Source organism: Cyanobium sp. Aljojuca 7D2 (genome assembly GCF_024346415.1).
In the GTDB taxonomy this organism is placed as follows: domain Bacteria; phylum Cyanobacteriota; class Cyanobacteriia; order PCC-6307; family Cyanobiaceae; genus Cyanobium_A.
On the sequence record NZ_JAGQCX010000001.1, the window covers coordinates 325,676 to 381,080 of the forward strand.

The 55,405-nt window shown below is 67.8% G+C and carries 60 protein-coding genes and 1 tRNA gene (2 of these 61 cut by a window edge); 29 read left to right on the forward strand and 32 right to left on the reverse strand.

The window, feature by feature from the left end; genetic code table 11:
* The 6 genes from rlmB to KBY57_RS01860 all read right to left on the reverse strand — a co-directional run.
* On the reverse strand, window positions 1-836 hold the 5' portion of the coding sequence (rlmB, locus tag KBY57_RS01835) for a 23S rRNA (guanosine(2251)-2'-O)-methyltransferase RlmB (protein WP_254994166.1). It extends 820 nt beyond the left edge of the window; the window shows 836 of its 1,656 coding nt (coding positions 1-836); it begins with the start codon at window positions 834-836; the stop codon falls past the left edge of the window.
* A 15-nt stretch (window positions 837-851) separates the two neighbouring features.
* On the reverse strand, window positions 852-1,238 hold the full coding sequence (locus KBY57_RS01840) for a ribonuclease III domain-containing protein (protein WP_094559648.1): 387 nt from the start codon (window positions 1,236-1,238) through the stop codon (window positions 852-854).
* A gap of 52 nt (window positions 1,239-1,290) precedes the next feature.
* Window positions 1,291-1,635: an STAS domain-containing protein gene (locus tag KBY57_RS01845; RefSeq protein ID WP_254994167.1), complete on the reverse strand. Its 345-nt coding sequence runs from the start codon at window positions 1,633-1,635 to the stop codon at window positions 1,291-1,293.
* Window positions 1,636-1,737: 102 nt separating this feature from the next.
* Window positions 1,738-2,874 (reverse strand): glutamine-hydrolyzing carbamoyl-phosphate synthase small subunit, encoded by a 1,137-nt coding sequence (gene carA, locus KBY57_RS01850; protein WP_254994168.1) that lies wholly within the window; start codon window positions 2,872-2,874, stop codon window positions 1,738-1,740.
* Between the two features lie 22 nt (window positions 2,875-2,896).
* Window positions 2,897-3,940 (reverse strand): anthranilate phosphoribosyltransferase, encoded by a 1,044-nt coding sequence (gene trpD, locus KBY57_RS01855; protein ID WP_254994169.1) that lies wholly within the window; start codon window positions 3,938-3,940, stop codon window positions 2,897-2,899.
* A gap of 157 nt (window positions 3,941-4,097) precedes the next feature.
* Window positions 4,098-4,445, reverse strand: a complete 348-nt coding sequence (locus KBY57_RS01860; RefSeq protein ID WP_254994170.1) for a DUF3288 family protein — start codon at window positions 4,443-4,445, stop codon at window positions 4,098-4,100.
* A 77-nt stretch (window positions 4,446-4,522) separates the two neighbouring features.
* Between KBY57_RS01860 and KBY57_RS01865 the strand changes: the two genes are divergently transcribed.
* The 7 genes from KBY57_RS01865 to KBY57_RS01895 all read left to right on the forward strand — a co-directional run bounded on the left by KBY57_RS01865 (window position 4,523) and on the right by KBY57_RS01895 (window position 8,361).
* Window positions 4,523-6,289, forward strand: coding sequence for an ABC transporter ATP-binding protein (locus tag KBY57_RS01865; RefSeq protein WP_254994171.1), 1,767 nt, complete (start codon window positions 4,523-4,525; stop codon window positions 6,287-6,289).
* Window positions 6,290-6,396: 107 nt separating this feature from the next.
* Window positions 6,397-6,687 (forward strand): hypothetical protein, encoded by a 291-nt coding sequence (locus KBY57_RS01870; protein ID WP_254994172.1) that lies wholly within the window; start codon window positions 6,397-6,399, stop codon window positions 6,685-6,687.
* 26 nt (window positions 6,688-6,713) lie between these two features.
* The gene (gene msrA / locus KBY57_RS01875) at window positions 6,714-7,412 is read left to right on the forward strand and encodes a peptide-methionine (S)-S-oxide reductase MsrA (RefSeq protein ID WP_254994173.1); all 699 of its coding nucleotides are present in this window, start codon (window positions 6,714-6,716) and stop codon (window positions 7,410-7,412) included.
* An 18-nt stretch (window positions 7,413-7,430) separates the two neighbouring features.
* Window positions 7,431-7,733, forward strand: coding sequence for a hypothetical protein (locus tag KBY57_RS01880; RefSeq protein ID WP_254994174.1), 303 nt, complete (start codon window positions 7,431-7,433; stop codon window positions 7,731-7,733).
* A gap of 13 nt (window positions 7,734-7,746) precedes the next feature.
* Window positions 7,747-7,929 carry a hypothetical protein gene (locus tag KBY57_RS01885; protein WP_254994175.1) on the forward strand — a complete coding sequence of 61 codons (183 nt, stop codon included), beginning with the start codon at window positions 7,747-7,749 and terminating at the stop codon, window positions 7,927-7,929.
* Complete coding sequence (locus KBY57_RS01890; RefSeq protein ID WP_254994176.1) at window positions 7,926-8,276, forward strand: hypothetical protein; 351 nt, start codon at window positions 7,926-7,928, stop codon at window positions 8,274-8,276. Before KBY57_RS01885 ends, KBY57_RS01890 begins: the two co-directional genes overlap by 4 nt.
* An 11-nt stretch (window positions 8,277-8,287) precedes the next feature.
* Window positions 8,288-8,361 (forward strand) — tRNA-Pro (locus KBY57_RS01895).
* 147 nt (window positions 8,362-8,508) lie between these two features.
* Here KBY57_RS01895 and KBY57_RS01900 read toward each other — a convergent pair.
* Together KBY57_RS01900 and KBY57_RS01905 are read right to left on the reverse strand one after the other, a co-directional pair.
* On the reverse strand, window positions 8,509-8,763 hold the full coding sequence (locus KBY57_RS01900) for a hypothetical protein (RefSeq protein WP_094559644.1): 255 nt from the start codon (window positions 8,761-8,763) through the stop codon (window positions 8,509-8,511).
* A gap of 107 nt (window positions 8,764-8,870) precedes the next feature.
* Window positions 8,871-9,722, reverse strand: coding sequence for a 3'-5' exonuclease (locus KBY57_RS01905; RefSeq protein ID WP_254994177.1), 852 nt, complete (start codon window positions 9,720-9,722; stop codon window positions 8,871-8,873).
* Between the two features lie 95 nt (window positions 9,723-9,817).
* On the opposite strand from KBY57_RS01905, the gene KBY57_RS01910 reads away from it, so the two are divergent.
* Together KBY57_RS01910 and KBY57_RS01915 are read left to right on the forward strand one after the other, a co-directional pair.
* Entirely contained in the window at window positions 9,818-10,273 is a 456-nt protein-coding gene (locus KBY57_RS01910; RefSeq protein ID WP_254994178.1) for a peroxiredoxin, read from the forward strand.
* 2 nt (window positions 10,274-10,275) lie between these two features.
* Window positions 10,276-10,992 carry a DUF1350 family protein gene (locus tag KBY57_RS01915; protein WP_254994179.1) on the forward strand — a complete coding sequence of 239 codons (717 nt, stop codon included), beginning with the start codon at window positions 10,276-10,278 and terminating at the stop codon, window positions 10,990-10,992.
* 14 nt (window positions 10,993-11,006) lie between these two features.
* On the opposite strand, the gene acs is transcribed toward KBY57_RS01915, so the two are convergent.
* On the reverse strand, window positions 11,007-13,022 hold the full coding sequence (gene acs / locus KBY57_RS01920) for an acetate--CoA ligase (protein ID WP_254994180.1): 2,016 nt from the start codon (window positions 13,020-13,022) through the stop codon (window positions 11,007-11,009).
* A gap of 71 nt (window positions 13,023-13,093) precedes the next feature.
* Here acs and KBY57_RS01925 point away from each other — a divergent pair, with 71 nt between their 5' ends.
* Window positions 13,094-13,774: an HAD family hydrolase gene (locus tag KBY57_RS01925; RefSeq protein ID WP_254994181.1), complete on the forward strand. Its 681-nt coding sequence runs from the start codon at window positions 13,094-13,096 to the stop codon at window positions 13,772-13,774.
* On the opposite strand, the gene sds is transcribed toward KBY57_RS01925, so the two are convergent.
* Genes sds through KBY57_RS01950 form a run of 5 tightly spaced genes read right to left on the reverse strand, consistent with a single transcriptional unit; the run spans window position 13,775 to window position 18,321 of the window.
* Window positions 13,775-14,746: a solanesyl diphosphate synthase gene (gene sds / locus KBY57_RS01930; RefSeq protein ID WP_254994182.1), complete on the reverse strand. Its 972-nt coding sequence runs from the start codon at window positions 14,744-14,746 to the stop codon at window positions 13,775-13,777. It lies immediately after the preceding gene.
* Window positions 14,747-14,778: 32 nt separating this feature from the next.
* Complete coding sequence (gene murI, locus KBY57_RS01935; RefSeq protein WP_254994183.1) at window positions 14,779-15,594, reverse strand: glutamate racemase; 816 nt, start codon at window positions 15,592-15,594, stop codon at window positions 14,779-14,781.
* Window positions 15,591-16,679, reverse strand: coding sequence for an N-acetylmuramoyl-L-alanine amidase (locus tag KBY57_RS01940; RefSeq protein WP_254994184.1), 1,089 nt, complete (start codon window positions 16,677-16,679; stop codon window positions 15,591-15,593). Before KBY57_RS01940 ends, murI begins: the two co-directional genes overlap by 4 nt.
* An 8-nt stretch (window positions 16,680-16,687) precedes the next feature.
* Complete coding sequence (locus KBY57_RS01945; protein ID WP_254994185.1) at window positions 16,688-17,506, reverse strand: carbon-nitrogen hydrolase family protein; 819 nt, start codon at window positions 17,504-17,506, stop codon at window positions 16,688-16,690.
* A gap of 59 nt (window positions 17,507-17,565) precedes the next feature.
* Complete coding sequence (locus KBY57_RS01950; protein ID WP_254994186.1) at window positions 17,566-18,321, reverse strand: 2-phosphosulfolactate phosphatase family protein; 756 nt, start codon at window positions 18,319-18,321, stop codon at window positions 17,566-17,568.
* A gap of 85 nt (window positions 18,322-18,406) precedes the next feature.
* Between KBY57_RS01950 and KBY57_RS01955 the strand changes: the two genes are divergently transcribed.
* Window positions 18,407-19,972, forward strand: coding sequence for a UbiD family decarboxylase (locus KBY57_RS01955; RefSeq protein ID WP_254994187.1), 1,566 nt, complete (start codon window positions 18,407-18,409; stop codon window positions 19,970-19,972).
* A complete protein-coding gene (locus tag KBY57_RS01960) occupies window positions 19,972-20,430 on the forward strand; it encodes an Rrf2 family transcriptional regulator (protein WP_254994188.1) in 459 nt (152 codons plus the stop codon). Before KBY57_RS01955 ends, KBY57_RS01960 begins: the two co-directional genes overlap by 1 nt.
* Before the next feature lie 23 nt (window positions 20,431-20,453).
* On the opposite strand, the gene KBY57_RS01965 is transcribed toward KBY57_RS01960, so the two are convergent.
* Together KBY57_RS01965 and KBY57_RS01970 are read right to left on the reverse strand one after the other, a co-directional pair.
* Window positions 20,454-21,215, reverse strand: coding sequence for a polysaccharide deacetylase family protein (locus KBY57_RS01965; protein ID WP_254994189.1), 762 nt, complete (start codon window positions 21,213-21,215; stop codon window positions 20,454-20,456).
* Between the two features lie 5 nt (window positions 21,216-21,220).
* Complete coding sequence (locus tag KBY57_RS01970; RefSeq protein ID WP_254994190.1) at window positions 21,221-21,610, reverse strand: hypothetical protein; 390 nt, start codon at window positions 21,608-21,610, stop codon at window positions 21,221-21,223.
* A gap of 53 nt (window positions 21,611-21,663) precedes the next feature.
* On the opposite strand from KBY57_RS01970, the gene aroA reads away from it, so the two are divergent.
* From aroA to KBY57_RS01985, 3 genes are read left to right on the forward strand one after another with little or no spacing between them, the layout of a single operon-like run.
* Complete coding sequence (gene aroA / locus KBY57_RS01975) at window positions 21,664-22,998, forward strand: 3-phosphoshikimate 1-carboxyvinyltransferase (protein WP_254994191.1); 1,335 nt, start codon at window positions 21,664-21,666, stop codon at window positions 22,996-22,998.
* A 42-nt stretch (window positions 22,999-23,040) separates the two neighbouring features.
* A complete protein-coding gene (glmU, locus tag KBY57_RS01980) occupies window positions 23,041-24,393 on the forward strand; it encodes a bifunctional UDP-N-acetylglucosamine diphosphorylase/glucosamine-1-phosphate N-acetyltransferase GlmU (RefSeq protein WP_254994192.1) in 1,353 nt (450 codons plus the stop codon).
* Window positions 24,390-24,638: a chlorophyll a/b-binding protein gene (locus tag KBY57_RS01985; protein WP_254994193.1), complete on the forward strand. Its 249-nt coding sequence runs from the start codon at window positions 24,390-24,392 to the stop codon at window positions 24,636-24,638. The genes glmU and KBY57_RS01985 overlap by 4 nt, the downstream gene beginning before the upstream one ends.
* 99 nt (window positions 24,639-24,737) lie before the next feature.
* On the opposite strand, the gene murF is transcribed toward KBY57_RS01985, so the two are convergent.
* From murF to menD, 6 genes are all read right to left on the reverse strand, one after another.
* Complete coding sequence (gene murF, locus KBY57_RS01990) at window positions 24,738-26,165, reverse strand: UDP-N-acetylmuramoyl-tripeptide--D-alanyl-D-alanine ligase (RefSeq protein WP_254994194.1); 1,428 nt, start codon at window positions 26,163-26,165, stop codon at window positions 24,738-24,740.
* A 27-nt stretch (window positions 26,166-26,192) separates the two neighbouring features.
* Complete coding sequence (locus KBY57_RS01995) at window positions 26,193-26,528, reverse strand: hypothetical protein (protein WP_254994195.1); 336 nt, start codon at window positions 26,526-26,528, stop codon at window positions 26,193-26,195.
* Between the two features lie 472 nt (window positions 26,529-27,000).
* Entirely contained in the window at window positions 27,001-28,473 is a 1,473-nt protein-coding gene (gene glgA / locus KBY57_RS02000; RefSeq protein WP_254994196.1) for a glycogen synthase GlgA, read from the reverse strand.
* Between the two features lie 39 nt (window positions 28,474-28,512).
* A complete protein-coding gene (locus KBY57_RS02005) occupies window positions 28,513-29,010 on the reverse strand; it encodes a L,D-transpeptidase (RefSeq protein WP_254994197.1) in 498 nt (165 codons plus the stop codon).
* A gap of 111 nt (window positions 29,011-29,121) precedes the next feature.
* Window positions 29,122-29,982 (reverse strand): 1,4-dihydroxy-2-naphthoyl-CoA synthase, encoded by an 861-nt coding sequence (gene menB / locus KBY57_RS02010; protein WP_254994198.1) that lies wholly within the window; start codon window positions 29,980-29,982, stop codon window positions 29,122-29,124.
* On the reverse strand, window positions 29,979-31,748 hold the full coding sequence (gene menD / locus KBY57_RS02015; protein ID WP_254994199.1) for a 2-succinyl-5-enolpyruvyl-6-hydroxy-3-cyclohexene-1-carboxylic-acid synthase: 1,770 nt from the start codon (window positions 31,746-31,748) through the stop codon (window positions 29,979-29,981). The genes menB and menD overlap by 4 nt, the downstream gene beginning before the upstream one ends.
* A gap of 43 nt (window positions 31,749-31,791) precedes the next feature.
* Between menD and lepB the strand changes: the two genes are divergently transcribed.
* A complete protein-coding gene (lepB, locus tag KBY57_RS02020; protein WP_409996383.1) occupies window positions 31,792-32,409 on the forward strand; it encodes a signal peptidase I in 618 nt (205 codons plus the stop codon).
* Window positions 32,410-32,439: 30 nt separating this feature from the next.
* Entirely contained in the window at window positions 32,440-32,799 is a 360-nt protein-coding gene (locus tag KBY57_RS02025; protein ID WP_254994200.1) for a DUF760 domain-containing protein, read from the forward strand.
* Here KBY57_RS02025 and KBY57_RS02030 read toward each other — a convergent pair.
* The 3 genes from KBY57_RS02030 to KBY57_RS02040 are packed head-to-tail and all read right to left on the reverse strand — an operon-like array spanning window position 32,789 to window position 36,244.
* Window positions 32,789-34,051, reverse strand: coding sequence for a DUF4336 domain-containing protein (locus KBY57_RS02030; protein WP_254994201.1), 1,263 nt, complete (start codon window positions 34,049-34,051; stop codon window positions 32,789-32,791). The two genes, KBY57_RS02025 and KBY57_RS02030, sit on opposite strands and share 11 nt — an antisense overlap.
* A 1-nt stretch (window position 34,052) precedes the next feature.
* Complete coding sequence (gene zupT / locus KBY57_RS02035) at window positions 34,053-34,862, reverse strand: zinc transporter ZupT (protein ID WP_254994202.1); 810 nt, start codon at window positions 34,860-34,862, stop codon at window positions 34,053-34,055.
* Entirely contained in the window at window positions 34,859-36,244 is a 1,386-nt protein-coding gene (locus KBY57_RS02040) for a YcjF family protein (protein ID WP_254994203.1), read from the reverse strand. Before KBY57_RS02040 ends, zupT begins: the two co-directional genes overlap by 4 nt.
* Window positions 36,245-36,362: 118 nt before the next feature.
* On the opposite strand from KBY57_RS02040, the gene KBY57_RS02045 reads away from it, so the two are divergent.
* The 5 genes from KBY57_RS02045 (at window position 36,363) to KBY57_RS02065 (ending at window position 40,240) form a co-directional block, all read left to right on the forward strand.
* Window positions 36,363-37,286, forward strand: a complete 924-nt coding sequence (locus tag KBY57_RS02045; protein ID WP_254994266.1) for a cation diffusion facilitator family transporter — start codon at window positions 36,363-36,365, stop codon at window positions 37,284-37,286.
* Complete coding sequence (locus KBY57_RS02050; protein ID WP_254994204.1) at window positions 37,279-37,791, forward strand: hypothetical protein; 513 nt, start codon at window positions 37,279-37,281, stop codon at window positions 37,789-37,791. The genes KBY57_RS02045 and KBY57_RS02050 overlap by 8 nt, the downstream gene beginning before the upstream one ends.
* Before the next feature lie 17 nt (window positions 37,792-37,808).
* Entirely contained in the window at window positions 37,809-38,330 is a 522-nt protein-coding gene (locus tag KBY57_RS02055) for a hypothetical protein (RefSeq protein WP_254994205.1), read from the forward strand.
* Window positions 38,331-38,335: 5 nt separating this feature from the next.
* A complete protein-coding gene (gene trpS / locus KBY57_RS02060) occupies window positions 38,336-39,364 on the forward strand; it encodes a tryptophan--tRNA ligase (protein WP_254994206.1) in 1,029 nt (342 codons plus the stop codon).
* A gap of 177 nt (window positions 39,365-39,541) precedes the next feature.
* Window positions 39,542-40,240, forward strand: a complete 699-nt coding sequence (locus KBY57_RS02065; RefSeq protein WP_254994207.1) for a glycoside hydrolase family 104 protein — start codon at window positions 39,542-39,544, stop codon at window positions 40,238-40,240.
* Between the two features lie 20 nt (window positions 40,241-40,260).
* Here the strand turns inward: KBY57_RS02065 and KBY57_RS02070 are convergent, their stop codons facing one another.
* Genes KBY57_RS02070 through KBY57_RS02080 form a run of 3 tightly spaced genes read right to left on the reverse strand, consistent with a single transcriptional unit; the run spans window position 40,261 to window position 41,515 of the window.
* The gene (locus KBY57_RS02070) at window positions 40,261-40,659 is read right to left on the reverse strand and encodes a DUF2752 domain-containing protein (protein ID WP_254994208.1); all 399 of its coding nucleotides are present in this window, start codon (window positions 40,657-40,659) and stop codon (window positions 40,261-40,263) included.
* Complete coding sequence (locus tag KBY57_RS02075; RefSeq protein ID WP_254994209.1) at window positions 40,656-41,102, reverse strand: TM2 domain-containing protein; 447 nt, start codon at window positions 41,100-41,102, stop codon at window positions 40,656-40,658. The genes KBY57_RS02070 and KBY57_RS02075 overlap by 4 nt, the downstream gene beginning before the upstream one ends.
* A 2-nt stretch (window positions 41,103-41,104) precedes the next feature.
* A complete protein-coding gene (locus KBY57_RS02080) occupies window positions 41,105-41,515 on the reverse strand; it encodes a DUF2605 family protein (protein ID WP_254994210.1) in 411 nt (136 codons plus the stop codon).
* 155 nt (window positions 41,516-41,670) lie between these two features.
* On the opposite strand from KBY57_RS02080, the gene thrS reads away from it, so the two are divergent.
* The 7 genes from thrS to KBY57_RS02115 all read left to right on the forward strand — a co-directional run bounded on the left by thrS (window position 41,671) and on the right by KBY57_RS02115 (window position 51,003).
* The gene (gene thrS, locus KBY57_RS02085; RefSeq protein ID WP_254994267.1) at window positions 41,671-43,392 is read left to right on the forward strand and encodes a threonine--tRNA ligase; all 1,722 of its coding nucleotides are present in this window, start codon (window positions 41,671-41,673) and stop codon (window positions 43,390-43,392) included.
* The gene (gene glk, locus KBY57_RS02090) at window positions 43,389-44,384 is read left to right on the forward strand and encodes a glucokinase (RefSeq protein ID WP_254994211.1); all 996 of its coding nucleotides are present in this window, start codon (window positions 43,389-43,391) and stop codon (window positions 44,382-44,384) included. Before thrS ends, glk begins: the two co-directional genes overlap by 4 nt.
* 42 nt (window positions 44,385-44,426) lie before the next feature.
* Window positions 44,427-45,392, forward strand: a complete 966-nt coding sequence (gene thrB, locus KBY57_RS02095) for a homoserine kinase (protein ID WP_254994212.1) — start codon at window positions 44,427-44,429, stop codon at window positions 45,390-45,392.
* A 121-nt stretch (window positions 45,393-45,513) separates the two neighbouring features.
* Window positions 45,514-47,103, forward strand: coding sequence for an NAD(P)H-quinone oxidoreductase subunit 4 (locus KBY57_RS02100; RefSeq protein ID WP_254994213.1), 1,590 nt, complete (start codon window positions 45,514-45,516; stop codon window positions 47,101-47,103).
* Window positions 47,104-47,156: 53 nt separating this feature from the next.
* Window positions 47,157-49,241 carry a M3 family metallopeptidase gene (locus KBY57_RS02105; RefSeq protein ID WP_254994214.1) on the forward strand — a complete coding sequence of 695 codons (2,085 nt, stop codon included), beginning with the start codon at window positions 47,157-47,159 and terminating at the stop codon, window positions 49,239-49,241.
* A complete protein-coding gene (locus KBY57_RS02110; RefSeq protein WP_254994215.1) occupies window positions 49,241-50,329 on the forward strand; it encodes a phosphotransferase enzyme family protein in 1,089 nt (362 codons plus the stop codon). Before KBY57_RS02105 ends, KBY57_RS02110 begins: the two co-directional genes overlap by 1 nt.
* A complete protein-coding gene (locus KBY57_RS02115; RefSeq protein WP_254994216.1) occupies window positions 50,326-51,003 on the forward strand; it encodes a DOMON-like domain-containing protein in 678 nt (225 codons plus the stop codon). Before KBY57_RS02110 ends, KBY57_RS02115 begins: the two co-directional genes overlap by 4 nt.
* Here KBY57_RS02115 and KBY57_RS02120 read toward each other — a convergent pair.
* The 4 genes in view from KBY57_RS02120 to KBY57_RS02135 are tightly spaced (at most 27 nt apart) and all read right to left on the reverse strand, a layout consistent with a single transcriptional unit that may run on beyond the window.
* Window positions 50,984-51,376, reverse strand: a complete 393-nt coding sequence (locus KBY57_RS02120) for a dihydroneopterin aldolase (RefSeq protein WP_254994217.1) — start codon at window positions 51,374-51,376, stop codon at window positions 50,984-50,986. The genes KBY57_RS02115 and KBY57_RS02120 overlap by 20 nt on opposite strands.
* Window positions 51,373-52,674 carry a glutamate-5-semialdehyde dehydrogenase gene (locus KBY57_RS02125; RefSeq protein ID WP_254994218.1) on the reverse strand — a complete coding sequence of 434 codons (1,302 nt, stop codon included), beginning with the start codon at window positions 52,672-52,674 and terminating at the stop codon, window positions 51,373-51,375. The genes KBY57_RS02120 and KBY57_RS02125 overlap by 4 nt, the downstream gene beginning before the upstream one ends.
* Before the next feature lie 7 nt (window positions 52,675-52,681).
* On the reverse strand, window positions 52,682-53,578 hold the full coding sequence (locus tag KBY57_RS02130; protein ID WP_254987248.1) for an ROK family protein: 897 nt from the start codon (window positions 53,576-53,578) through the stop codon (window positions 52,682-52,684).
* Between the two features lie 27 nt (window positions 53,579-53,605).
* Window positions 53,606-55,405: the 3' end of a translocation/assembly module TamB gene (locus tag KBY57_RS02135; protein WP_254994219.1), read on the reverse strand. The gene runs 2,382 nt beyond the window's last position; the window shows 1,800 of its 4,182 coding nt (coding positions 2,383-4,182); the start codon falls outside the window, past its right edge; its stop codon occupies window positions 53,606-53,608.

Here is a 55,405-nt window from a genome sequence, read left to right on the forward strand (position 1 = left end):
AGGGCAATGCCCTGGTGCACGGCCCCACCAGTGATCTGCCCCAGGCGCGCCCAGGTGACCTCCTCCACCAGCACCCCGGAGGCTTTGGCCTCGCGCAGCAACTGGAGAAATTTCGGGCTGAACCGCATCTCCGGCGTGCACCAGACGCGGTGGATGGGACGACCACTTTCAAGGGCTGCCTGGGCTGGATGGCGTCCCCAGATCAGGTCGGTGCTGGGGTCAACGCTGTGGCGCTCCGCATCGCCACTGGGGGGGAGGCTGTCGGCATCGACAATCAGGGGCTTGGGCGAGAAGCGTCCTGGCGACGGGCGCCCACCTTCAAATCTGCCACCTTCAGATCTGGCGCTGTCGAATCTCCCACCGTCAGCACGGCGTCCTTCGAAGCGGGGGCCATCGGGCCGGCGCCCTGCAAAACGGCGACCATCGGGGCGTCCTGCTGCATCGGGGCGCCGACCCTGGGGACGACCTTCAAAACGGCCACCAGGCCGGCGGTCGTAGGGCTTGCTATCGGCGGCACCGCGATCCCCTGAGAAACGATCCGGCCTGCGCTCCCCATAGGCGGGGCGGTCGCTGTCATTGCGACGCTCAAAGGGGCGGCGTTCACCTCGGCTGCTGGGGCGCTCGGCGCCGCCGTCGCGGCGGGGCTGATAGCGCGAAGCACCACGAGGGGCAGGCCCGCCTGGGTCGCGCCGGGCATCGCGGCTTCCCTCCCGGCCCTCGCCAGCTCCATCGCGGCGCCACTCCGGCTTAGGACCGCTGAAACGGGGTGGGCGACCAGCCCCGCGGGCCCCGCCCCCCGTCCGCTTCTCGGGGCGGCGATCAAATCGTGGGCTCATGGCGTCTTCCGCAGGTTATGGATCGTTCTCCTTCAAGTGATCTAGCAGCTCGACCAACCGGGGAGGGTTGTGAAGAAACAGCCAGCCCAGCAGCGTCTCAAAACCCGTGGCCTGTCCATAGGCCGCCGCATCCCCCCGGCGCGGCCCCCGACCGGCCCGGTTGCGGCCGCGCCGCACCAGATCGCGCTCGGCCTCGCTGAGCAGGGAATCAAGACACTCCAGTGCCTGGGCCTGGGCATCGGCGCGCACCACCTGCACCACCTGCTGATGCAGGGTCTGGGAGCGGGCAGGGCGACGACAGCGCTGCAGGCGATGGTGCAACTCCCACACCGCATCCCCCAGCCAGGCCAGCTGCAGGGGGCCGAGCTCGGCACCGGGGGGCTGGGGCGTCAGCCCTGCCAACCAACCCGTGCTGTCCGACCCCGTGCTGTCCGATGGGTCAGGGCTGCCCTGCTCAGGCCGCGAGGGTGCCAAGGGCGGTGTCGAGATCGGGCTGGAGATGCAAAAACTCTTCCAGGCGCACCAGCTTCACGGTCTGCACCACCCGGGCGTTACCCACCACCAGAAACTGTTGCCGGTCGGCGTTGCACTGCTTGGCAAGTTGCACGAGCGCCCCCAGTCCGGAGGAGTCGATGAAGTCGATGTGGCTCAGATCAATCACCAAGGACTGGCCGGTGCCTCGATGGGAGGCCACAAACTCGCCGAACTGCTTGTCGGAATAGGCGTCAAGCTGGCCGGTGAAGCGGAACAGCTGGCAGTGGGCCTGCTGCTCGAAGCCCCCTCGAAGGGACACCGTCAATCGCTGCAGGTCGTTGATGGCTCCAGCCCCCGATCCGTTCTGGGGCGAAGTGTAGGGAGCAAATTTGTCGCTGCAGCAGTCGCAACAAAACTGCGACAGGCTTCAGCGGCGCTCGGCCATCAGGGTGGCAAAACGAGCGAAATGGTGGTCGGCGTCGTGGGGACCGGGGCTGGCCTCTGGGTGGTACTGGACGCCGAACACAGGCTGAGAGCACATCTCCAAGGCCGCCACCGTCTGGTCGTTGAAGTTGTGATGGGTCACGCGCACCCGCTCGGCGGGAAGGGAATCCGAATCCAGAGCGAAGCCATGGTTTTGGCTGGTGATCTCGACCTGGCCGGTGCTGCCGCAGGGATGGTTGAGGCCGCGGTGGCCGTAGCCCAACTTGAAGGTGCTGCCCCCCAGGGCCAGCCCCAGGATCTGGTGACCCAGACAGATCCCGAACAGAGGCAGGTTGGGCTGGGCAATCAACCCCTTGGCCAGCGCAATGCCAGTGGCGACGGCGGCCGGATCGCCAGGTCCATTGGAGAGGAACACCCCCTCCGGCTGGTGGCTGAGCACCTGCTCGAGGCTGGCGTCAGCGGGTAACACGGAGACCCCACAGCCATGGGCCACCAAGCGCTCGAGGATGGCCCGTTTGATGCCGAAATCGATCGCCACCACGCGGTAGGGGCGATCGGGGCGCTGCTGCAGCCGGGCGTCAAAGGCGGCGCCACAGGAGCGATCCCACTGATAGGGCTCTGGGGTCGACACCTGGGCCGCCAGGTTGAGGCCCTGCATGGAGGGGGCTGAGCGCACCTGCTCCAGCAAGGCCCCCGGGGCGGTGCCATCGCTGCTGATGGCCCCGTTGATGGCACCCCCTTCTCGCAGATGGCGCACCAGGGCGCGGGTGTCGACGGCACGGATGCCGACCACGCCGTGCCGGCTCAGCCATGCTTCCAGATCTCCTTCGGAACGCCAATTGCTGGCGCGTGGTGCCAGCTGGCGGGCAATGACGCCACGCACATGGGGCCGATCGGCTTCCTGGTCGTCGGCATTGACGCCGGTGTTGCCAAGCTCGGGATAGGTGAAGGTGACCAGCTGCCCGGAGTAACTCGGGTCGGTCATCACTTCCTGATAACCGGTCATGCCGGTGTTGAACACCACTTCACCGATGGCCGTGCCGCGGGCACCAAAGGCTTCGCCCCGCAGGACCGTGCCATCGGCCAGCACCAGCAGGGCAGTGGCAGCAGGCTCGCTCACGGGTTCAACGCAGATGGTTCGATCATCCCGCAGCGGGGGCGGGGAGGGCGGCGCGCAGCCGCTCCAGGGCCTGCCAGCCGCCGCCAGCCGCCAGGGCCTGCTGGGCCTGCTGGAGTCCCTCCGCCACGCTATCGGCCCGGCCAGCGGCCCACAGCACCAAGGCCGTGTTCAACGCCACCACATCCTGTTGGGGCTGGGTGCCCCGGCCCTGGAGCACCGCTTCAAGGATGGTGCGATTGGTGGCGAGGTCGCCGCCAGCCAAAGCCGCCAGCGGCGCTCGAGCCAGGCCCAACTGCTCGGGGTCGAGTTCATCGGCCTGCACCGCGCCATTCTCGACCAGCCGCAGGGCATTGACGCCGGCGAGGGACGCCTCATCCAGGCCACCGTGGCCGTGCACCACCACCGCGCGCCGCAGGCCCAGCTGGGCCAGGGCCTCGGCCATGGGATCGAGCAACTCCGGCCGGGCCACCCCCAACACCTGGGCCTCGGGCCGCAGGGGATTGACCAGCGGCCCGAGCAGGTTGAACACAGTGCGCACCCCAAGGGTGCGACGCAGGGGGGCCAGGCCGACGAGGGCCGGATGCCAGCCCGGCGCAAACAGGAACGTGAGCCCTGCATCGGCCAGGGCGCCGATCACCTGCTCCGGTGGCGCCTGCAGATGCAGGCCCAGAGCTTCCAAAACATCGGCCGAGCCCACCCGGCCGCTGGCGCTGCGGTTGCCGTGCTTGGCCACTGGCGCACCGCAGGCAGCCGCCACAAAGGCCACGGCGGTGGAAATGTTGAAGCTGTCGGCGCCGTCGCCCCCGGTGCCGCAGGTGTCCACCAGGGCGAAGGACGGGCGGGCAGCTGGCATCGGACAGGCCTGCCGCAGCACCGCAGCCATGGCCGCCAGCTCGCCACCCGTCACCCCCTTGGCCCGCAGAGCCACCAGCAAGCCGCCGGTGAGCACGGGGTCAATCTGCTGAGCCAGCCAGCCATGCATGAGCGCCGTGGCCTGCTCTGTCGAGAGCGGTTCTCCCTGCAGCAGTTGCTCCAGGAGAGCGGGCCAGGGATGGGCTTGGGCCATGGGGATCGGGGAGGGAAGGGTCCGTAGGAGCCGGACTTGAAGCCAGAGCTGGAGGCAGAAAAAAGCCCGGGTGCAAAGCACGCCGGGCCGGGTGATGGGGACTCCTCCACTATCACCCGAAGAGGGGGAAATTGGCGATGCCCCCGAGCAACGTTGTTCAGCCCTGCTCCTGATCGGCGGTATCAAAACTGGATCCCACCGCCTCACTGGCCGCCGGCGCCGGTCGAAAGCCCGCCTCCCAGATGGCGCGGGTGCGGCGATGCAGCTCCTCCCGGCTCAGGCCCCAGAGTCGCAGCGTCTTGGCCAGGTCGGCGCTGAGGTCATGGGCGCCAGGAAAACCCTCGTAGCGCATGAGTAGACGCGCCGCATCCACGAGGTGATCGTCGGCCGGCACCTCGGCCGCCAGCAGACGATCCACCACGTCCCGATCGGTGGCATAGAGGGGATGGCACTGGTCGTTGTTACCGGAAGCTTTGTTGCCGGAAGCCGGGTTACCGGAAGCCATGGCGCTGCCCCATTCAGGTGTCCAGCCTGCCGGAAAAGCGCGTCCCTAGGTTGGGGCCACCTGTGCACCCGGCCCCGATGGGAGCCATCCGGCTGGATCTGATTGGCCGCTACCTCCGGCCCCACCGCAAGGTGGTGCTCCAGGGCATGGTCGCCCTGGTGGTGGTGAACCTGCTGAGCGTCTCGATACCGCTGTTGGTGCGGCGGGTGATCGACGACCTGCAGGACGGCTTTGCCCTCCAGGACGTGCTGGCGCAAGCGGCTCTGATCGTCGCCCTGGCAACGGTGATGGGCGCGGTGCGGCTCTACTCGCGCATGCTGGTGTTTGGCGTGGGCCGGCAGGTGGAAGCCGACCTCAAGCAGCAGATCTTTGATCATTTGTTGCGGCAAGAGCCCGGCTGGGTGCAAACCACCGGCAGCGGCGAGGTGATCAGCCGGGCCACCAGCGACGTGGAAAACGTGCGGCGTCTGCTGGGCTTCGCCGTACTCAGCCTCACCAACACGGTGTTGGCCTATGCGCTCACCTTGCCGGCGATGCTGGCCATCGACCCGTGGCTGAGCCTGGCGGCGGTGGGGCTCTACCCCCTGATGCTGATGGTGGTGCGCCTGTTCGGAGGGCGAATGATGCGCCAGCAGCGACGCCAACAGGAAGCGCTGGCCTCCCTGAGCGATCTGATCCAGGAAGACCTCTCCGGCATCAGCGCCATCAAGATCTACGGCCAGGAGAGCACCGAGCAGGCCGCCTTCGCCGGACGCAACCGGATGTACCGGGATGCAGCCCTGGGACTAGCCCGCACCCGCAGCACGCTGTTTCCGCTGTTGGAGGGCATCTCCTCGATCAGCCTGCTGCTGCTGCTGGCCCTGGGCAGCGGCCAACTCGAAAGTGGCCGCTTGACGATCGGCGACCTCGTCGCCCTGATCCTGTTTGTGGAGCGACTGGTGTTTCCCACGGCACTGCTGGGCTTCACCCTCAACACCTTCCAGACAGGCCAGGTCAGCCTGGAGCGGGTGGAAGACCTGCTGCGCCGGCGCCCCCTGATCGTGTCGCCTCGATCACCCCAACCGCCAACCCAACCCAGCCGGGGCGCAATCGAAGCCCGCGGTCTCACCGTGCGCTACCCCGGTGCTCCGCGACCAGCGCTGGTGGACGTCAGCTTTGTGCTCCATCCCGGCGAACTGGTGGCGGTGGTGGGGCCCGTGGGCTGCGGCAAAACCACCCTGGCCCGAGCACTGGGACGCATGGTGAAGTTGGAGCCCGGCCAACTCTGGCTCGATGGGGTCGACATCACCGCCCTGGATCTCGAGGCTCTGCGAGCCCAAGTCGGCCTGGTGCCCCAGGAGGGCTACCTATTCACCGCCACCCTTGCCGACAACCTGCGCTACGGCGAGCCCGAAGCGCCCCTGGAGCGCGTTCAGGCGGCAGCCCGCCAGGCCCGGCTGGAGGGCGATATCAAGGGCTTCCCCGATGGCTACAACACCCTGGTGGGGGAACGGGGCATCACCCTCAGCGGCGGCCAGCGCCAGCGCACGGCCCTGGGACGAGCCCTGTTGGTTCAGACGCCCCTGATGGTGCTGGACGATGCCCTCGCCAGTGTTGACAACACGACAGCCGCCGAAATCCTGCGCAGCGTCCGCGAGGAACAGTCGCGTCAACGGCAGACCCGCACGATTTTGATGATCAGCCACCAACTCTCGGCCGCCGCCGCCTGTGATCGGGTGCTGGTGATGGAGGAGGGGCGGCTGGTGCAGCAGGGCCACCACAGCGAGCTGCTCGCCCAGGGCGGCACCTACCGGCGGCTGTGGGATCGGGAACAGGCCACCGAGCAGCTCAGGGCTGCGGGTTAACCGTTGCAGCTGAAAGCTGCGGGCTGATCTCAACACTTGTTGCCCTCTCCAGACAACCCGGCCCGCCGCGGCTTACCTAGAAGAGATCGCCAATCGCGTCCGGAGTCATGGAGCCCGCACCGTCGCCCGCAACCCGACTGACCGGCTTGTCGTATCGGCTGCGCTGCACCCTCACCTTCGGCGACATCTACGGCCAGATCCTGATCTGGATGCTGGTGATCTTTGCCAGCCTGGCTGCGGGCCTGGCGCTGATGGGAGCCAGCAAGCCGATCTTCGCCCTGGTGGGGGTGGGATTGATCCTGGTCCTCTCGTTGCCCTTCCTGCTGTTCGCGTTTACCACCACCCTGCTCAACCACATCGCCCTGGAGGCCGACGCAGGCTCGAAAGGGGCTGCCTAGGCTCGTCTTTCATTGCACGATCGAGCGTGTTCGGGCTGTTTCAGACCGCTCCCCAGACCCAGTCTCCGCATGTGGTGCTGGGCACTCCGATCGAGGCGGCCCCCGAGCCGGGTCAAGCCGAAGCCGTGTTCGGCTGCGGCTGCTTCTGGGGTGCTGAAAAGGGGTTCTGGCGCCTGCCTGGGGTGGTGACCACAGCGGTGGGCTACGCGGGCGGCACGATCCAGCAACCCAGCTACGACCAGGTGTGCTCCGGACGCACCGGCCACAGCGAGGTGGTGCGGGTGGTGTGGGACAGCGCTCAGATTGATTTCAGCGACCTGCTGAAACTCTTCTGGGAATGCCACGACCCCACCCAGGGAGATCGCCAGGGCAACGATCGCGGTAGCCAGTACCGCTCCGTGATTTACGTCAACGATTCGGGCTTGATAGCCCAGGCCGAAGCCAGCCGCGACGCCTACCAGGCCCTGTTGAGCGGCGCTGGCTACGGGCCGATCACCACTGAGCTGCGCAGCCAGCAGACCTTCTGGTTTGCAGAGCCCTATCACCAGCAATACCTGGCCAAACCGGGCAGCCGGCCCTATTGCTCCGCCCAGCCCAGCGGCCAACGGTTGGGCCAGTTCCCCGGCGCCGCCTACAAACTCGATGCCCGAGTGTGGGATGCCTATGACTGGTCGGTGGCCCATTGCGTGCTTCGGGGGGACAATTCCCCCATTCGCTTGACCTAAGAGAGGCCGCTGCTGCCCGTGTCGTTCCCCCTGTCGCTGCTGGCGCTCAGCCTGATCTCCATGGGCTCCCCGTGGTGGGAGGACTACGGCATCACCGAGCAGTTCCTCTGCCCCAATGCCCGTCGGGTCACCTTGGAGCGCAACGACGCCCAGGCCTCCCTGATCGCCGGCCGTTTCCGCTCAACCCTGTTCCGCGAGGCTTCCGACCTGCCCGGCATCCGCTACCGCAACGACCAGATGACCCTGGTGCTCAAGGGGGATGTGCTGACCATGGAGCAGCAGTCTCGGCGGCTGGAATGCCTGCGCACGGAGCAGGTGTGAGAGGGCTGGAGCCATGAACCCGTTGCCGGATCGGGTGGTGATCCTGGGACTCCTGATCACCCTGGGCCTGTGCTTTGCGCTTGTGTTCTGGAGCGTGCGGTTGAATCCGCGTCCAGAGCCACCGCTCCAGTGGCGCGAGAACACCGCGCCCCAGACCCTGGACCGGCGCCCCCAACCCAGCCTCCAGCTGCTGTGACCGAGCCACCGTCGCGCCACCGCCAATCGCAGCATCGCCAACTGCACCCCCTGCCCAAGGGGCTGGTGGAGCTCTATGGACTGCTCGCGGTGTTGTTTGTGCTGGTGCCGGAATGGATGGCAGGGGGAGCCCTGCTGAGCTTCAGCGGCTCGCGTCGGGGGTCGAATCTGCCGGCCGCTGCCGCTGCTTGGCAGAAATTGCCCGAGCTGCGGCTGGCCAGCATGGGGCTGGCGGAGTTGCGCCAGCTGGCCCATCAGCAGCGGATTGCGGGCTACGCAGGCCTCAGCCGGGAGAGACTCAGCCGTCGCCTGATCCAGCGGCTGAAACCCCGCAAAGCGTTGTGGTAGCTTCCTTCTGCCGGGGCGTAGCGCAGCTTGGTAGCGCACCACTTTGGGGTAGTGGGGGTCGCAGGTTCAAATCCTGTCGCTCCGATTTTCAACCGGCACCGCATCCAGCGGTCGGCATCCGTACAGCTTCCAGCACTTGTGCAGTTTCCAGCACTAGTGCGGCTTCCACCGGCTTCCCCAGCCGGTTTTTTTGTGGCCAGCGGCTGGCAGAACTGGCCGACTCACCCCCAGATCACCGCAGTCGGGTGGCCACCTGGAGCCGCTCCAACCAGCGGTTGACGCGATGTCGCAGGCGCGGCGGCACCTCCTGCAGCAACTGACCCAGCTCATGGGCAGCCAGACGGCGCAGACCGCGCACATCCACCCGCCACAGCGCCTCAGCCTCGCGGATCAGCCGTGCCCAAGACCGGGCAGCCTGCCAACGGAGCACGCGCTGCTGGGGACCGCCGTCCACCTGCAGAACCCGAAACCGCACCCGACTGGCCATGGTCTCCATGGCGACCGCACCACCACCCTGCGCCTGCAGAACGGCAATGGCGCGAACACCCCGCTCTGCTTCGGAGATTGGAAGACAATCGGTACAGATTTGTGCGGCTAGGCCGCCACGGGATCGGCATCCACCGGTTGCACCGGAAAGGGCAAGGCCTGGGCCTCCCGCTCGCTGAGGCGACGGGTCCAGGCACCCCGCACCGGATCGTTCCAGCGGAACCCGGCCTCCTTGGCCCGGTGGCGCTCGGCGTAGGAGAGGTTGGCGCGAAACAGTAGCTTGGGCTCCAGCGCCGCCACCAGCAACTCCTCGAGGTTGGTGCAGCGCTCGAACACCTGCACCAGGTAGATGCAGTCGGTGAGGGCCCGGTGGGCGGCCCACACCGGCACGCCGTAGGCCAGGGCCAGATCGCGCACCGACGGCGCAGGCCGAAGGTGTCGCTCCGCGGGCCAGCGGATGTCGTCCATCGAGCAGATCCAGGGCTTGTGGATCGGTGGCAAGGGCGCCAAACCAAACCACTGGGCATCGAAGGCCGCGTTGTGGGCTAGCACCGCATCGGCCGCCGCCAGCAGGGCCTCAAAGTGCTGCAGGCCGGCTCGCCAGGGCTGGGGAAGCTGCGTCACCGCCGCCGCAATGCCGTTGACAGCTTCGGCTGGATTGGCCTGGGCCGGCAACAGGAAGGACACTTGGCTGAGCACGGCGCGCTGGGGCACGTGAAACAACACGGCCCCCACCTCGATGCACTGGGCAGAGCTGAGCTCCAGGCCGGTGGTTTCGGTGTCAAGGATCAACAAGGTGGTTGGAGCGACCCGGGCCGCATCCGAGCGGCCCGTGAGGGGCGGCAGCTGGGGCTGGCGATCGCGCTTGGGGGCTGGACCTGGCTCGGGGGCCTGGGGCGCCAGGCTGAGCAGATCGCTCTGCTGCCAAAGGCTGGGCTGTTCCTCGATCGGGCCGCTCACGGTGTCCAGGGCACTGCTGCTCCATCGTCCCAGCCCGAACCTCCGGCGACCAGAGGTCGCTGCCTAGGGTGAACCAACCGATTCCCAATCCAGGCATGGGCCTTGCCGCCGGAGACCGAGCCCCCTTGGTGGCGCTCCCTGATCAACACGGCACCGAGCGCCGCAGCGATCAGCTCGCCGGCAAGGCCCTGGTGCTGTTTTTCTATCCCAAGGACGACACCCCTGGCTGCACGGCCGAGGCCTGTGCCTTCCGCGACAGCTACGCCGACCTCCAGGCCCTGGGCGCGGAGGTGTGGGGCGTCAGCGGCGACAACCTGGCCAGCCACCAGCGCTTTGCCAGCCGCCACAACATCCCTTACCCGCTGCTGGTAGACCAGGGCAATCGGCTTCGCCAGGCGTTCGGTGTGCCCAATGTGCTCGGGTTGTTGCCGGGCCGGGTGACCTACGTGATCGACGGCGAAGGGGTGATCCGGCATGTGTTCAACAACCTGCTGGACGGGGCCGCCCACCGCAATGAAGCCCGGGCCGCCCTGCAGCGCCTGGCCCTCTGAACATGACGCGCTGGCGCCAGCGAGGCGACATCTGGCAGCTGGAGCCAGCGGGCGGTGCACGCGGCTGCATCGAATTCATCGGCGGTAGCTACCTGGCCGCAACCCCCCAGCTCAGCTACCGGCGGCTGCTGGAAGCGCTGGCGTCCAAGGGCTGGCTGGTGCGGGCCTGGAGTTACGTGCCGGGGTTTGACCATCAAGACCAGGCCAACACGGCCTGGCGCCGCTTTCGCCAACTGCGCGAGGGGGATGACAGCACGGCGCCCCTGCTGCGGCTTGGCCACAGCTTGGGCTGCAAATTACATCTGTTAGCCCCCGACGGCGGTCGCAGCGCCACCGGCCTGGTGGCCCTGAGCTTCAACAACTTCTCGGCCGAGCGTTCGGTGCCGCTGCTGGCAGAACTGGGCCAGCAGTTCAACTTCCGCAGTGAGTTCAGTCCATCGCCGGAGGAAACCCTGCACCAGGTGGCCTGCAGCTACCGCCAACCGCGCAACCTGCTGGTGCGTTTCAAGCGCGATGGCATCGACCAGAGCGGCCGGTTGCTGGGCGTGCTGCAGAGCAGGGCCGAGGACGCCACCGAGCTACTCGAGCTACCTGGCGATCACCTGGCGCCTGCCAGTGCGGGACTGCGCCAAAACCTGCTGGGCAGCTGGGCCGATGATCCAGCCCGGCAGCGGGCCCTCGACCGCATCGCCACCAGCATCGATGCCTGGGGGGACTAGCCCTCCCAGCCGATCTAGACCCGTAGGGCATCGAGCACCGAACGGTCCTCCAGGGTGCTGGTATCGCCGCTCACCTCCTGACCATCAGCCAGGGCCCGAAGGATCCGGCGCATGATCTTGCCGCTGCGGGTTTTCGGTAGGGCATCGGTGAACTTGATCAGATCCGGCCTGGCAATCGGACCGATCTCCTTGCCCACATGGCTGCGCAGCTCCGCCATCAGGGCGTCGTCGCCGCTGCGGCCCGTCTCCAAGGTCACGAAGGCGACGATGCCCTCGCCCTTGAGATCGTCAGGCCGGCCCACCACGGCGGCCTCGGCCACGGCCGGGTGGCTCACCAAGGCGCTCTCGATCTCCATGGTGCCGAGGCGATGGCCGCTCACATTGATCACGTCATCGACGCGGCCCATCACCCAGAAGTAACCGTCAACGTCGCGGCGGGCGCCATCCCCGGCGAAATAGAGCCAGGAGCCATCGGCCGGGCGAATCTCCTCCCAGTAGCTCTTGCGGAAGCGCTCCGGATCGCCGTGCACCGTGCGCATCATTCCGGGCCAGGGGCGACGCACCGCCAGATAGCCACCCTGGTCGACCCCCTGGGATTCCCCCTCGTGATTGACGATGTCGGCAGCGATGCCAGGCAAGGGCAGGGTGCAGGATCCGGGCTTGGTGGGGGTGGCCCCGGGCAGGGGGCTGATCATCACGCCGCCGGTCTCGGTCTGCCACCAGGTGTCCACCACCGGGCAGCGGTCACCTCCGATCACATCCCGATACCACATCCAGGCTTCTGGATTGATGGGCTCGCCCACGGTGCCGAGGATGCGCAGGCTGCTCATGTCGTACTGGTCGGGCACCTCGCGGCCGCTCTTCATGAAGGCGCGGATCGCCGTGGGGGCGGTGTAGAAAATCGTGCAGCGGTGCTTCTGGATCACCTCCCAGAAGGCGCCGGGCTTGCTGGGGCGGGGCGCGCCCTCGTACATCACCGTGGTGGCACCGTTGGAGAGCGGGCCATACACGATGTAGCTGTGACCGGTGATCCAGCCCACATCGGCGGTGCACCAGTGGATGTCATCCTCGCGGATGTCGAAGATCCACTGGAACGTGAGGTGGGCCCAGAGGTTGTAGCCGGCGGTGGTGTGCACCACCCCCTTGGGCTTGCCGGTGGAGCCGGAGGTGTAGAGCACAAACAGCCGGTCTTCACTGGCCATCGGCTCGGCCGGGCATTCGGCGCTCTGGGCGTTCACCAGCGCGTGCCACCAGTGGTCGCGGCCCTCCTGCATGGCGCAGTCACCACCGGCACCGGCGAGTCTCTGCACCACCAGCACATGCTCGACGCTGGGGGCGCCACCGTTGCCGGCAAGAGCCTCATCCACAGCCGGTTTCAAAGGCACGGGCTTGTCCTTGCGGAAGCCGCCATCAGCAGTGATCACAGCCTTGACCTGGCCATCGATCAGCCGGTCGCGCAGGGCATCGGCCGAGAAGCCGCCGAACACCACCGAGTGGGGCGCACCGATGCGGGCGCAGGCGAGCATGGCGATGGCCGCTTCCGGCACCATCGGCATGTAGAGGGCCACCAGATCCCCCTTGCCAATGCCCAGGGCCTTGAGCGCATTGGCGGTTTTGCACACTTCGGCGTGCAGCTGGCGGTAGCTGAAGCTGCGGCTGTCGCCAGGCTCCCCTTCCCAGATCAGGGCTGTCTTGTCGGCGCGGGGGCCTGTGAGGTGGCGATCGAGGCAGTTGAAGCTGAGGTTGGTGGTGCCACCCTCAAACCACTTGGCAAAGGGCGGGTTGCTCCAATCGAGCACCGTGTGAAACGGCTCAAACCAGTGCAGCTGCTCCCGGGCCAGATCTCCCCAAAAGCCATCGGGATCAGCCTCGGCTTTGGCACAGAGGGCGCGATAGGCCTCCATCGAACCGATGCGGGCCCCCGCGGCCAGCTCAGCCGGTGGCGCAAACAGGCGCGCTTCCTGCAGCACCGACTCGATCGTGGGGGCCTGACCCATGGCGATGCCGACAACAAAGAAACCTGAAGCCATTCAAGCGGGCAGCCCCGGGGCTCGGCCAGCCGATGACACCACAGCCGTCGGCCGTCGCCGAGAATTGTCGGATGGGGAAGCCTGCCGCCTGCCTGTTTGATCTCGATGGCCTGCTGCTCGATACCGAGCCCCTGCACGCCCAGGCCTGGTGTCAGGCAGCCGAGCATTTCGGCTGTCTGCTGACAGACGCCCAGCTGCTGGGCCTGCGGGGCCGCCGGCGCCTGGATTGCGCGGCCCAGGTGGTCGACTGGATCGAAGCGGCCCAAGGCTCCGCCCCCAGCCCTGAAGCCCTATTGGCCGTGCGCCAGCCCATCGCCGAAGCCCTGCTGATCCACGCCCAGCCCACACCGGGGGCGGTGGAGCTGGTGCAGCGCTGCGTTGCGCTAGACATCCCGATGGCGCTCGCCACCAGCAGCTCGCGCGCAGCCGTGGCGCTCAAAACGGCGCCCCATCCCTGGCTGGAGGCGATCACCACCCGGGTCCATGGCGACGATCCAGCGCTGGCGGCTGGCAAGCCGGCACCGGATGTGTTCCTGCTGGCCGCCGAGCGTCTGGGGGTTGCGCCCGCGCAGACCTGGGCGTTTGAAGATTCCCCGGCCGGGGCCCAGGCCGCCCGCGCCGCTGGCTGCCAGGTGTTTGTGGTGCCGCCCGCCCAGATCAGCGAACGCGAGCGGCAGCAGGTTTACCCGGGCATCGATCGGTTTCTCAGCAGCCTGCAGCAGACGCCCCTGCTGGCAATGGGAGGAGAATGATCAATACAGACGGCTGAGCACGAAATCCGGCAGGGCACGCAGGGCGCTGCGGGGCTCGGAGGGTGCCAACCAGTCCAGGGCCTGGGCAGCCTCCTGAGCAAAGCCCTCGGCCAGGGCCCGCGAGCGGGGAATCGCCTCGCAGCCGCGCACCAGCTCGAGGGCCTGCTCAAGGTCGCCCTCCTCGCTGAATTCCCGCTCGATCAGGCCGGCCAGGGCCGGTCGCTCCTGGAGGGCATAGAGGGCCGGTGCGGTGAGGTACCCCGAGGCCAGATCACTGGCGGCCGGCTTGCCCAGCTGCTGGTCGCTGCCGGTGAAATCGAGGATGTCGTCGACCACTTGGAAAGCCAGACCCAGCTGGCGCCCAAAGCGATACAGATCATCGAGCTGGGACGCAGGAAGGCCCGTGAGCACGCCGGCCGCTCGGGCGCTGTTGGCAATCAGGGAGGCCGTTTTGCAGTAGCTCTTCTCGAGGTAGGTCTCGAAGCTCTGGCCGGTGTCGTAGCGGAACAGACCCTGCTTCACCTCACCGTCGGCCAGATCCATGATCACCCGACTCAGCAGCTTGACGACCTCGAGATCGTCGAGGTTGGCGAGGTGCCAACTGGCCTGGGCAAACAGAAAATCACCGGCCAGCACGGCGACACGGTGGTTGAAGCGGCTGTGAACGGTGTCAACACCACGGCGGGTGGCGGCCTCATCGACGACATCGTCGTGCACCAGGGAGGCCGTATGGATCATCTCGGTGATCTCGGCCAAACGCCGATGCCGCGGGCCCAGTTCGCCATCGGCAGCCACCGCCCGAGACAGCAGCAGCACGATGCCGGGACGCAAGCGTTTGCCGCCAGCGGCAAACAGATGCTCTGCAGCGGCCTGAAGAATTGGGTGACCGGCTCCGATCAGGCTGCGCAGATCGGCCAGCAGGGCATCCAGATCAGCCTCAACGGGCTGGAGCAGCTCTGCAACCGTTGCCACAACACCTCCGCCGTGGCGCGATCCTAGAAGGCTCAGCCGACCGACCGCAGGTCGACCCGCTCCACCGACGGTCGATAGCCCAGCCAACGGCTGGCCCCATCAGCGAAGGCTTCCGCGCAGCCGCTCACGCAGACCCGGGTGCGCTGGGCTGGCGGGACCACATCCACACCCGACAACTCGCCTTCAGGCATCCCTCCCATGCTGGCGAGCAAAGGGCCCAGCCGCCGCACGGCTGAGGCGGCTGGATCGACGAGCCGCACGTGGGGAGGCAGCAGGGCCGTGAGCAGCGGGCGCAACATCGGGTAGTGGGTGCAGCCCAGCACGACCGTGTCGACGCCGGCCGCCAGCAGGGGAGCCAGGTAGGCCAGCGCCTCGGCCTCCAGAGCGGGAGCCTGCAAATCCCCCGCCTCAATCAGGGGCACAAAGGCAGGGCAGCCCACCTCCAGCACCTCAGCGTGGGGATGACAGGCATGGATCGCCCGGCGGTATGCGCCACTGCTGGCTGTGGCGGGGGTGGCGAGCACACCCACGCGCTCGCTGTCCAGATCGGCCGCCACGCTGTCGATCAACCCCACCACCGGCACGCCGGCCTCGGCCACAGCCACATCCAGAGCCAGGGCATTGGAGGTGTTGCAGGCCATCACCAGCACGCCCACCTGCTGGTGCCGCAACCACATCACCACCTCGGCTGCGATGGCGCGGATGTCGGCCACACTGCGCTGGCCATAGGGAACCCGGGCCGTATCGCCGAGGTACAAGCAGGAGGAGTGGGGATAGCGCTCCTGCAGGCGACGCAGCACCGTGAGCCCGCCGAGGCCGCTGTCGAAAAGTCCTACCAATGCACTCATGGCTGGTCCTGCAGCGCATTGAGAATCCCAGCCGAGAGGGCGAGCGCCATGCGCCGGCGGTAGTTGGGATCGGCGAGGCGGCGGGAATCGAGCTCGCCGGTGAGAAAACCCATCTCCACCAGGGCCGAGGGCATCACCGTGCGGCGGATCACGAAGAAGCGGCCCGTGCGCACGCCCCGATCCGGAGAGCCGGGGGAAATGGCGACCATCTGCTGCTGCAGTGCCCCCGCCAGCCGGCGCGAGGCGGCCCCGGCTCCCTCGAAATAGAAGGTTTCGATGCCGTTCACGTCGGGGCGGGCCATGCTCAGGGCATTGGCATGCACGCTCACAAACAGATCGGCGCCACTGCTGTTGGCCAGGGCAACCCGGGGAGGGAGGTCGACGTCCACCTCGGAGGTGCGGGTCATCAGCACCTGCACGCCGCGGGCCTGCAGCAGCCGGGCCATCTGCAGACAGACATCGAGCACCACATCGGTTTCCCGCAGACCGCCGATGCCCACGGCCCCAGGATCGGGTCCGCCGTGGCCGGGATCGATCACCACCTTGAAGCGCCCCCGGGGCACCACCGGCAGGCCATCGGCCGATAGGGGCGTGCTGGAGGTGGGGAAGGTGCTCTCCCGGTCCCACCCAGCACGGCTGACGGCGTCGAGATCGCCCTCTCCCAGACCAAGGCCCGTTTGATTGGCCAGCCCCGGCAACTCCATCCGCCAGCGGTCCCGGGCGGTGCCCACCAGCCTCAGCCCACCCGGATCCAGTTGGGTGCCGGGGGCAAACTCCAGCACCAAGCGGGTGGTGAAGCCATCGGGCCGGCCGATGCGCACCTCCCGCACGGCGCCACCCCCCCGAACGGTGCGGGTGCGGGACGGGGCGCCGGGCAGATCCACCCACACCCGTGGCCCCCGAAAAGCTGATCCCGCTTCAAAAAACGCCTGGGGACGCACATCGAGGCTGGTGCGCAGCTCCAGTTGGCCGGCGCGGGTGATGCGCCAGGCCGCCAGCGACGACGCCCAGGCCGGCAGATCCGCCAGCACCAAGGCCAGGGCCGCCAGGGCTGATGTCCACTTAACGCTGACAGGCCAACGCATCAGGAGCGTCAGAACAGGGCCGGCCGGCGGTGCTCCAGGCTGGGCATCTGGGCCCGCACCCGCTTGGCATGGCCCGGGTCGATCGGGGCCACCGCCGAACCGACACCGACACCGGCATCGGCGAGCACCGTGCCCCAGGGATCAATCACCAGCGCATGGCCGTGGCTCTGGCGCCGGCCGTAGTGCAATCCGGTCTGGGCCGGTGCCAGCACGTAGGCCGTGTTCTCGATGGCGCGGGCTTGCAGCAGCACCTGCCAGTGGTCTTTGCCGGTGAAGGCGGTGAAGGCCGCCGGCACCATCAACACATCCACTCCCGCTGCGGCGAGATGGCGGTAGAGCTCCGGAAAGCGCACGTCGTAACAGATCGAGAGACCAACCCGCCCCAGCCCTGGCACATCCACCACCGGCGGAAGTTGGTTGCCGGGCTGCACGGTGGCCGATTCCCGGTAGGTGTTGCCGTCCGGCAGGTCAACGTCGAACAGGTGAATCTTGTCGTATTGGGCCAGCAGCTGGCCTTCGGTGCTCACGAGCTCAGCCCGGTTGAAGGTCTGGCCGGGACCGGCCGGCACCGGAAAGCCGCCCCCGAGCAAGGTCACCTGATAGCGGCGCGCCATGGTGACCAGAAAGCGACTGCAGCGCTCTGCCAGAGAGGCCGCCAGCTCCAGACGACGCTCGTCATCCCCCATGAAAGCGAAATTTTCAGGCAGACCCACCAGTTCGGCGCCGCGGCGGGCTGCCAATTCGATCTGCTCTTCGGCAGCGGCGAAATTCGCATCCGGATCGGGCGTGCTGGTGAGCTGCACAGCTGCCGCCAGAAAACTGCTCACCGACTGCCCAGTGCGAACGGCCGAACTGTAGGGGAACCGCCAAGGGGCGCCAGGGACCCTCAGCTGGCCTTCAGCACCCCAGGCTCCGCCTGGAAGGGCACCATCTGCAGGCTGTCAATGGCGGCGCAGCAGGCGAAATCGGCGTCATGGTTGCCCAGGCCATTCAGGCGTTGGCCGTGGCTGGCGGAGCGCAGGGCGGTTTCCGGATCGTGGCGCCACTGCTGCCACAGGGCCAGAGCCGCCAACATCTCGTCGTTGCCGCAGCTCACCCCGATGTGAGGAGCCACGGCCATCTCCATGGCCGCCGAAGCCACGGCACCGGCCGCCAGGCTGTCTTCCAGGGAGTAATCGCCCTCCCAGCCACTGCCGACAATCCACACCCGTTTGCAGTCGTGCTCCAGCAGACGCCGGGCGACCGCCGTGCGGTTCGGCAGACAGGCCGTCAACAGCAGCGGCACCGGCTTGACCACCGCGAGGGAGCGGGTGCCGTTGGTGGTGCTCATGAAGATCCGCTTGCCCCCCACCAGCTCGGGGGTGACCGCCAGGGGCGAGTTGCCCAGGTCGTAACCCTCCACCCGCTGGCCACCGCGCTCGCCGGCCCGCAGCCGCTTTTCGGCCGGCCAGGCAGCAGCGGCCGCCTCCAGCTCATCCAGGCTGGCAAAGGCCTCCACCGCCTCGGCGCCGTTCTGCAGCGACCAGGCGATGGTGGTGGTGGCCCGCAGCACATCGATCACCACGGCTGCATCTGGCCCGCCCTCGGCTGCGGCCTTCACCGCCGGCACGCACTCGGAGGTGTGGAAGTAGGAAATCTGCACGGACGCGGCTACTGCTCAGGTGCGTCACAGTAATCAGGGGCATCCGTCACAGTGGCCCCACCGAAACGCCCCAATGCCTGCCCCCATGGCCGCGCCCGTGTTCAGCCAGCGCAGCCGCAGGGACCTGCGTGGCTTCCTGGAGCTGCTGGAGAGCCGTGGCGCCCTGCACCGCATCACCGCCCCTGTTGACGCGGACCTGGAGCTCGCAGCCATTGCCGATCGGGTGCTGGCGGCTGGCGGGCCGGGATTGTTGTTTGAAAACGTGATCGGCTCATCGATGCCGGTGGCGGTGAACCTGCTCGGCACCCAGGAGCGGGTGCTGTGGAGCCTGGGCATGGAGCGGCCCGAGGAGCTCGAGGCCCTGGGCGAGCGGCTAGCGCTGCTGCAGCAACCCCGGCCGCCGAAGGGGGCCCGTGAGGCGGTGCGGTTTGGCTCGGTGCTGCTGGATGTGCTCAAGGCCCGGCCGGATCTGGATCTCACGCCGCCCTGCCGCCAGCAGGTGTTCAAGGGGGAGGCGGTGAACCTCGATGCCCTGCCGCTGCTGCGCCCCTGGCCGGGCGATGGCGGCCGGATCATCACCCTGGGCCTGGTGATCACCAAGGACCCCGAAACCGGCACACCGAACGTGGGCGTGTACCGACTGCAGCAGCAGAGCATCAACACCATGACTGTGCACTGGCTGAGCGTGCGCGGCGGCGCCCGCCACCTGCGCAAGGCGGCGGCCATGGGCAAGAAGCTGGAGATCGCCATCGCCATCGGCGTGCACCCGCTGCTGGTGATGGCGGCGGCCACGCCGATTCCGGTGCAGCTGAGCGAATGGCTGTTTGCCGGCCTCTACGCCGGTGAGGGGGTGCGGCTGGCCAAGTGCAAAACCGTGAACCTGGAGGTGCCCAGCCACAGCGAGGTGGTGCTCGAAGGCACGATCACGCCTGGCGAAGAGCTGGCCGACGGCCCCTTCGGCGACCACATGGGCTTCTACGGCGGCGTGGAGGATTCACCCCTGGTGCGCATTCAGTGCGTCACCCAGCGGCGCGAGCCGATCTACTTCACCACCTTCAGCGGCCGGCCGCCCAAGGAAGACGCGATGCTCGCCATTGCGCTGAACCGGATCTACACGCCGATCCTGCGCCAGCAGATCCCGGAAATCGTCGATTTCTTCCTGCCGATGGAGGGCCTGAGCTACAAGCTGGCCGTGATCGCCATCGACAAGGCCTACCCCGGCCAGGCCAAGCGGGCAGCGATGGCCTTCTGGAGCGCCCTGCCCCAGTTCACCTACACCAAATTCGTTGTGGTGGTCGATAAGAGCATCAACATCCGCGACCCGCGCCAGGTGATCTGGGCGATCAGCGCCCAGGTGGATCCCCAGCGGGATCTGTTCGTGCTGGAGGACACCCCCTTCGACACGCTCGACTTCGCCAGCGAGCGGCTGGGCCTGGGCGGGCGCCTGGCGATCGACGCCACCACCAAGATCGGCCCAGAGAAGCGCCACCCCTGGGGTGAGCCTCTGGGCCGACCAGCCGAACTGGAGGCGCGCATCGATGCCCGCTGGGCCGAGCTGGGCTTGGCGGATGTGGGCACCACGGAGCCCGATCCGGCGCTGTTCGGCTACACCCTGGAGCACGTGCTGGAGCGGCTCGCGGCGCGGGTCTGATGCTGTCGCGTCAGGCGAGCCATGCCCTCAAGGCCCTGCTGGAGCTGGCGGCCCACCCCTTGCAGTGGAAGTCGACCCACGCCTTGGCCCAGGCCCAGCAGCTACCAGAGTCGATGCTGGAGCAGCTGCTGCTGCGCTTGCGGCGCCATGGACTCCTTGTGGCGCGCCGGGGCCGGCAGGGTGGCTACCAACTGGCACGGCCAGCGCGGGAGATTGCGTTGGCGACGGTGCTGGCGGGGCTGGGAGAAGGGGCTGCGCTGCAATGGGGCGACATCGGCACGAGCCCGGCTGTTGGCCAGGAGGTCTCGCCAGCCGATCAGGTCACCGAGGCCCTGCAGCGGCGACTGGAGCGGGCCCGGCTCAAGGCGCTGGAAGACCTGAGCCTCGAAGACCTGCTCTTCGATCTGCGCAGCGCCGAAGCCAGCGCCAACAGCGAGGCGGGGCTACTGCTGGGGTAGACCATCGAGCCCGAACGCTGAACTCAAGCGTCCTCAACGCAGTCATCCGCCACCAACTGATCCAGGCCCACAAACCGATACCCCCGGCCCTGCAGCTCCGGCACCACAGCCGCCAGGGTGGCGAGGGTGGCAGCGATGGTGTCAGGCCGGTCGTGCAACACCAGAACGGCGCCGGGATGGGCATTGCGGGCCACAAACCAACGCTGAAAGGCCAGCGGCGGATGGAAGGTGTCCCAGGGGAACACCGACCCGAGCACGGTGCGGTAACCCCGAGCCCGCACCCTGCGCAACATCGGGGGGTGCACCCAACCGCCACCGGGGCGAAGCCAGTGCAGCGGCAACGGCCGGGGCGCAGCGGCCCGCCGCAGGGATTGCTCCGTGCTGCACAGCTCTTCGATGAACGCCGGCCCGTCCAGAAAGGCGGAGATCCGATCGCGCTGCAGGTGGTTGCCGATGCTGTGGCCCTCCGCCAGGGCCCGTGCCACAAACTGCGGCGAACCCCGCTCCAGATGCTCACCGATCAAAAAAAACGTGGCCGGCACCTGCAGGCGCCTGAGCAGGTCCAGCAGCTCCAGGCTGGTGGGATCACCCCGCCTCAGCGCCCAGCTCGGGCCGTCGTCGATGGTGATCGCCAGCTGCCGCCGCCGGCCGCTGCCGCAAAACAGCACCTGGGGCAGCAGCGGCTGCAGCACCAGGCGGATCAGCCACGACGGCCACAGCACCAGCAGGAGCAGGCAGGCCACCAGGGCCAGCGGCGCCAGGATCAACACAACGGGGCAGCCCACCGACGCTAGTCAGCCCAGGGCCCTGCCTCCGCCCGCTCGCACCCATAACGCTCCACCCCACCGCGCCGCTGCCGGAACTCGGGATGCTCCGGGTCCACCGGGCTCCACCACCAGCGGCCATCGGTGTAGCTGGGGGCGCCGGCATTGTTGGTGCGCGGCAGCTGCAGGCTCACACCGCGCCAGCGGAGCACCACAAAGGCACCCGGTGGTGTGCCCGCGCTGATGTTGGCGATCCCGGGCGCATCCACGGCCCCCGCAAACACCTCCGCCTGCAGCGGATCCCCCTCACAGAGGTAGGCATCGCGCTGCAGAGGCTGCTGCGGGGATTCAGGACCCGCGGCCCAGGCGGGCACAGCCAGCAACAGGGTGAGCAGCAGAGATAGCAGCCAGGCCATCGGCGGGGGAAAGCACACTCCATAGGATCGCCGCACCAGCGCCCTGCTTGCCCGTGGCTGAGACCACCCCCGCCTCCAGCCCCCTGCAGCTCAGCGGCGGCGGCAGCCTGCGCGGGTCGGTGCAGGTGCCGGGCGATAAATCCATCTCCCATCGAGCGCTCCTCTTCGGCGCCATCGCCGAGGGCACAACCCACATCGAAGGCCTGCTGCCCGCCGAAGACCCCCTCAGCACCGCCGCCTGCCTGCGGGCCATGGGGGTGACGGTGTCGGAGATCCGTGCCGGTGAGCCGGTGATCGTGCAAGGCGTCGGGCTGGATGGGCTCCAGGAGCCAACAGACGTGCTCGACTGCGGCAACTCCGGCACCACGATGCGGCTGATGCTCGGCTTGCTGGCGGGCCGGGCGGGGCGCCACTTCGTGCTCACCGGCGACAGCTCCCTGCGGGGCCGGCCGATGCGGCGGGTGGGGGCGCCCCTGGCCGAGATGGGCGCCGTGATCCACGGCCGCAAGGACGGCAACTTCGCGCCCCTGGCGGTGCTGGGCCAGGCGCTGCGGGGCACCACCATCCACACGCCGGTGGCCTCGGCCCAGGTGAAGAGCGCCATCCTGCTGGCCGCCCTCACCGCAGAGGGGCCCACCACCGTGATTGAGCCGGCCCAGAGCCGCGACCACAGCGAGCGAATGCTGCGGGCCTTCGGGGCCGACCTGACCGTGGGCGGCGCGGGGAACACCGTGGTGACCGTGACGCCAGGCCAGACCCTGCGCGGCCAGAGCGTGGTGGTGCCCGGTGACATCAGCTCCGCCGCCTTCTGGCTGGTGGCCGGCGCGATCACCCCCGGCGCCGCGCTCACGGTGGAGAACGTGGGCCTCAATCCCAGCCGTACCGGCATCCTCGAGGTGCTTGAGCAGATGGGCGCCAACATCACGGTGATCAATGCCCGCGATGTGGCCGGCGAGCCGGTGGGGGATCTGCAGGTGAGCCATGGCCCCCTGCGGGCCTTTGAGATCGGCGGCGACCTGATTCCGCGATTGGTGGATGAAATCCCCGTGCTGGCCGTGGCGGCCTGCTGTGCTGAGGGAGTCAGCCGCATCCGCGATGCCGAGGAGCTGCGGGTGAAGGAAACCGACCGGCTGGCGGTGATGGCCCGCCAACTCGGGGCGATGGGGGCCCGGATCGAGGAATTCGAAGACGGCATGGCGATCAAAGGCATCACCGAGCTGCACGGCGCCACGGTCGACAGCGAAACCGACCACAGAGTGGCGATGAGCCTGGCGGTGGCCGCGGGCATTGCCGCCGGCGCAAGCCAGCTGCATCGCCCGGAGGCGGCGGCGGTGTCGTACCCGGGCTTCTGGGACGATCTGGCCCGCCTGCGCCAGCCTGCGCCCTGAAGCAGTCCGCGTAGATTCCGGCCCAGCCGTTTGCACCTGTCCATGCTTGCCGTTGCCGTGTTGGCTGCCGGGAAGGGCACGCGCATGAAGAGCGCCCTGCCCAAGGTGCTGCAGCCCCTGGCCGGCGCCACCTTGGTGGAGCGGGTGCTGGCCAGCTGTGAGCACCTCCAGCCCGACCGCCGCCTGCTGATCGTGGGCCACCAGGCTGAACGGGTAGAACAGGAACTGGAGGGTCACACCGGCCTGGAATTTGTGCTGCAACAGCCCCAGAACGGCACGGGCCACGCCGTGCAGCAGCTGCTGGAGCCGTTGCGGGATTTCCGCGGCGATCTGCTGGTGCTCAATGGCGACGTGCCGCTGCTGCGCCCCGAAACTCTCGCCGCCCTGCTGGAGCAGCACCGCAGCAGCGGCGCCGCCGTCACCCTTCTCACCGCCCGGCTGGCCGATCCCAGCGGCTATGGCCGCGTGTTTGCCAGCCCCGATGGACAGGTGAGCGCCATTGTGGAGCACCGCGACTGCAACGACGAGCAACGCCGCAACGCCCTCACCAATGCGGGCATCTACTGCTTCAACTGGCAGCAGCTGTCGGCCGTACTGCCGCAGCTCACCACCGACAACGACCAGGGCGAGCTCTATCTCACCGACACGGTGGCCATGCTCAACCCGGCCATGCACCGGGAGGTGGACGACGCCGATGAGATCACCGGCATCAACGACCGGCTCCAGCTCAGCCAGTGCGAGGCCGTGCTGCAGGAGCGCCTGCGGCGCCACTGGATGGCCGAAGGGGTGACCTTCGTCGACCCCGCCAGCTGCACCCTCAGTGAGGGCACCCGGTTCGGCCGCGATGTGGTGGTCGAACCCCAGTGCCATTTCCGCGGCACCAGCGCGATCGGCGATGGCTGCCGCATCGGCCCCGGTTGCCTGATTGAAGACAGCCAACTGGGCGCCAACGTCTCCGTGCTCCACTCCGTCCTGCGGCAGGCCGAGGTAGCCGACAGCTGCGCCATCGGGCCCTTTGCCCAACTCCGCCCGGGCACCCAACTCGGCCAGCAGTGCCACATCGGCAACTTCGTGGAGGTGAAAAACAGCCACCTGGCCAACGGCGTGAAAGTGAACCACCTCAGCTACATCGGCGACGCCGACCTGGGCGAGGGGGTGAATGTGGGGGCCGGCACGATCACGGCCAACTACGACGGGCTGCGCAAGCACCGCACGGTGGTGGGGGCCGGCAGCAAGACCGGTGCCAACTCGGTGCTGGTGGCGCCCCTGCGGCTAGGCAGCAACGTGACGGTGGGGGCCGGATCCACCATCACCAAGGATGTCCCTGATGGGGCGCTGGCCCTGGGCCGGGCCCGCCAGCTGGTCAAGGAAAACTGGACAGGTCCCCGCCCATGAGCCCGAAGAACACAGATCAAACGACGAACTCCGACCCATCGAAGTTTCTGTACGAGCCGGTAGAGCGCTTTGGGGCCAGCATGACCAGCCCCAAACCCTGGAACACCAAGGCTCTGGCCGGAGTGGAGCTGCTCAACGGACGCGTGGCCATGCTCGGCTTTGCCGCCGCCATCGCCGGCGAACTGCTCACGGGCAAGGGCATGGTGGGCCAGCTGACGGCGCTGCTGCGCTGGTATCTCAGCTGAGCCGGGTCCGATCGCTCGACAGAGGAAAGGCCCCGAGTGAACCACCACCCAGGGCCTCTGCCCGAAGGCACAACATCGTGAAATGCTGCTCCGCCAACATCATGGCGGATCAGCCAGGGGCTGGCGCTCCTGCTGGAGCAGGGCAATCAACCGCTCCAGTGCCACGCCGCGACTCGCCTTGAGCAGCAGCACGTCTCCGGGAGCCAGCCAGCCCTTGAGCTGAGCCGCCGCTGCTTCCGGCGTGGCGACCCGCTCCAGCCGGGTCAGACCACTGGCAGCCGCGAGCATCACAGCCCCTTCCTCACCCCCATCCACGATCACCAGGCCATCGAGGCCCAGTTGGCGGGCCCGTTCGGCCACCTGCCGGTGTAGGTGCAGGCTCTGCTCGCCCAGCTCGAGCATCGTGCCGAGCACCGCAAAACGGCGACCGGGTTGCCGGGCCAGCAGATCCAACGAGGCCAGCACCGCCTCCGGTGAGGCGTTGTAGGTCTCATCGAGCACCAGCACCCCACCCAGCTCCAGTCGCCGGCTGCGACCTCCGGGCAGATCCACCTGCAAGGGCTGCCAGCGGTGGGGATCGAGCCCCAGCTCCCGCGCCACCGCGAGGGCCAGCAGGAGATTGCGGGCGTGGTGGATCCCCTCCAGGGGCATCTCCAGGGCAACCCCTGCCACCGCGAGCGTCTCCCCGCTGGCATCCAGACGGCCCAGCAGATCGGCCTGGGCCTGATGGCCTTCGCCCTCAAGCGCGATCCGCACCACCCGGCCCTGCCACACCCGCGCCAGGGCCGCATCCAGCAGGGGATCCCCGGCCGGGATCACCACCACGCCATCGGGCCGCAACCCGGCGGTGATCTCACACTTGGCAGTGGCGATCGCCTCGCGGCTGCCAAGCCGGCCGATGTGGGCCGTGCCGATGTTGGTGATCACCGCCACGTCGGGGTGCGCACAGCGGCTGAGGCGCTCGATCTCGCCCAGACCCCGCATGCCCATCTCCACCACCACAGCCGCGTCGTTGGAGCTGGCCTTAAGCAGGGTCAGGGGAACACCGATGTCGTTGTTATTGTTGCCGCTAGAGGCGCTCACCGCCCCCAGGGGAGCAAGGGCGGCCCGGATCAATTCCCGCGTGGTGGTTTTGCCGGCCGAACCGGTCACCGCCACTACCGGTGCCGACAGCTGCTGGCGCCACAGACCCGCAAGCTGCTGATAGGCCAGCAGGGTGTCTGGCACCAGCCAAAGGGGCACGCCCGCCTGGGTGGTCTCCCCAATCAGCGCCGCCTGGCCAACGAGATCGAGATGGCCGTTCTGGGCCAGCAGAGCAGCGGCACCCAGCTCCAGGGCAGCGGGAAGAAACGTGTGGCCGTCAAAGCGCTCGCCCACCAGTGGCAGAAACAGTTGGCCGGGGGCGAGCTGACGGCTGTCGGTGCAGATCGCCTGGGGTGCCAGGGTGATCGCGGCTTGCGCGGCCGACAAGGAGCCCGTCGTGGGGCTCCCCCAGAGCTCCTGCAGCTGGGCCAGGCGCAAGGTCATCGGTGCGGGGCGAGACGACGCCCAGGATCATGCCTGAGGCTCTGGGGACAGCTCCAGCAGCACCATGCCGCTCCCCACCCGGGCGGCCTGGCCCAGCACCGTGCCGCTGCCATCCAGCAACCGCAACCGTTCATAGCCAAGCTCCCGGCTGCGCTGCAGCCAGTGGTCGGCCAGCTGTTGGCGACGCACCGGAGGCAAAGCCTGATAGGCGGCGGCCATCTCCAGATCGAGGCGACTCGCCTGCGGGTCGGGACGGGCCGAGGCGATGCAGGCCTGCGGGTCGTCTTCGGCGAGCAGGGCCAACAGGGGATCGAGCTCCAGCAGCGGTTCGGGCGACGACTGGGGCGGGGATGGGAGCTGCAATGGGGGCTGGAGCCCATTCACCGCACGCTGCTGGCCAGGCTGTTGAACAGCTTGTGAAACAGACTTGGAAACAGGTTGTGACAGGGCTGCTGGAACCCGTTGTTGACCTTGTTCTTGAACAGGTTCTTGAACAGGTTCTTGAACAGGTTGTTGAACGCGTGACACAGCGGGGTGCTGACCAGGCGCCAAACGCAGGATCAGCCCCAAGACAAGGGCCAGGCCCAGGGCCAAGAGCAGCGGCCAGAACAGGGGGGCCAGGGAGACGGGCCAGAACCCCGGCACCGAAAGATCCCCCTCCCGATTGCGACGCCAGAGCTCGCGCAGCTTCAAGCCCGAACTGGCCACCACGGCGCGCAGATCGCCCGCCAGGCGCCCCCACGGTTCCTCGTAGGGAGCTGGATAGGGCGCAGGGTCCTTCGAAGGGCTGACGGCGTCTAAGGGCGCGTCACGAGGGGGCGTCACCGGAGAGGATTCAACGGCGCTTCAGCAGGGACGCCAGGCCGCGGCGGCTGGGGTCGGCATCCTGACCCTGGGAGAAGCGCTCTACATCGGACGCCTCGGGCGTCGGTTCCTTGACCCCACAGACATCGCGGTACATGGCGTCATAGGCCAGGGCCGAGCGGGCCCAACTGAAATCCACGGCCATGGCCCGGCGCTGCAGGTCCTGCCAGCTGGCCTGGTTGCGGTAGGCCTCCCAGGAGCGCACGATCGCCGTGTAGAAGTCGATCGGCTCGTAACGGTCGAAGCCGTAGCCGGTGCCGCTACCAGCAAGCGGGTCGTTGGGGGGCACGGTGTCGACCAGGCCGCCCACCATCCGCACCACCGGGATCGAGCCGTAACGCATGGCCAGCATCTGGCTGATGCCGCAGGGCTCGAAGCGGCTGGGCATCAGGAAGGCGTCGCTGCCGGCGTAGATCAGCCGGGAGAGGGCATCGTCGTAGGTGAGGAACACGGCGAAGCGACCGGGATGGCGCGACGCCATCTGCCACAGCCCACTTTCATAGGTGCGATCGCCCGTGCCCAGCACCACGATCTGGCTGTCGGTGTAGGCCAGCACCCGATCGGCCACCTGCAGCAGCAGATCGACGCCCTTCTGATCCACCAGTCGGCTCACCATCCCCAGCAGGTAGGAACGGGGATTCACCGCCAGCCCGAAACGCTCCTGCAGGGCCTGTTTGTTGACAGCCCGGGGGGCCAGATCGTTGGCCGAGAACCGAGCCGGCAGGGTGGCATCAACGGCTGGATTCCAGTCTTCGGTGTCGATGCCGTTGACGATGCCACGCAGCTTGCCGCTGATGAAATTCAGCAGACCATCGAGATGCTCGCCGTACTGGGGCGTTCGGATCTCCATGGCATAGGTGGGCGACACCGCATTGACGCGATCGGCGTAGAGCAGGGCCGCCGCCATCGTGTGGTCCCCCTGCATGTACCAGGGACACCAGGTGATGCGATCGAGTTTCCAGCGCCACGGCCCCTGGTATTTCAGGTTGTGGATGGTGAACACGGTGCTGATCTCCGGATCCTGATGCATCCAGACCGGCAACATGCCGGTGTGCCAGTCATGGCAATGCAGCACCTGGGGCTTCCAGTGATGCCAGCAGAATTCAGCGGTGGCACTGGCAAAGAACGTGAAGCGCCAGTCCTCGTCTTCTCCGCCGTAGATGCGCTCCGGATCAAACACCGGATGGCCCACCAGATACAGGGTGAGGCCATTGGTGGGGTGGCGCGCCTCAAAAACGGCGAAGTCGTTGCCCATCGTGTGGCCGCGCCAGATCGGCTCGGGCGACACCTGCAGCTTCGACCACAGCTTTCCGTAACCCGGCAGGATGATGCGCACGTCGTGGCCCAGGGCAGCGAGGGCCGGCGGCAACGATCCAACGACGTCTCCCATGCCGCCAACCTTGATCATCGGCGCGCATTCGGCCGCCGCAAACAAGATCCGCATACCTGGTGCACCGAGGTGGGCGCAACTCTACGGGCGCCGCTAGGGCAGCACCGTCACGGGGGTGCCGAGTTGCACCAGCTCGAACAACTCGCGCACATGTTCATCCAGCAGGCGCACGCAGCCGTGGGACACGGCCCGGCCGACGCTGTCGCGCTGGGGGGTGCCATGGAAGCCCGCACTGACGCAGCCCTTCACAACCAGGTGCTCCGTGCCGTTGAAACCAACGCGGCCGTTGCAATCGCGATGGAAGCCGATCCAGCGGCTGCCGAGGGGATTGGCAGGGCCCGGCGGGATGCGGCGACCGGTGGCTGGGTGCTCCCAGGTGGGATCCACCGCCAGTTCAATCACCGAAAACTGGCCCACGGGAGTCTCCCAGCCGGGACGGCCGACTCCAACCGGAAAGAGGCGCCGTTCCTGCCCCCCCTCAAACACCGTCAAGCGGCGCTGACGTCGATCCAGCACGAGATAGCGATCGGCAGCAGCAGGCGGGGAGCTGATCGCGGCAGCCGGAGGGTTGGGGGCAGCCCGGCCAGGCATGCCAGCTGTCACCAACAGGAGCCCAAAGCCAAGGGCCTTGCCTAGCAACCGCATCGCCACCACTCCATCGCCACCGTCGATCCCTCGCCTCGACCAGCCCCTGTTTGATCCTCAAGGTAACCAGGGAGCGTCAGAAAAATCAGGAGAGCGCTTCTCCAGGAAGGCATTGCGGCCCTCCTGCCCCTCTGCCGTTCGGTAGAAGAGGTGGGTGGCCTGGCCGGCCAGCTCCTGAATACCGGCCAAGCCATCGGTTTCGGCATTGAAGGCGGCCTTGAGGCAGCGAATCGCCGTGGGGCTGTGCTGGAGCACCTCCCGCGCCCAGCGCACCCCCTCGGCCTCTAGCTCCGCCAGGGGCACCACCGCATTCACCAGCCCCATCTCCAGGGCCTGCTGGGCGCCGTACTGGCGGCAGAGGAACCAGATCTCGCGGGCCTTGCGCTGGCCCACCACCCGGGCCAGATACCCCGCACCAAAGCCCCCGTCGAAGCTGCCCACTCGGGGCCCGGTCTGGCCAAACACGGCGTTCTCAGCCGCCAGGCTCAGGTCGCAAAGGAGGTGCAGCACCTGCCCGCCGCCGATGGCGTAACCAGCCACCAGGGCGATCACCACCTTGGGCAGGCTGCGGATCAGCCGCTGCAGGTCGAGCACGTTGAGCCGGGGCAGGCCCGACTCGTCGACGTAACCGCCATCGCCGCGCACGCTCTGGTCGCCGCCAGCGCAGAACGCCCAACCGCCATCGGGGGCGGGGCCAGCCCCGGTGAACAGCACCACACCGACGCGGGGATTGTCGCGAACCCGCGAAAAGGCATCGCACAGCTCCTGCACGGTGCGCGGCCGGAAGGCGTTGCGCTTGTGGGGCCGGTTGATCGTGATGCGGGCGATGCCCTCCTCACAGAGGTCAAACAGGATGTCCTCGTAGGAGCCCGCGGGTTGCCAGGCCACCGGCGCCGAGGGGATGGAGGAGGCCGTCACGGCTGCAGCTCGGGAACGGCGGCCATTCTGCGCAGCTCCTGCCGCCGGCCCGCATCGACGCGCCGATCACTGACCCACTCCAACAGCGCCAACGGCTGCTGCAGGGCCCAGGCCAGCTGGAGCTCCCAATCGGAAGCGGCCTCCACTCGCCGCCCCGGCACCCCATGAACCGCCGCCAACTCCAGGGCATCCACCGGCTGGGGCATGGCGAACAGCCGCTCAAAATCGAGGGCCTGGGCAGGCGTGGTGCGGATCGGCAGCTGCTCGAAGATGCCGCCGCCATCGTTGTTGATCAGGATCACGGTGAGGCGACCGTGCAACTGCTGGCGCCACAGCCAGCCATGGCTGTCGTGCAGCAGGGCCAGATCCCCGGTGAGCAGCACCGCCTGGCCCAAGGCTTCCGCCACCCCGCAGGCGATCGACAGGGTGCCGTCGATGCCGGAGGCGCCCCGGAAGCCGTAAACCGGCCTGGCTGGGGCAGCCGGGTCGCCAAAAGTTTCCCAGTCGCGCACCGGGCTGCTGTTAGCAATCACCAGTGGCAGTCCGGCCGGAAGCAGATTCCCCAGTGCCCGCGCCAGCGCCGGCTCCCCCGGGCTGCCGGGGGGCAGGGCCGCGCTCAACCTCGCCTGAAGGACGTCCTCCCGCTGACGCCAAGCAGCGGCCAACCGCAGGGCCGCAGAGCTTGGCTGCCCCCGCCAGGTGGTGTGGGGCCAGCTGGCGATCCAACCGGCCAAACCTGCCGCGCTCTGGTGGCAGGCGGTGCCCAGGGGATCAAGGCCGCGCGGATCGCCCTCACTCACCAGCCAATGCTGCGCGTCCAGGCCGGCGAGCCAGCGCTGCACGCGGCGGCTTGCCGGTAGGGGCCCCAGGCGCAGCACCTGGGGAGCCTGGAAGCTGACATCCTCCCCATCCAGCAGCAGGTCGTAACCGGCCACCAGATCGAGATCCGCCAAGCCGCGCAGACCGCTCAGACCATCGGCCAGCACCGGCCAGCCCGTGCGCCGTTGCCAGCGAAGCAGCGCCTCCACATGGGCATCCCAATGCTGGGGCAGGCCGCGCCAGGGCCCGGCCACCACCACACCGGGACGATCCGGATCGGGGCGCGGCATCCCCCCATCTGGGCATGGGGGAGCTGCCGCCGGCCCTCGCGACTCGGGCCCAATGCACTGGGTCCATTCCAAGCCATCAGCTGCCTCCAGCAGGGCGGGGCCATCGGCGTGGAGGGGCTCCTCGAAGGGGAGATTGAGGTGCACGGGCCCAGGGGGTTGGCCAGGCGCCACCGTCGCCAGCAGGGCTGCTTCCGCCAACTGGATGATCGCGCCATCGGCCATGGCGGCCAGGCCAGAGCCATCCCCCTGCCCCAGCCAACGCACACTTGCCGCCAGGAAGCACTCTTGATTGACGGTCTGATTGGCGCCGCAGCCCTTGAGGCGATCGGGCCGATCCGCCGTGATCAGCAGCAGCGGAATGGTGCCGTAGTCGGCCTCCACCGCCGGCGGCAGCAGGTTGGCGACGGCCGTGCCCGAGGTGGTGATCACCGCAGCCGCCCGGCCCGAGGCCCGGCCAAGGCCCAGGGCAAAAAAGGCAGCGGAGCGCTCATCCACGGCGGTGTGCAGGATCAGCCCCCGGCCCTCCAGCACCCCTGCCGCCATGGCGAGGGCGCCGGAGCGACTGCCGGGGCAGAGCACGGCATGGCTGAGCCCCCGGGCCATCAGGGCCCCAAGCAGCAGCAGCGCCGCCTCCAGATTGCGACGGGCCAACTCCACGCCGGGGCCGTACAGGATGGAGCAACCATCCTCCCTTGCGCCCTTGGCCCCAACGCCGCCCAACCATTCGAGCAGCACCAACGGCCTGTTGCAGGCCCTGCGCCGTCAGGTTTTTCCCGTGCTGGCTTGGGTGGTGCTGGCTCTGGTGCTGCGCTGGGCGGTGCTCGAACCTCGCTGGATTCCCTCCGGCTCCATGCTGCCGACGCTGCAACTGCAGGACCGGGTGTTGGTGGAGAAGCTGCGGGCGCGCCTGCATCGCCCCGTGCCCATTGGCTCCGTGGTGGTCTTCCACCCGCCGCCGGCCCTGCTCGAGGCGGGCTACGACCCCAATGCCGCCCTGATCAAGCGGGTGGTCGCCGAAGCCGGCGACCAGGTGGAGGTGCGCGAGGGGGTGCTCTGGCGCAACGGTGCTCCGGCCTCGATGGATTGGTCGGCCGAACCGATGAACTACCACCTGGAGCCCTTGACGGTGCCGCCGGATCACCTGCTGGTGTTGGGCGACAACCGCAATGCCAGCCTGGATTCCCACCTGTGGGGCCCCCTGCCCCGGGAGGCATTGATCGGCACGGCGGTGCTGCGCTACTGGCCGCTCAACCGTATGGGCTGGTTACGGTTCTCCCTCCTGGGCCACCCCCCTGGTGCAGCGGAAGAGCTGGGGTAGGGTGCAATTCGGACGCAGCGCACACCGGCGATGTTCAACCCGGAGTTCCTGACCACCGACAACGAAGCGATCAGCGGCAACTCGCTGATCCAGTACCTCCAGGAGCAATCTCCGGATGTGCTGCAACGGGTGGCGCGCTCGGCCAGCGGCGACATTCAGGACATCATTCGCCACAACGTGCAAGGCCTGCTGGGCATGCTTCCCGGCGAGCAGTTTGAAGTGAAAATCCAGACCAACCGCGACAACCTGGCTGGCCTGCTGGCCTCCGCCATGATGACCGGTTACTTCCTGCGCCAGATGGAGCAGCGTATGGAGCTCGACACCAGCTTGCTGGGCTGTGGCGATCTGGATTCGGGACTCGACGCCGATCCAGGCGAACTTAGGCTCTGAGCCGCTCCTCATCGGATTCCGAACGGTCTGACTCCGAAGGGCCTGAGTCCGTAGGGCCTGGCTCCATCGCTTCGGGCTGCAGGGGCTGATTCGGCACCAGCCCAAGCCGCAACAACGCGCGATCGATACCAGCGAGATAGGCCCAGCTGCCGCTTTCCGGAGCCCAGGGCCGCCCCTCGAGCTCATCAGCCAGGGCGATGAGCCGCTCAGGACTGCAGGGCACCGGCGCGTCGTAGTGGGCCGGCACCAGCCAGCGCAACTCCGGATGGGCCGCCAACGCCCGGATCCAGCTCAGCAGGGCCGCCTGGCAGCGCGGGAACACCAACCGCTCCAGCACCGGCGCCACCAGGAGTGCCGAGTCCGGGCCAGGCACCAACCGCCGGAATTCCGCCTGCCAGTGTTGCTGCCAGCGGAAGGGGTAAAGGCCGAAATAGGCGCGGCGCTGCCGCACACCCGGGGCCAGCAGACCGGAGAGCAGCTCCCGCCAGCCGGGCACCTGCAGCGGCTCTGGGCGCAGGTAGGAGGCAAACAGCACCAGGCGCTGCCAACCGCGACGGCGTCGCTCAGGGGTATCGAGCAGGGGGTCGTCACCCCGCTCCCGGGCGTGGAAGAGCAAGGGGCTTGGATCGGCGGCAAACAGCTCGGGCGGCTCCGCGCTGATCGCCACCAGGGCATCGGTAACCAGCAGGCTGCCGCTGGCGCGATGCAAGCAAGCCGCTTCCATGAAGGTGCCCAGGCCCAGATCCAGCGGACCCAGGGGGATCCAACGCAGTTCATCGGCATGGGGAAGCCCCTGCTCAAACAGCACCCGAGTGCGCTGAGCTGGAAAGCCCAGCCAGCTGAGGGGTAGCTGCAGGGGAAAGCTCCATTGCCGGGGGGTCACCCACACCTGGGCCTCCGGGAAGGCCCGCGCCAAGGCCGGCAGGGGCAGCTTGTGCTCCAGGCCCGAGCTGGTGGGCAGCACGATCGTGCACACGGGCCCATAGCGGGCCTCCAACTCAGCCAGGGCCGCGCGCACCTCACCGGTGGGTGGCAGCGGGGCGTAGAGCATCAACCCGCGGCGCAACCGCACCACCGTCATGCGGATCGGCACCGCCACATAAAACACCCCCTGCAGCTGCTCGAGGCTCCAGATCTGATCAGGGATCAGCTCGCGCACCAAGGTGCGGCGGCGGCCGTAGGGGTAGAGCGGCAGCAGGGGCCACCAGGGCCAGCGCTGCTGGGCGGTGTGGTCGGCAGGAAGGGCTTTCACCTCAGGCCAGCAACACCAGAGAGATGCTCATCACCACCATCCCCGCCGTCACTCCAGCAATCATCAGGTGATGGTGGGCACCGGTGCGCTGGGCGGCCGGCAGCAGCTCATCGAGGCAGATGTACACCATCAGCCCAGCCACACTGGCGAACACCAGACCCATCACCGTTTCAGTGAGGTAGGAGCGCAGAAACAGGTACCCCACCGCGGCGCCAATCGGCTCCGCCAGGCCCGACGCAAACGACACCCAGAAGGCCTTGCGACGGCTGCCGGTGGCGAAATACACAGGCGCGGAGATCGCCAGCCCCTCGGGAATGTTGTGGATCGCGATGGCAATGGCGATGCCAATGCCCAGGCGAGGACTGGAGAGGGCCCCCACAAAAGTGGCCAGACCCTCGGGAAAGTTGTGAATGGCAATCGCCAGCGCTGAAAAAAGACCCGTGCGCAACAGGGTTTGCGACTGCACGCCGGACTGTTCCCCATCCGTGAGCGCCAAGTTGTGGGTGGGCAGGGCGTTGTCGATCAGGGCAATCAGCAACATGCCGGCGAAAAAAGCCAGCACGGTGGCGGCGTAGCCCGCGGCCGGCCCCAGCCCCAGCGCCAATGACTCCCGGGCCTTGGGAAAGATCTCCACGAAGGAGACGTAGATCATCACGCCGGCAGAGAAGCTCAGCGACAGGGTGAGCACCCGGGGGCTGAACCGCCGCGACACCAGCCCCAGCAGGCTGCCCAGCCCCGTGCACAATCCTGCCGCCAGGGTGAGCGAGAAGGCAAAAACCACCCGCTGATCCAGGTCGAGCAACGGCGTCATACCCCAGCGGCGGGCAGACCCGCGGCTGACTGGCTGCGCAGCCACTGGCGTGCCTGCTCAAGGAACGCCGCCCAATCGAGCTTTTCCGCCTCCGCAGCTCGGGACACCAGCAGGGGCGCCTGGCGTTGGATGGCAGCCAGATCCGGTTCAGGTACGCCAACAGAGAGGGCGAGCATGTCGGCCATGGCACGGGCTACCACCCTGGTGAGGTAAGCGGCACTGAGGGCCTGCATCGCCCCGCCCACAAGCCAGGTGGCGCCGTGCCACTTGACCACCCCAGCCAAGGCCTGGCTGCTCCACTCGACCACCCCCAGGGCAAGGGAGGCCTTGGCCAGTTCGGTGGCAGCCGCCCGCAACTGCTCCAGGGTCCAGGGGCAGTTCCAGATCCGGGCCATGTCCCGCAGCATCAGCCCGTTGGCCACCGCCAGCACCAACAGATCGAGGCTCGGCAGGGGTGCCGCCACCACTCCGGCAGCCACCAGCCACTGGGTGCGGCGCTGCAGCGGCAGGAAATGCTGGCGGCGCAGCCGCTCCAGATCGCTCTGCCAACGACCATGGAGCTGCTGCAACCGGCGCAGCTGGCGGCCCCGACGCAGGGCCGGGGCGGTGCTGGCCAGCTGCCGCGCCAAGGGGGCGAGGCTCCCCGCCAGGCTCTGGGGTTGTCCATCCCAGAACAACAGGCGCTGGGCCAATTCAGGCCCCAGCTGGGATTCCAGCTCGGCGGCCAGCGGATCCTGGGTCTGGTTGCCGCGATCCACCAGCAACCAGGCCGGCTGGCCGCTGGGCAGGGCTTCCAGCCAGCGCAGATCGGCGGCGGAGAGGGGCGTGCGCAGGTGATGGATCAAGCCATCACAGGCCTCAAACAACGGCGGCCACGACCAGGCCGCACTCCAGGCGGGCAGCGGATGGGCCCAATGCAGCAGCAAGGATTCGGGCCCACGCAGGGCCTCCACCAGCGCAGGCTGAAGGTCCACCCCCGGGGGCTGGGTGCCCACCAGGGCCAACATCAGGCCCGGCCGTGAAATCTCTTCCCGTAACGCGGCCAGCTGGGTGGCCCGCAGCTGGGGCGCCTCAGCCGCCTCTTCCTCCAGCTGGGCAAACTGAACCTGCAGCTGCTCCAGCCGTTCCAGCCAGCCTGGAACATCGGTGGCAGTGGGTCCAATCGGGCGGGGGCGTCGCAGCCACCAAGCAGCCAGTGCCAGCCCCGCCAGGGTGAATCCAGGCGAAAGGGGCAGATGGCTGAGCCGCAGCAAGGCATCGGTGGCCACCCAGCCACCCAGCCCCAGGCCAATCGCCGGGAGCCAGGGCCTTAAGGGAGCGGGAATGGCCTGGCGGGCCGCAGTCAGACCAGCAAGCTCGGGGAGGATCACCGGCGGGGGCAACGGCGCTGGACGAATTGGTGCATCTCTAGCTCAGCTTGGAACGCGGCGCCTCCGCCAAAAGTCACTAAATTGGGTTCGTGTCTTGGCGGCTCCAGGGTTGAGCGACAACCGCGACAGGATGCAACGGCAGCCGGCGGCGCAGCAGGACCACCGCCAACAGGTGAAACGCGTGCTGCTGGTGGCCTTGGTGGTCAACGTCAGCATGACGCTGTTGAAAGTTTTGCTCGGCCTGTTCACAGGATCGGTGGCGATCCTTGCTGATGCGATGCACAGCGCCACCGACGGTTTCTCCAGCCTGCTTGGTCTGCTGACCAATGGCCTGTCGGATCCCGAACCCGACCGCGACCATCCTTACGGGCACCACAAGTACGAGGCCATCGGGGCGCTGGCGATTGCGGCCTTCATCCTGTTCACCGCCTTTGAAATTCTCCAAACCGCCGTCGAGCGCCTGCGGGGTGGTCTTCAGCCCCTGCGGCTGGAGGGCCAGGAGCTGGTGGTGTTGCTGCTGGTGCTGGGTTTCAACATCCTGTTGGCCGCCTATGAGCGCGGGGAAGGCCGGCGGCTTGGCAGCGCCTTGCTCACAGCCGATGCGACCCACACCAGCAGTGACATCTGGACCACTGTTGTGGTGCTGGTGGGTCTGAGTGGGGCGGTGTGGCTGAAGCTCAACTGGCTGGATGTCGCCCTGGCCATCCCCCTCTGCCTGCTGCTGGTGCGGGTGTGCTGGAGGGTGCTTCGCTCCAACCTGCCCCAGTTGGTGGACCAGATCGCCATCGCCCCCGAAGCGATCCACCAAGTGGCCATGAACGTGCCAGGGGTGCTCAACTGCCATGACATCGCCAGCCGGGGCGTCTTGGGCCAGCAGGTGTTCATCGACATGCACATGGTGGTGGATGCGACGGACCTGGCCACGGCCCACCGGATCACAGAGCTGGTGGAGGAGCACCTGGAGGCCCAGTTCGGCAGGGTGCGCTGCACCATTCACCTCGAACCGCGTGAATACGCCAGTGCGGCGATCACCTTCAAGGGAACCCATGGCTGAGCTGCTCGAGGCACTGACCTTTCGGCAGCGGGTGCTGGTGGAAACCTGGAGCGCTGAGCTCCAGGCTGCCCAGGGCTGGAGCGGATCCTTGCCGGTTGCCCTGCTCGAGCGCTGCTGGCTGCGGCTGCAACGGGTGCCTGTGGAACAGCTGGCCGCAGTGCTGCCACCGGATGCCAGCGGCGAAGCCCCCGAGCTGGTGCGCTACCGCGCCTGGATCGATGCCGGCCAGCCGGCCTGGTCTGCCCAGGTGCGCTGCTGGCAGGAATTCGGCCAGCCGGCCTGCCAGGACGCCCTGCGCCGCTTTTGGGACCACCAAGACCGGGGCAACCACGGTTGGACTCTGCAGACCTATCTGCAATTCCTGGAGACGTACCGGCGTCAGTGCGAGCCCGGTGTGACGCGGGCCCTGCCGCTGATCGTGCTCGCCCGCGGCGGCCAACGGGAGGCCCACAGGCTGCACTGGCTGGCACCCCTGGGCCAGCCGATGCGGCACACTTGCGCCTGACTGCAAAGGCTGCGGCCATGGCCGACGACACCACCTCCTCCCAACCCCGCGACGACCGGGGGGGACGTCCCAGTGGGGGCCGCCCGCCCGGAAACCGGGAACCCGGCGGATTCCGCATCCGGCTGAGCGACAACGAAATGCGCGCTGCCAGGGCGATCCAAGACAGCTTTGGCCTGCGCTCCACGGTGGCGGCCCTTGGCTTGGCGATCCGCACCGTGGCCCAACTGCTCGAAGACGGCCAACTCGATGAGCTCGTGGCCCAACAACGGGCCCAGGCAGGCAACCGTGGCGATGGGCCTCGTGGCGAAGGCGCCCGCGGTGATCGTCCCCGCGGCGACCGCCGACCCGGATCGGGTGAAGGGCGTGGCGACCGTCAGGATCGCGCGCCCCGGATCGATCCCTTTGCCCGGCCCAGCAAGCCGCCGGCCCCGGCGCCCGAGGTGGTTGAAGCTGTCGCAGAAACCGACGCCGAACCTGTCGTCGAAGCTGCCGAGGACGCACCCGTCAGCGCGTCTGGCGACACCAGCACCGAGAGCTGAGACCCATGCCACGGCCGAGGGTTCTGTCCGGGGTTCAACCCACCGGGGCCTTGCACCTCGGCAACTGGCTGGGGGCCATCCGCAACTGGGTGGACCTGCAGGACAGCCACGACACCTACTTCTGCGTGGTCGACCTGCACGCGATCACGGTGCCCCACGACCCGGCACGGCTGGCGGAGGACACTCTCACGACCGCAGCCCTGTATTTGGCCTGTGGCATTGACCCCCAGCGCGCCACGGTGTTCGTGCAAAGCCACGTCGCTGCCCATAGCGAGCTGGCCTGGCTGCTGAATTGCGTCACCCCGCTCAATTGGCTGGAGCGGATGATTCAGTTCAAGGAGAAGGCGATCAAACAGGGCGACCAGGTATCGGTGGGTCTGCTGGATTACCCGGTGCTCATGGCCGCCGACATCCTGCTGTACGACGCCGATCTGGTGCCGGTGGGCGAAGACCAGAAGCAGCACCTGGAGCTGGCCCGCGACATCGCCCAACAGCGCATCAACGCCCGTTTTGCTCCGCGGGATACCAGTGGCGATCCGATCCCGGTGCTCAAGGTGCCCGAACCCCTGATCCTGCGCGAGGGGGCCCGGGTGATGAGCCTCACCGATGGCACCGCCAAGATGAGCAAGAGCGATCCCAACGAGGGATCACGGATCAGCCTGCTCGATCCACCCGAGCTGATCACCAAGAAGATCAAACGGGCCAAAACCGACCCCACCATGGGTTTGGAGTTTGGCAATCCCGAGCGACCGGAAGCGGACAACCTGCTGGGCCTCTACGCCCTGATGGCTGGCAAGACCCGCGATCAGGCCACCCAGGAGTGCGCCGCCATGGGCTGGGGCAGCTTCAAGCCGCTGTTGGCCGAAGCCACCGTTGAAGCGCTGCGCCCGGTGCAGGAGCGCTACACGCAGTGGCGCCAGGACAACGGTGCCGTGGCAGCCGTGTTGCGGGAGGGGGAGGCCAAGGCCGCAGCCGTGGCCAACGAAACCCTGGAGCGGGTCCGCCAGGCCCTGGGCTTCCTGCCGCGTAGCTGAGCTCAACCTGAACCATGGCGGCTGGATTGATCAGCGCAGCTGATCAATCCAGGAAGCAGGGCCAACTGGGAGCCACGCCCGAATGCGTTCAACCGAGACCCAAACAAGACCAGTGACTCGCAGGGATCGCGACTGAGACCCAGCAGGACGCAGCATTCGCTGCACACTGCGTCCCACTTGTCTACCCCTCGCCCCTGGGGGGTGGTCGCCGGGGCCGCCTGGCCATCAGGGTCAAGCCAATCGCGATGCACCCGTCTGTCGAGAGCACCCTCCCGGCCCAACACCCAGCACCCCGCCCTCCGATCCCTGGAGCAGCTGCTGGGCTCCGGGCCCCTCTGCGGAGCCGCCCTGCTGCTGACCCTTCCCCTGCCGGCACCGCCCCAAACGGCAGCCCCAGCCGCCTACACGATCACGCCGCAGCGCCGGGCCCTACTCGACACGATCCGCTACTCCGAGGGCACCTGGAAGGGCGGCAGTTCCGAGGGCTACCGGGTGCTCTACGGCGGTGGTTTGTTCAGCAGCCTTGAGCGGCACCCTGAGATCACCGTGCGCCGCCGCTACACCAGTGCCGCCGCTGGGGCTTACCAGTTTCTGCCGGCCACCTGGCGTGAGGCCTCGCGCAAGTTGGCGCTGCAGGATTTCAGCGCCCCCAACCAGGACCAAGCCGCCCTGTATTTGGTGGAACGGCGCGGAGCCCTGGCAGCCGTGGACCGCTCGGGCCTGGGCGGGACCGCGCTGGCCCAGTTGTCACGGGAGTGGGCCTCCCTACCCGCCAGCCACGGCGGCAGCTACTACGGCCAACCGGTGAAAAGCCGTCAGGAGTTGATCGCCTTCTACGCCACAGCCCTGCAGCGGGCCAGGCAACAGCTGGGTTGAGCCGAAAACCGAAAGCCACGTCAAGGCGGCAAAGGCTGGCCATGGCTCCAGCCCCAGAGCCGCAGCAACCAGTAGCCAACCGCCAGCGCCGCCAACACGACGGCTCCCTGGAGCAGCGGGCGCCGAGATAAGCCGCCGCCCAAGCCCACCCAGACACCCAACACCACGGTCAGCGCCACAAGCAGCGGCCCGAAGGCATGCCAATGCAGCGCCTGAGTCAGGTCGCCCTGCAGGGTGGCGAGCACCGACCGCGTCAGATAGCAGGTGGGGCAGGGAATTCCAGTGAGCTGACGCACCGGGCAACGCCACAGCCCCAGGGACAGGGCGCGGCCGTCACCGGCCCTGGTCGCCAGTGCGAGAACCGTGGTGGCAGCCGCGATCCCGGCGGCGCGCACCAGCATGGGACGGCGCACGCTCACGGCTCGCGGTAGATCACCCGCCCCCGCGGGTCGTTGGCCACATCGAGCAGCTGGGCATGCAGCAAGCGTTCGATTTCCTCACGCACCTCACGACTCTCCACGCCCAGAGGCAGGTCCATCTCCAGGAGGGCGTCGTTGAGGGTGAAACCGGCTTCACCGCTGCGGCGGGCCAGTTGCACCAGCTGGCGCTCCACCGATGGCGGACCGCCCCGCAGCAGCAGGGACGCATTGGCCTGCTGCACCAACTCCGGCATCAGCCAGAGATCCACCAGCTGACCCACAAAGCAGAAGCCGAAGGTGAGCAGCCAGAGGACACCGCTGAGGGGCTTGCGGTTGTAAAACCGGTGCAAGCCACACACACCCAAGAAACCAAGGGCCCAGAGGCCATAAGCCAGGGCCAGATTGCGTTGCTCCGCGCTGAGCAGCCGTCGCGAGCTCCGCATCTCTACTGCGACGGCTCCTCAGAGAATCTGGATCCAGGGGCCCCTGGCAGGGGCAATCCGGCGGGCCACTCCATCTCCGGCAGGGGCACGCCCTGCATCCGCAGGCTGGCCGACAGGTTCCACACCGTGAGCACCAGCTTGTGCCAAGGCGCCAGGGTCTCCATTTCCAGGGCCATCGGGATGGGGGCAGCCTGGCGCAGGCTGCTGGCAGCCGAGAGCTCTTTGCGGGCCAGCTCCAGCCGGTCTCGCAGCTCATGTTGCTGCTCCTCAGGCATCACCGTCTCGGGGCAGTGGTCGAGCAGCACCAGCCCGCGCTCAAACCAGGTGCTGAAGTCGCCCAGCAGGGAACCCAGCAGCTGATCAAGCAGTACCCCAGATGATTCCGGGGCTGGAGGGGGAGAGGAGGAACCCATCTATTCAGCCTAGGAGCGCTGCGTAGGATCGTCCCTCGCCCTTGATCGATGCCCGATCTGTGCCCGTGCCCGTGACCACCTGCAGCGCCGAGCCCGCACCGATCGCCCTGCCCAAAACCAGCGAGAGCGAGCTGCTGCTGCGCATCCGCCACTCGATGAGCCACGTGATGGCCATGGCGGTGCAGAAGCTCTTCCCGAAGGCCCAGGTGACCATCGGCCCCTGGACCGAGAGCGGCTTCTATTACGACTTCGACAGCCCTGATCCCTTCACCGAAGCCGACCTCAAGGCGATCAAGAAGGAGATGATCCGGATCATCAACAAGAAGCTGCCGCTCGAGCGGATCGAGGTGAGTCGGGCCGAGGCCGAGAGCCGGATCCAGGCCCAGAACGAGCCCTACAAACTCGAGATTCTTGCGGGCATCCAGGAGCCCATCACCCTCTATACCCTCGGCGAGGAGTGGTGGGACCTCTGCGCCGGTCCCCACGTGGCCAACACCAGCGAACTGAACGCCAAGGCGTTTGAGCTCGAAAGTGTGGCGGGCGCCTACTGGCGCGGCGATGAAACCAAGGCCCAGCTGCAACGCATCTACGGCACCGCCTGGGAAACCCCTGAGCAGCTGGCCGAACACAAGCGCCGCAAGGAGGAAGCCCTACGCCGCGACCATCGGCGCCTGGGCACCGATCTAGACCTGTTCTCGATCGAGGATGAGGCCGGCGCTGGCCTGGTGTTCTGGCATCCGCGCGGTGCCCGCATGCGCCTGCTGATCGAAGAGCTCTGGCGGGATCTGCACTTCAAAGCGGGCTACGAGCTTCTGTACACGCCCCACGTGGCCGACATCAGCCTGTGGAAGACCTCCGGCCACCTCGACTTCTACGCCGAGAGCATGTTTGGCCCGATGCAGGTGGATGAGCGCCAATACCAGCTCAAGCCGATGAACTGCCCGTTCCACGTGCTCACCTACGCCAGCACCCTGCGCAGCTACCGGGAGCTACCGATCCGCTGGGCCGAGCTGGGCACCGTGTATCGCTACGAACGCCCCGGCGTGATGCACGGGCTGATGCGGGTGCGCGGCTTCACCCAGGACGACGCCCACGTGTTCTGCCTGCCGGAGCAGATCAGCGATGAGATCCTGCGCATCCTCGATCTCACCGAGCAGATCCTCAGCACCTTCGATTTCCGCAATTACGAGATCAACCTCTCCACCCGGCCGGAGAAATCGATCGGCGAGGACGCCGTGTGGGAGTTGGCCACCCAGGGCCTCATCGAGGCGCTGAACCGCAAGGGCTGGGCCTACAAGATCGACGAGGGCGGCGGCGCCTTCTACGGCCCCAAGATCGACCTCAAAATCGAAGACGCCATCGGCCGGATGTGGCAGTGCTCCACGATCCAGCTGGACTTCAACCTGCCGGAGCGCTTCGCGCTGGAGTACGTGGCCGCCGATGGCACCCGCCAGCGGCCGATCATGATCCACCGCGCCATCTTCGGCTCGCTGGAGCGGTTCTTCGGGATCATGACCGAGAACTACGCCGGCGATTTCCCCTTCTGGCTGGCCCCCGAGCAGATCCGGCTGCTGCCGGTCACCGATGAGGTGATGCCCTACGCCGAGGAGCTCCTCGGCCAGCTCAACGCCGCGGGCGTGCGCGCCAGGATCGACCACTCCGGCGATCGCCTCGGCAAGCTGATCCGCAACGGCGAGCAGATGAAGATCCCTGTGCTGGCGGTGATCGGCGCCAAAGAGGCCGATAGCGGCCAGGTGAGCCTGCGCAGCCGCCGCGATGGCGATCTGGGCAGCGTGGCCGTGGCCGATCTGCTCGCGGCCGCGACGGGTGCCAATGCCCACCGCGCCGCGGGGCTGGGGCTCAGCGCACAGCCATGACCACCCTGCTGGCCGGTGACATCGGTGGCACCAAAACCCTTTTGGCGCTCTACGAGCTGGGGGCGCAAGGCAACCTGACCCTGCTGCGCAGCCAGCGCTATCCATCGGCCGACTGGGACGATCTGGCGCCAATGGTGCGTGCCTTCCTGGCTGCCGGATCCCACCAGCCCCCGGCAGCGGCCTGCCTGGCGGTGGCCGGGCCAGTGGAGGGTGGGCAAGCCCAGCTCACCAACCTCAGCTGGCAGCTGGACGAGGCACGGCTAGCGAGCGCAACCGGGATCGGCCAGGTCGCGCTGGTCAATGATTTCGCTGTTCTGATCTACGGGTTGCCCCATCTCGCCGAGCACCAGCAGGCCCCGATCCGTTCGGGGCGGCCCCGGCCCGAAGCGCCGCTGCTGGTGTTGGGGGCGGGAACGGGGCTGGGAGTGGCCTACGGGGTGCCCACGCCCACAGGCCTGGTCGCCATGGCCAGCGAAGCCGCCCATGGAGAATTTGCCCCCCGCAACCAGGCGGAGTGGGAGCTCAAGCAGTGGCTGGCCGCTGAACGCGGTCTGGAGCGGGTGTCGATTGAGCGGGTGGTGAGTGGCACGGGGCTCGGCGAGGTGGCGCGCTGGTTGCTGGCCAGTCGCCACCCGGACGCCGGCCATCCCCTCAGCGCCTTGGTGGATGGAGACGCCTTACCAGCGGCAGTGGCCGCAGCCGCCGCCCGGGGCGATGCCCTGGCCAGCGAAGCCTTGGCGCTCTGGATCAGCTGTTATGGCTGCGTCTGCGGCGATCTCGCCCTGGCCGGCCTCAGCCGCGGCGGGGTTTGGCTGGCCGGCGGTACCGCCGCAAAACTGCTGGAAGCCCTCCAGTCGCCCGGTTTCACGGAGGCCTTTCTGCGCAAGGGACGCCTCGCTGCCGTGCTGGCCGACATGCCGATCACGGCCGTGCTTGATCCCGCGATCGGCCAGTTCAGCGCCGCCTGCCGAGCGCGCATGCTGGTGGCCTGAGATTGGGCGGCCTGAGACACTGGGTCGAGCAGACGTTGTTGCATGGTGCGCCCCCGGGTCGGCCAAGGGGTTGTGGTTCACGTTCCAGCCACCACAGCCAATGTGGGCCCTGGCTTTGACTGCCTTGGAGCGGCTCTTGATCTCGACAACGTTTTCCAGATGCGCTGCATCGAGGGTGGCAGTGAGCGCTTCGATCTGATCATCGAAGGCAGCGAGGGCGCCCACCTACGCGGGGGGCCCGACAACCTGGTGTATCGCTCCGCCCAACGGGTGTGGAAGGAGGCCGGTGAGGAGCCGGTGGCCCTCGAGGCCCGGGTGCGCTTGGCCGTGCCACCGGCCCGGGGCCTGGGCAGCAGCGCCACCGCAATTGTGGCTGGCCTGATCGGTGCCAACGCCTTGGTGGGCGAGCCCCTCAGCCGCGAGAAGCTGCTGGAACTGGCCATCGATATCGAAGGCCATCCCGACAACGTGGTGCCATCCCTCGTGGGCGGGCTGTGCATGACCGCCAAGGCTGCCTCCCACCGCTGGCGGGTGGTGCGTTGCGAGTGGTCGCCGGAGGTGCAGGCCGTGGTGGCGATCCCCGCCATCCGGCTCACCACCAGCGAAGCCCGCCGTGCCATGCCCAAGTCGATTCCAGTGGGTGATGCGGTGATCAACCTGGGATCGCTGACACTGCTGCTGCAGGGGCTGCGCACCGGCAACGGCGACCTGATCACCGATGGCATGCACGACCGCTTGCATGAGCCTTACCGCTGGGGTCTGATCCATGGCGGCAAGGCTGTGCGGGAAGCGGCTCTGGCCGCCGGCGCCTGGGGCTGCGTGATCAGCGGCGCCGGCCCCAGCCTGCTGGCCCTCTGCCCCAAGCCCGTGGCCGAAGCGGTAAGCACGGCAATGGTTCGGGCCTGGCACCAGGCCGGCGTGGAGTCTCGCTCCGAAGTGTTGCCCATCCAGCAGGAGGGGAGCCGCTGGGAGGCGCTGCCCGATCAACCGGCTGGAGCCTCCAGCTGAATCCAGCAATCTAGGTATATCTACTCAACAGTCCTGGGGCGGCTGATAGATTCGTGCGGATTCCAATTGGGTCCGATATCGGTCCTGCCCTGGGAATCACCAGATCTGCAACCGGGCCGTGATGGACGCCAACCTGCCCCTGCTCGCCGCGTCCAGCCCTGCCCTGCCGACCGGGGACAGCGCGTTTCCTTGGTTGAGCCTGATCGTGCTGCTCCCGGCGGCGGTCGCCCTGTTGATGCCCCTGCTGCCAGGAGACGGCAGCGATCCGAAATGGCCGCGCACCCTGGCCCTCGGGGCCCTGGGGGTCGACCTGGCTCTGATGCTGGTTTGCTTCAGCCAGCATTACGACGGCTCTGTCAGTGGCCTGCAACTGGTGGAGCGGGTCAGCTGGGTGCCAGCCCTTAGCTTGGAGTGGTCCCTGGCGGCCGATGGCCTCTCGGCGCCTCTGGTGCTCCTCTCCGGCGTGGTCACGCTGCTCTCGGTTGCGGCCAGCTGGAACATCCAGCGCAAAACCCGGCTCTACTTCGGTTTGATGCTGGTGCAGGCCTCGGCCCAGGGCCTGGTGTTTCTCTCCCAAGACTTCCTGCTCTTCTTCCTGGCCTGGGAACTGGAGCTGGTGCCGGTTTACCTGCTGATCGCCATCTGGGGAGGCAAGCAACGCCAATACGCGGCCACCAAGTTCATCCTCTACACCGCCACAGCTTCCCTGCTGATCCTGCTCAGCGGCCTGGCCCTGGCCCTCTCTGGCGACACCTTCACCTTCAACCTCTCGGAGCTCTCCACCCGCTCCCCTGGAGGCACCTTCGGCCTGATCTGCTATCTGGGCTTCCTGGTGGGCTTTGGCGTGAAATTGCCGATGTTCCCGCTGCACACCTGGCTGCCCGACGCCCACGGCGAAGCCAACGCACCGGTGTCGATGCTGCTGGCGGGGGTGCTGCTGAAGATGGGCGGTTATGCCCTGCTGCGCTTCAACGTGCAAATGCTGCCGGAGATCCACCTGCAGCTGGCGCCAGCCCTGATCGTGCTGGGCATCGTCAACATCATTTACGGGGCGCTGAACGCCTTCGCTCAAGACAACGTGAAACGTCGCATCGCCTGCAGCTCCGTGAGCCACATGGGCTTCGTGCTGCTGGGAATCGGCGCGATCGACGTCCTCGGGCTCAGTGGGGCCATGCTGCAGATGATCAGCCATGGCCTGATCGCCGCCGCCATGTTCTTTGTCACCGGTGTGTTCTACGAGCGCACCGAAACCCTGTCGATCCCCAACATGGGCGGCCTGGCCAAGGCCCTGCCGATCACCTTCGCCTTCTTCCTGGCCAGCTCCCTCGCCTCGCTGGCTCTGCCTGGCATGAGCGGCTTTGTCAGTGAGATCACGGTGTTTCTCGGCGTGACCGCCAACGACGGTTTCACCATCGGCTTCCGCGTGATCACGATCGTGCTGGCGGCCATCGGTCTGGTGCTGACGCCCGTGTACCTGCTCAGCCTCTGCCGCCGGGTGTTTTTCGGCCCCCGGATTCCGGCACTGGCAGTCGTGGGTGACATGCGCCCGCGCGAACTGCTGATCGGTCTGACCCTGCTGGTGCCCACCCTGGCCATTGGCTTCTGGCCCCGGCTGGCGATCGATGTCTATGAAGCGTCCACCAATGCCCTGGCCGAGCGTCTCAGCTCCACCGCCCTGCTCGCCGTGGGCCGGTTGACCGCCCTGGGCTGAACCACGCCACCCCGCTCCGATCGGGTGAAATGGAGGCACTTCCGATCGCACCCATGACCGTGAGCGCTTCGCTGCCCCTGTTGGCTGGCCAGGGTCTGCCCCAGTTTGAGGCGATCACACCGGAGCAGGTGGAGCAGGGCATCCCCGCCCTGCTTGATGCCCTCAACAGTGAACTCACGGCCCTGGAAACGAAGCTGGAGCAAAGGCTGGCCGAGGCCACTCCGCTCGCCTGGGACGAGCTGATGGATCCCCTGCACCATCTCGGCGAGCGCCTGCGCTGGAGCTGGGGGGTGGTGAGCCATCTGAATGGCGTCTGCAACACCCCCGAATTGCGGGCGGCCCACCAGCAGCAGCAGGGCGCCGTGGTGCAATTCGGCAACCGCGCCGGCCAGTCGCGGCCGATCTACCGCGCCCTCGAAGCCCTGCAGCAAAACGCCGCCAACCTCGATGGCACCCAGCGCCGCATCCTGGAGGCCGAGCTGCGCGACATGCGCCTGCGCGGGGTCGGGCTGGAGGGAGCGGAGCAGGAGGCCTTCAATGCCGCCAGCGCCCGGCAGGCCGAGCTGGCCACCACCTTCAGCAACCACGTGCTCGATGCCACCAATGGCTGGAGTCTCACCCTCACCAGTGAGGCCGACCTGGCCGGCTTGCCGACGAGTTTGCGGGAGCTGCTGGCCCAGGCCGCCCGCGATGCCGGCGAGAGCGGCTGGCGGCTCGGGCTCGACATGCCCCGGGTGGTGCCATTCCTCAAATACAGCCAGCGCCGCGACCTGCGCGAGCAGGTGTACCGCGCCCAGGTGAGCCGGGCCTCCACGGGCGAGCTCGACAACCATCCCCTGATCGAGCAGATCCTGCAGCTGAAGCTGGAGCAGGCCCAGCGGCTGGGCTTCACCAACTGGGCCGAGGTGAGCCTCGCCTCGAAGATGGCCGGCTCAGTGGCGGAGGTGGAAGCGTTGCTCGACGACCTGCGAGCCGCCGCCTATCCCGCCGCCCAGCAGGAGCTGGAGGCCCTTGCCGCCTGCGCCGCCCGCCATGGCGCCGACGAGGCCGCGGCACTCAAACCCTGGGATGTGAGCTACTGGGCTGAAGTGTTGCGGCAAGAGAGCTTCGACCTCGATAGCGAAGCCCTGCGGCCCTGGTTCTCCCTGGAGCAGGTGCTGCAGGGGCTGTTCGGCCTCTGCCAGCGCCTGTTCGACATCCGCATCGTCTCCGCCGATGGCGAGGCGCCCATCTGGCACAGCGATGTGCGCTATTTCCGCGTGCTCGATGGGGCCAGCGGCCAAGCCCTGGCAGGCTTTTACCTCGATCCCTACAGCCGCCCCGGCAGCAAGCGCGGTGGTGCCTGGATGGATGAGTGCCTCGGTCGCTCCCGCACCCATGCCGGCGAAGCGGTGCTGCCCGTGGCCTACCTGATCTGCAACCAGAGCCCGCCGGTGGGCGACACCCCCAGCCTGATGACCTTCGACGAGGTGGAAACCCTCTTCCACGAGTTTGGCCATGGGCTCCAGCACATGCTCACCACCGTGGAGCGCCCCCAGGCCGCCGGAATCAACAACGTGGAATGGGATGCGGTGGAGCTGCCGAGCCAGTTCATGGAGAACTGGTGCTACGACCGAGCCACCCTGATGGGCATGGCCCGCCATTGGCAAACCGGTGAACCCCTGCCGGAATCGGACTATCAGAAGCTGCTGGCGGCGCGCACCTTCATGGGTGGCAGCGCCACCCTGCGGCAGGTGCACTTCGCCCTCACCGACCTGCGCCTGCATAGCCAGTGGACGCCGGCTTGCGGCCAGAGCCCGGAGCAGCTGCGCCGCGACCTCGCCCGCTCCACCACAGTGCTCGAACCCATCCCCGAAGACGCCTTTCTCTGCGCCTTCAGCCACATCTTTGCTGGCGGCTATTCGGCCGGCTACTACTCCTACAAGTGGGCCGAGGTGCTCAGCGCCGACGCCTTCAGCGCCTTTGAAGAGGTGGGGCTCGAGCAGGAAGAAGAGATCGTGGCCACCGGCCGCCGCTTCCGCGACACCGTGCTCAGCCTGGGCGGCAGCCTCCCTCCAGCGGAGGTGTTCGAGGCTTTCCGCGGCCGCCAACCCAGCAGTGAGGCCCTGATCCGCCACTCCGGGCTGGTGGCCGCCTGATGGCTGCTGCCGCCCCGGAGCTGGTGGCCATCGCCGAGGCCTTTGCCCTGCCCGGGCCCGTCACCGCGATTGCGCCCCTGGGCAACGGCAACGTCAACGACACCTACCGGGTGGACACCGCCAACGGCGTTTGCTTTGTGCTGCAGCGGATCAACAGGGCCGTGTTTCCCCAGCCCCAGCTGGTGATGGGCAACCTCCAGGTGCTCAGCAACCACGTCCAACAGCGGCCGATGGCGGGCCAACGCTGGGAGGTGCCCCAGGTGATCCCCAACCGCCACACGGGAGAGCCCTGGATGGAGAGGGGGGACCAGTTCTGGCGGCTGCTCACCTTCGTCAACGACGCGGTGACAGTGGATGCCATCACCACCGCGGAGCAGGCTCGGCAGGTTGGGCGGGGTCTGGGGTTGTTCCACAGCCTGATCAGCGATCTGCCCGCCGAGCAGCTGGCCGACACCCTGCCCGGGTTCCACATCACACCCGGCTATCTAGCCGCCTACGACACCACCCTGCAGTCCACGTTGCACCAGCTCTGCGATCGGAGCCAGTGGTGTTGCACCTTTGTGGAGCAGCGCCGCAAGCTTGCCCCGCTGCTGGAGGACGCAGCAACGGCCGGGCGGCTGCAGCTACGGCCCATTCATGGCGATCCCAAGGTGAACAACGTGATGCTCTGCGCCAGCACGGGGATTGCTGTGAGCCTGGTGGATCTCGACACGGTGAAGCCCGGGCTCGTGCACTACGACATCGGTGACTGCCTGCGCTCCGCCTGCAATCGTCTCGGAGAGGAAGCCGGCGATGGCGAGGGGGTGTGCTTCGACCTGGAGCTCTGCCGGGCCGTGCTTCAGGGCTACCTGGGGGCGGCCCGCGCCTGCCTCAGCGCTGCCGACCTCGACCACATTTTCGATGCAGCCCGCCTGATCAGCTTCGAGCTCGGCCTGCGTTTCTTCAGCGACCACCTGGCGGGAGACACCTACTTCCGCACCAGCAGGCCCGGCCACAACCTCGATCGCGCCCGGGTGCAGTTTCGGCTCACCGAAAGCATCGAAGCCCAGGAGGCTGAGATCCGCGCCATCGTCGACGCGCTGCGATGACCAGCATTCCCTTCCGGCTTATCCCGTTTGGGAGCGACGCCCCGGGCCGCGGCTCCAGTGACGCGAGCCTGACGAAGAAGCTCAACATCACCGGGCAGCTGGCGGTCACCGCCGACACCCTCGAGATCGCCTACCAACTCCAGGGCGATCTGGCCCGGCTGAGCCTCCCCGCTCCCGCCAGCCAGCCGGAGCGGCGCGATCTGCTCTGGCAGACCACCTGCCTGGAGCTGTTCCTGGCCCGCCAGGGAGCCAACGGCTACTTGGAATTCAACCTGTCCCCGGCCGGCCACTGGAACGTCTACCGCCTGGAGGGCTACCGGCAGGGATTGACGCCCGAACCGGCCTATCAGCAACTGCCCTTCCAGGTGGAACAGCATGGGGCAGGCTTCACGACGCAGCAACTGACCTTGACGCTGCGCTGCCCACTGCCCCCCGATGTGCAAAGACAAGGCGTTGAAAGAGCTTGTGAAACAGGTTGTGAAACAACTGGTGAATCAGCTTTTGAAACAGCTGGTGCAACTGGGGCCGCCTCAGTTGAACGCCCAGGGCTGGAGGTTGGCATCACGGCCGTCATCCAAGGCAGCGATGGAACCCTGAGCTACTGGGCCCTGCACCATCCAGCCGCCGAGGCCGATTTTCACCATCGCGGTGGATTCACAATTCAGGTGCCATGAGCCAGCGTCGGCGACGCTCCACCGCCACCACGCCACCAAAGCCCGGCACCGGAGCGTGGCATTTGCGCAGCTCCAGAAGGATCGGCACCGGCCCATAGAGCTCCTCCGCCAGATCCAGAATCCGCTCGCTGTAGTGCTCAAGGGTGTGGCAGCAGATCGCTCGGGCCTGGCGCTGCAGGGCGGTGATCAGCTGGCTGTAGTCGAGGGTGTCGCCGAGGGCATCGCTGCGGCCGGCCCTGGACAGATCAACCGCCAGCACGAGATCCAGCTCGAACCACTGGCCCTCGGCGCGCTCCACATCCAGCACCCCCACGTGGGCCCAGAGGCGCAAGCCGCGCACCCAGATGCGATCGCCGCCAACCGCGTCGCTCACAGGGGCAGGCTGCGATGGCTGAACTGGCGCGTGCCGCTGGCGTAGTCGGCGGCGATGTGGCCCTCGCCGCGCAGGCGGTAGCGGTAGGTGACCAGACCCTCCAGACCCACCGGCCCCCGGGGCGGCAGGGTTTGGGTGGAGATGCCCACCTCGGCGCCGAAGCCGTAGCGGAAGCCATCGGCGAAGCGGGTGGAGCAATTGAGGTACACCCCGGCGCTGTTGACCGCGGCCAGGAATCGATCGGCCGTGGCGGCATCCCGGGTGCAGATGGCATCGGTGTGGCGCGAGCCGTAGCGGGCGATGTGATCGAGGGCAGCATCTAAATCCGGCACCACCTTCACGCTCAGGATCAGGTCGGAATATTCGGTGCTCCAGTCGTCGTCGCTGGCGGCATGGCTCACCCCCAACGCCATGGAGGCGGCATCGCCGCGCAAGTCCACACCGGCGGCGGCAAAGCCCGCCACTGCCCTGGGCAGAAACGCCGGGGCGATCGCCGCATCCACCAGCAAGGTTTCGATCGCGTTGCAGGCAGCGGGGTACTGGGTTTTGGAATCCAGCGCCACCTTCAGGGCCAGATCCGGGTCGGCGGCCCGATCCACAAACAGGTGGCAGATGCCGTCCGCATGGCCGAGCACCGGAATGCGGGTGTTGTCCTGGATGAAGCGCACCAGGGCGTTGGACCCCCGCGGAATGATCAGGTCGACCAGACCATCGAGCTTCAGCAGGCCCAGGCTCTCCTCCCGGCTAGTGAGCAGCTCCAGGGCATCGGGGGCGACCGCGCTGCCGGCCAAACCCTGGCGCAGCGCCGTGAGGATGGCCGCGCAGCTGTGGCTGGCTTCCCGCCCCCCCTTGAGCAGAGCCCCATTGCCGGAGCGGATCGCCAGGGAGGCGATCTGCATCACCGCATCGGGCCGGGCTTCAAAGATCACCCCCAGCACCCCCAGGGGCACCGTCACCCGCTCCAGCACCAGGCCTTCATCCAGCTCGGTGTGCAGCTGGCGCCGCCCGAGCGGATCGGCCAGCTCGGCCACCTGGCGCACCCCGGTGATGGCGCCATCCAGCTTGGCGCCATCCAGCTTGAGCCGGGCCACCAGGGCTGGGGCCAGATCCTCGGCAGCAGCGGCGCTGAGATCGGCCTGGTTGGCAGCCAGGATGGCGTCGCGGCTGCGTTCGAGGGCAGCGGCCATCGCCAGCACGGCCTGACGCCGCTGGTCATCGCTGAGCTGGCCCAGGGCCATGGCGCTACGGCGCACCTGGGCCGCCCGGGCGAGCAGGTCGGGGGAGGGATCGGGGATCATCGCGCCATCATCCCAAGCCAGGCCCCAGCCGCTCCAGGGCCAGCCGTGCGGCTCCGAGCCGGCCGGCGCCGTTGCCGAGGCTGCAACGCCGAATCGTCAGCCCCTCCCGACTCACCGCCTGAACCCGCTGCTCCACCTCGCTCCACACCGCGGGCAAAAAATGGGCACTGGCGCCACTCAGGCCGCCACCAATCAGCACCAGCTCGGGCGTGAACACATACAGCAGCGAGCTCACGCCGATGCCCAACAGGCGGCCATAGGCCTGCCACACCGCCAGCGCATCGGCATCGCCGGCATCGGCCCGGCGACAGAGCTCGGCTGGATCCACGCTGGAGAGTCGATCGAAGCCACGACGGCTGCAGAAGGCCTCCAGAGAGCCCCGGTTGCCGCTGTTGCAGGCGGGGCCGTCGGGATCGATGCCGATCAGACCGGGCTCCGCCGCCGCTCCCCGATGGCCGGTGAACAGCTGGCCATCCAGCAGCACGGCGCCGCCCACCCCGGTGCCCAAGGTGAGCAACAGCACGTCGCGCACGTCTCGGGCCGCCCCCAGCCAGTGTTCACCGATCAGGGCACAGTTGGCGTCGTTGGCCAGGGTGACGCGGCACTCGAGCAGGGGTTCGAGCCAATCGGCCAAGGGCACATCCCGCCAGCCCGGCAGGTTGATGGCGATGCGCGCCACCCGGCCGGCCGCATCACTGGGGCCGGGATGGCCCACGCCCACCCGGTCGGCCAGACGCTCGGGATCCAGCTGCTGCACCGCCTCCACAATCGCCGTGGTCACGGCCCCGGGCAAGGCCGGCTGGGGGGTCGGCACCTGCAGCTCGGCCAGCAACCCCCCGGCTTCGCTGAAGCGACCGAGCTTGATGGCGCTGCCGCCGAGATCCACACCGATCAGCTGGTTCATCAGTGTTGTGTCATCCGAACAGTGGCATCAAAAGCGGAAGAACACCTGCAACTGGGTCTGCCAGGCACCCTGGGCGTCAATCGAGCCCTGCAGGTTGAGCAACTCAGAGGCCTTGAGATTGAGGTTCAGCTGGGGGGGCACGTCGGAGCGGTTGGGGGCGGCCAGCACCGAAGCATTGAAGCGCTCCGAGATGTCGAGGCCGATCTCAGCCCCCAGCACCAGCTGGGGGGGAACCCGGCCCGAGCGGAGCTCGGTGGAGCTATTGAGCGACGGGTTGACGTAGGTGGGGTAGAGGGCGAAGCTCAAACGTTGCCCGAAGGCATCGCTGAGGGTGCCGAGCAGGGGGGAGAGCAGGGTCTGACCCAGGGCTGTCGCCAGCACGGTGCCGCCGGCGGCGCCGGCCAGGCCAGAGAGGGTGTTGCCACCGATCAGGGCCAGGAGGCGATTTTCCGAGAGGGGCGGTGAACTGCGCAGCACCAGATTTTCGGCCAGGCGATCAGCCGGACCGCTCACACTCAGGAACACCCGCACCAGATTGAGCTGGTCGAGCGAATTGGTGGCAGCGCCGGCCTGGTAGTCCTGCAGCGACAGGCTGCCGGACGGACCGAGACCGCTGGTGATCGGCAGGCTGTCGGAAACGCGGGTGCGCAACGCGATATCCAGATAGGGAATCAACCCCATCGACGGCGTGAACACCGCCACGTTGGGGGCATCGGGATCGAGGCTGAAGGTGGTGGTGAAGAGATTCAGGCGCCCGCGCAGCAGCCGCACCACCCCCTGCAGCTGCAGGCTGGGATCGAGCCGACCATTGATGCGCAAGGCCCCGCTGGTGCCAAAGCTGGCCAGGTTGGGGATCCCCACGTTGAGATCCGGACCAAGGCTCAGCCGCAGATCGTCGAAGCCCACAAACCGAACGCTGGGTACTGCAGCGCGCAATGCCTCGCTGGCATCGCTCTCCACATCCGGGCCCAGCAACACCAGGGGCTGCTGATAATCCCAGCGGGATTCAATCAGCTCGGCCGGGCTGGCCACCGTCACCGCAGAGCTCACCTCACTGGCCAGGCGCGCGGGCTGCACATTGATGCTGCCGCGGGCGACGCTCACAGCCCCGCCAATGTCGAGGGCTGCCAAGGCCCCGCCGATGCGGAGCTGACCGTCAGCCACGGCCTTGATCCGCGGCAGGGCAAAGGGCACCTCCTTGAGGTCCACCACCAGAGCGGCCTCCTGACCCTCCGCGTTGCGGGCAGGATTGAGCAACCCGAGGCTTCCCTGCCCCCGCACCGAACCCTTCTCCCCCACATTGGCGCTGAACTCCTGAAGCAGCAGCTGCTCGAAGTCGAACAGCACGGTGGCCTCGACATCGCGCACCTGCTGACCGATGAATTGCAGCTGGCCCTCTCGGAAGCGCAAAAAGCCGTTGGCAATCGGCTGGGCGACACTGCCGCGCACCAACAGCTGCAGGTCGCCGCTGCCCTGGTTCCACTCCAGGGCCGGCTGGGCCAGACCAGCCAGGAAGCGCAGGCCATCGTCGCGGCTGGCCAGGCGCAACTCAACCCCCTGCTGCTGTGGATCAAGGGGCACCACCCCAGCGAGATCGACACTGCTGGAAGCTCCTGCCGCCCGCAGGGAGAAATCGAGCAGAAGCCTGGCCCCTTGGAGCTGGATCAGGCCCCGCTCCAGCACCAGAGCGGTGTCCTGCAACCGGGCATCGGCCAGGCTGAGGTTGAGGGTGAGTTCGGGATCGGGGCTGCCCAACCGGTAGCGCCCCCCAACAGACACGCTGCCGCGCAGGCTGGCCGCCACGGGCGTGAGCAGGGCCAGCAGCTC

Coding starts and splice junctions, on each gene's coding strand:
- KBY57_RS01970 (WP_254994190.1), bottom strand. CDS start 21,610: ATGGCCTGGCTGCTATCTCTGCTGCTCACCCTGTTGCTGGCTGTGCCC.
- KBY57_RS02115 (WP_254994216.1), top strand. CDS start 50,326: ATGACCAGCATTCCCTTCCGGCTTATCCCGTTTGGGAGCGACGCCCCG.
- KBY57_RS02100 (WP_254994213.1), top strand. CDS start 45,514: ATGGACGCCAACCTGCCCCTGCTCGCCGCGTCCAGCCCTGCCCTGCCG.
- KBY57_RS01960 (WP_254994188.1), top strand. CDS start 19,972: ATGCTGTCGCGTCAGGCGAGCCATGCCCTCAAGGCCCTGCTGGAGCTG.
- KBY57_RS01865 (WP_254994171.1), top strand. CDS start 4,523: ATGGGAGCCATCCGGCTGGATCTGATTGGCCGCTACCTCCGGCCCCAC.
- KBY57_RS02130 (WP_254987248.1), bottom strand. CDS start 53,578: ATGAACCAGCTGATCGGTGTGGATCTCGGCGGCAGCGCCATCAAGCTC.
- trpS (WP_254994206.1), top strand. CDS start 38,336: ATGCCACGGCCGAGGGTTCTGTCCGGGGTTCAACCCACCGGGGCCTTG.
- KBY57_RS02055 (WP_254994205.1), top strand. CDS start 37,809: ATGGCCGACGACACCACCTCCTCCCAACCCCGCGACGACCGGGGGGGA.
- acs (WP_254994180.1), bottom strand. CDS start 13,022: ATGGCTTCAGGTTTCTTTGTTGTCGGCATCGCCATGGGTCAGGCCCCC.
- KBY57_RS02110 (WP_254994215.1), top strand. CDS start 49,241: ATGGCTGCTGCCGCCCCGGAGCTGGTGGCCATCGCCGAGGCCTTTGCC.
- murI (WP_254994183.1), bottom strand. CDS start 15,594: ATGAGTGCATTGGTAGGACTTTTCGACAGCGGCCTCGGCGGGCTCACG.
- thrB (WP_254994212.1), top strand. CDS start 44,427: ATGGTGCGCCCCCGGGTCGGCCAAGGGGTTGTGGTTCACGTTCCAGCC.
- murF (WP_254994194.1), bottom strand. CDS start 26,165: ATGACCTTGCGCCTGGCCCAGCTGCAGGAGCTCTGGGGGAGCCCCACG.
- KBY57_RS01910 (WP_254994178.1), top strand. CDS start 9,818: ATGGGCCTTGCCGCCGGAGACCGAGCCCCCTTGGTGGCGCTCCCTGAT.
- KBY57_RS02125 (WP_254994218.1), bottom strand. CDS start 52,674: ATGATCCCCGATCCCTCCCCCGACCTGCTCGCCCGGGCGGCCCAGGTG.
- KBY57_RS02050 (WP_254994204.1), top strand. CDS start 37,279: ATGGCTGAGCTGCTCGAGGCACTGACCTTTCGGCAGCGGGTGCTGGTG.
- KBY57_RS02105 (WP_254994214.1), top strand. CDS start 47,157: ATGACCGTGAGCGCTTCGCTGCCCCTGTTGGCTGGCCAGGGTCTGCCC.
- KBY57_RS02005 (WP_254994197.1), bottom strand. CDS start 29,010: ATGCCTGGCCGGGCTGCCCCCAACCCTCCGGCTGCCGCGATCAGCTCC.
- KBY57_RS02080 (WP_254994210.1), bottom strand. CDS start 41,515: ATGGGTTCCTCCTCTCCCCCTCCAGCCCCGGAATCATCTGGGGTACTG.
- KBY57_RS01870 (WP_254994172.1), top strand. CDS start 6,397: ATGGAGCCCGCACCGTCGCCCGCAACCCGACTGACCGGCTTGTCGTAT.
- KBY57_RS02025 (WP_254994200.1), top strand. CDS start 32,440: ATGTTCAACCCGGAGTTCCTGACCACCGACAACGAAGCGATCAGCGGC.
- KBY57_RS01900 (WP_094559644.1), bottom strand. CDS start 8,763: ATGGCCAGTCGGGTGCGGTTTCGGGTTCTGCAGGTGGACGGCGGTCCC.
- KBY57_RS01925 (WP_254994181.1), top strand. CDS start 13,094: ATGGGGAAGCCTGCCGCCTGCCTGTTTGATCTCGATGGCCTGCTGCTC.
- zupT (WP_254994202.1), bottom strand. CDS start 34,862: ATGACGCCGTTGCTCGACCTGGATCAGCGGGTGGTTTTTGCCTTCTCG.
- KBY57_RS01915 (WP_254994179.1), top strand. CDS start 10,276: ATGACGCGCTGGCGCCAGCGAGGCGACATCTGGCAGCTGGAGCCAGCG.
- glgA (WP_254994196.1), bottom strand. CDS start 28,473: ATGCGGATCTTGTTTGCGGCGGCCGAATGCGCGCCGATGATCAAGGTT.
- KBY57_RS02075 (WP_254994209.1), bottom strand. CDS start 41,102: ATGCGGAGCTCGCGACGGCTGCTCAGCGCGGAGCAACGCAATCTGGCC.
- KBY57_RS01860 (WP_254994170.1), bottom strand. CDS start 4,445: ATGGCTTCCGGTAACCCGGCTTCCGGCAACAAAGCTTCCGGTAACAAC.
- KBY57_RS01985 (WP_254994193.1), top strand. CDS start 24,390: ATGAGCCCGAAGAACACAGATCAAACGACGAACTCCGACCCATCGAAG.
- KBY57_RS02045 (WP_254994266.1), top strand. CDS start 36,363: ATGCAACGGCAGCCGGCGGCGCAGCAGGACCACCGCCAACAGGTGAAA.
- KBY57_RS01940 (WP_254994184.1), bottom strand. CDS start 16,679: ATGCGTTGGCCTGTCAGCGTTAAGTGGACATCAGCCCTGGCGGCCCTG.
- thrS (WP_254994267.1), top strand. CDS start 41,671: ATGAGCCACGTGATGGCCATGGCGGTGCAGAAGCTCTTCCCGAAGGCC.
- glk (WP_254994211.1), top strand. CDS start 43,389: ATGACCACCCTGCTGGCCGGTGACATCGGTGGCACCAAAACCCTTTTG.
- KBY57_RS01955 (WP_254994187.1), top strand. CDS start 18,407: ATGGCCGCGCCCGTGTTCAGCCAGCGCAGCCGCAGGGACCTGCGTGGC.
- glmU (WP_254994192.1), top strand. CDS start 23,041: ATGCTTGCCGTTGCCGTGTTGGCTGCCGGGAAGGGCACGCGCATGAAG.
- trpD (WP_254994169.1), bottom strand. CDS start 3,940: ATGGCCCAAGCCCATCCCTGGCCCGCTCTCCTGGAGCAACTGCTGCAG.
- KBY57_RS01885 (WP_254994175.1), top strand. CDS start 7,747: ATGAACCCGTTGCCGGATCGGGTGGTGATCCTGGGACTCCTGATCACC.